The organism is Endozoicomonas gorgoniicola, from assembly GCF_025562715.2.
Lineage (GTDB): Bacteria > Pseudomonadota > Gammaproteobacteria > Pseudomonadales > Endozoicomonadaceae > Endozoicomonas_A > Endozoicomonas_A gorgoniicola.
Map to the genome: position 1 here is coordinate 633,838 of NZ_JAPFCC010000001.1, position 57,671 is coordinate 691,508.

52 protein-coding genes and 6 pseudogenes (1 of these 58 running past the window's edge) are annotated in these 57,671 nt (G+C 46.3%); 35 read left to right on the forward strand and 23 right to left on the reverse strand.

Annotated elements, in window-relative coordinates:
* Window positions 1–397: the 5' portion of an ISL3 family transposase gene (locus tag NX722_RS02920; protein ID WP_262564907.1), read on the reverse strand. Its footprint begins 839 nt before the window's first position; only the first 397 of its 1,236 coding nucleotides appear in the window; it begins with the start codon at window positions 395–397; its stop codon lies beyond the left edge, outside the window.
* Between the two features lie 19 nt (window positions 398–416).
* Between NX722_RS02920 and tnpA the strand changes: the two genes are divergently transcribed.
* The 3 genes from tnpA (at window position 417) to NX722_RS02935 (ending at window position 3,782) form a co-directional block, all read left to right on the forward strand.
* Window positions 417–839, forward strand: a complete 423-nt coding sequence (gene tnpA, locus NX722_RS02925; protein WP_262566651.1) for an IS200/IS605 family transposase — start codon at window positions 417–419, stop codon at window positions 837–839.
* Between the two features lie 331 nt (window positions 840–1,170).
* A complete protein-coding gene (locus NX722_RS02930; RefSeq protein ID WP_262564376.1) occupies window positions 1,171–2,808 on the forward strand; it encodes an IS1634 family transposase in 1,638 nt (545 codons plus the stop codon).
* Between the two features lie 506 nt (window positions 2,809–3,314).
* On the forward strand, window positions 3,315–3,782 hold the full coding sequence (locus NX722_RS02935) for a hypothetical protein (protein WP_262566652.1): 468 nt from the start codon (window positions 3,315–3,317) through the stop codon (window positions 3,780–3,782).
* A gap of 92 nt (window positions 3,783–3,874) precedes the next feature.
* On the opposite strand, the gene ltrA (NX722_RS02940) is transcribed toward NX722_RS02935, so the two are convergent.
* Complete coding sequence (ltrA, locus tag NX722_RS02940; RefSeq protein WP_262565434.1) at window positions 3,875–5,137, reverse strand: group II intron reverse transcriptase/maturase; 1,263 nt, start codon at window positions 5,135–5,137, stop codon at window positions 3,875–3,877.
* A 923-nt stretch (window positions 5,138–6,060) separates the two neighbouring features.
* Window positions 6,061–6,228, reverse strand: coding sequence for a hypothetical protein (locus NX722_RS02945; RefSeq protein WP_262566653.1), 168 nt, complete (start codon window positions 6,226–6,228; stop codon window positions 6,061–6,063).
* A gap of 200 nt (window positions 6,229–6,428) precedes the next feature.
* Here NX722_RS02945 and NX722_RS02950 point away from each other — a divergent pair, with 200 nt between their 5' ends.
* From NX722_RS02950 to NX722_RS02980, 7 genes and pseudogenes are all read left to right on the forward strand, one after another.
* Window positions 6,429–6,722: an antibiotic biosynthesis monooxygenase family protein gene (locus NX722_RS02950; RefSeq protein ID WP_262566654.1), complete on the forward strand. Its 294-nt coding sequence runs from the start codon at window positions 6,429–6,431 to the stop codon at window positions 6,720–6,722.
* A 22-nt stretch (window positions 6,723–6,744) separates the two neighbouring features.
* On the forward strand, window positions 6,745–7,143 hold the full coding sequence (locus NX722_RS02955) for a VOC family protein (RefSeq protein ID WP_262566655.1): 399 nt from the start codon (window positions 6,745–6,747) through the stop codon (window positions 7,141–7,143).
* Window positions 7,144–7,348: 205 nt separating this feature from the next.
* Window positions 7,349–8,485, forward strand: a pseudogene (locus NX722_RS02960) (IS1634 family transposase); the annotation flags it as partial.
* A gap of 104 nt (window positions 8,486–8,589) precedes the next feature.
* Window positions 8,590–9,792: an ISL3 family transposase gene (locus NX722_RS02965; RefSeq protein WP_262563783.1), complete on the forward strand. Its 1,203-nt coding sequence runs from the start codon at window positions 8,590–8,592 to the stop codon at window positions 9,790–9,792.
* A gap of 22 nt (window positions 9,793–9,814) precedes the next feature.
* A pseudogene (locus NX722_RS02970) lies at window positions 9,815–10,318 on the forward strand (IS1634 family transposase); the annotation flags it as partial.
* Between the two features lie 84 nt (window positions 10,319–10,402).
* Window positions 10,403–10,636 carry an antibiotic biosynthesis monooxygenase family protein gene (locus NX722_RS02975; protein ID WP_262566658.1) on the forward strand — a complete coding sequence of 78 codons (234 nt, stop codon included), beginning with the start codon at window positions 10,403–10,405 and terminating at the stop codon, window positions 10,634–10,636.
* Window positions 10,637–11,131: a GNAT family N-acetyltransferase gene (locus tag NX722_RS02980; protein ID WP_262566659.1), complete on the forward strand. Its 495-nt coding sequence runs from the start codon at window positions 10,637–10,639 to the stop codon at window positions 11,129–11,131.
* Between the two features lie 464 nt (window positions 11,132–11,595).
* On the opposite strand, the gene istB is transcribed toward NX722_RS02980, so the two are convergent.
* Complete coding sequence (istB, locus tag NX722_RS02985; protein ID WP_262564040.1) at window positions 11,596–12,351, reverse strand: IS21-like element helper ATPase IstB; 756 nt, start codon at window positions 12,349–12,351, stop codon at window positions 11,596–11,598.
* Between the two features lie 19 nt (window positions 12,352–12,370).
* Window positions 12,371–13,909: an IS21 family transposase gene (gene istA / locus NX722_RS02990; RefSeq protein WP_262564039.1), complete on the reverse strand. Its 1,539-nt coding sequence runs from the start codon at window positions 13,907–13,909 to the stop codon at window positions 12,371–12,373.
* Between the two features lie 517 nt (window positions 13,910–14,426).
* Here istA and NX722_RS02995 point away from each other — a divergent pair.
* Window positions 14,427–14,960: a GNAT family N-acetyltransferase gene (locus NX722_RS02995; RefSeq protein WP_262566660.1), complete on the forward strand. Its 534-nt coding sequence runs from the start codon at window positions 14,427–14,429 to the stop codon at window positions 14,958–14,960.
* Between the two features lie 77 nt (window positions 14,961–15,037).
* Here NX722_RS02995 and NX722_RS03000 read toward each other — a convergent pair whose 3' ends face one another.
* Window positions 15,038–15,337: a type II toxin-antitoxin system RelE/ParE family toxin gene (locus tag NX722_RS03000; protein WP_262566661.1), complete on the reverse strand. Its 300-nt coding sequence runs from the start codon at window positions 15,335–15,337 to the stop codon at window positions 15,038–15,040.
* A complete protein-coding gene (locus NX722_RS03005; protein WP_262566662.1) occupies window positions 15,334–15,576 on the reverse strand; it encodes a type II toxin-antitoxin system ParD family antitoxin in 243 nt (80 codons plus the stop codon). The genes NX722_RS03000 and NX722_RS03005 overlap by 4 nt, the downstream gene beginning before the upstream one ends.
* Window positions 15,577–15,744: 168 nt before the next feature.
* On the opposite strand from NX722_RS03005, the gene NX722_RS03010 reads away from it, so the two are divergent.
* Window positions 15,745–16,215: a hypothetical protein gene (locus NX722_RS03010; protein ID WP_262566663.1), complete on the forward strand. Its 471-nt coding sequence runs from the start codon at window positions 15,745–15,747 to the stop codon at window positions 16,213–16,215.
* A 575-nt stretch (window positions 16,216–16,790) separates the two neighbouring features.
* Here the strand turns inward: NX722_RS03010 and ltrA (NX722_RS03015) are convergent.
* Window positions 16,791–18,053 (reverse strand): group II intron reverse transcriptase/maturase, encoded by a 1,263-nt coding sequence (gene ltrA, locus NX722_RS03015; protein WP_262565434.1) that lies wholly within the window; start codon window positions 18,051–18,053, stop codon window positions 16,791–16,793.
* 588 nt (window positions 18,054–18,641) lie between these two features.
* Between ltrA (NX722_RS03015) and NX722_RS03020 the strand changes: the two genes are divergently transcribed.
* The 6 genes from NX722_RS03020 (at window position 18,642) to NX722_RS03045 (ending at window position 22,701) form a co-directional block, all read left to right on the forward strand.
* Window positions 18,642–19,355 carry a hypothetical protein gene (locus NX722_RS03020; RefSeq protein ID WP_262566664.1) on the forward strand — a complete coding sequence of 238 codons (714 nt, stop codon included), beginning with the start codon at window positions 18,642–18,644 and terminating at the stop codon, window positions 19,353–19,355.
* A 104-nt stretch (window positions 19,356–19,459) separates the two neighbouring features.
* Window positions 19,460–19,786: a hypothetical protein gene (locus tag NX722_RS03025; RefSeq protein WP_262566665.1), complete on the forward strand. Its 327-nt coding sequence runs from the start codon at window positions 19,460–19,462 to the stop codon at window positions 19,784–19,786.
* A gap of 41 nt (window positions 19,787–19,827) precedes the next feature.
* The gene (locus tag NX722_RS03030) at window positions 19,828–20,382 is read left to right on the forward strand and encodes a hypothetical protein (protein ID WP_262566666.1); all 555 of its coding nucleotides are present in this window, start codon (window positions 19,828–19,830) and stop codon (window positions 20,380–20,382) included.
* A gap of 8 nt (window positions 20,383–20,390) precedes the next feature.
* Window positions 20,391–21,254 carry a transposase gene (locus NX722_RS03035; protein WP_262566667.1) on the forward strand — a complete coding sequence of 288 codons (864 nt, stop codon included), beginning with the start codon at window positions 20,391–20,393 and terminating at the stop codon, window positions 21,252–21,254.
* 13 nt (window positions 21,255–21,267) lie between these two features.
* Window positions 21,268–22,041: a hypothetical protein gene (locus NX722_RS03040; RefSeq protein ID WP_262566668.1), complete on the forward strand. Its 774-nt coding sequence runs from the start codon at window positions 21,268–21,270 to the stop codon at window positions 22,039–22,041.
* A gap of 114 nt (window positions 22,042–22,155) precedes the next feature.
* Entirely contained in the window at window positions 22,156–22,701 is a 546-nt protein-coding gene (locus NX722_RS03045) for a hypothetical protein (protein WP_262566669.1), read from the forward strand.
* 526 nt (window positions 22,702–23,227) lie between these two features.
* On the opposite strand, the gene NX722_RS03050 is transcribed toward NX722_RS03045, so the two are convergent.
* From NX722_RS03050 to NX722_RS03060, 3 genes are all read right to left on the reverse strand, one after another.
* Window positions 23,228–24,628 carry an IS1380 family transposase gene (locus tag NX722_RS03050; protein ID WP_262563762.1) on the reverse strand — a complete coding sequence of 467 codons (1,401 nt, stop codon included), beginning with the start codon at window positions 24,626–24,628 and terminating at the stop codon, window positions 23,228–23,230.
* Between the two features lie 82 nt (window positions 24,629–24,710).
* A complete protein-coding gene (locus NX722_RS03055; RefSeq protein ID WP_262566670.1) occupies window positions 24,711–26,030 on the reverse strand; it encodes a hypothetical protein in 1,320 nt (439 codons plus the stop codon).
* A 158-nt stretch (window positions 26,031–26,188) separates the two neighbouring features.
* Window positions 26,189–26,575: a hypothetical protein gene (locus NX722_RS03060; RefSeq protein WP_262566671.1), complete on the reverse strand. Its 387-nt coding sequence runs from the start codon at window positions 26,573–26,575 to the stop codon at window positions 26,189–26,191.
* A gap of 359 nt (window positions 26,576–26,934) precedes the next feature.
* Between NX722_RS03060 and NX722_RS03065 the strand changes: the two genes are divergently transcribed.
* From NX722_RS03065 to NX722_RS03075, 3 genes are all read left to right on the forward strand, one after another.
* A complete protein-coding gene (locus NX722_RS03065) occupies window positions 26,935–27,189 on the forward strand; it encodes a type II toxin-antitoxin system HicA family toxin (RefSeq protein WP_262566672.1) in 255 nt (84 codons plus the stop codon).
* Entirely contained in the window at window positions 27,186–27,518 is a 333-nt protein-coding gene (locus NX722_RS03070) for a type II toxin-antitoxin system HicB family antitoxin (protein WP_262566673.1), read from the forward strand. Before NX722_RS03065 ends, NX722_RS03070 begins: the two co-directional genes overlap by 4 nt.
* Window positions 27,519–27,631: 113 nt before the next feature.
* The gene (locus NX722_RS03075) at window positions 27,632–28,378 is read left to right on the forward strand and encodes a metallophosphoesterase family protein (protein ID WP_262566634.1); all 747 of its coding nucleotides are present in this window, start codon (window positions 27,632–27,634) and stop codon (window positions 28,376–28,378) included.
* Between the two features lie 65 nt (window positions 28,379–28,443).
* Here the strand turns inward: NX722_RS03075 and NX722_RS03080 are convergent, their stop codons facing one another.
* Window positions 28,444–28,737, reverse strand: coding sequence for a hypothetical protein (locus NX722_RS03080; protein ID WP_262566674.1), 294 nt, complete (start codon window positions 28,735–28,737; stop codon window positions 28,444–28,446).
* A 576-nt stretch (window positions 28,738–29,313) separates the two neighbouring features.
* Between NX722_RS03080 and NX722_RS03085 the strand changes: the two genes are divergently transcribed.
* Window positions 29,314–30,063, forward strand: coding sequence for a DUF2971 domain-containing protein (locus NX722_RS03085; protein WP_262566675.1), 750 nt, complete (start codon window positions 29,314–29,316; stop codon window positions 30,061–30,063).
* Here the strand turns inward: NX722_RS03085 and NX722_RS03090 are convergent.
* Window positions 30,018–31,262 carry an ISL3 family transposase gene (locus NX722_RS03090; protein WP_262566676.1) on the reverse strand — a complete coding sequence of 415 codons (1,245 nt, stop codon included), beginning with the start codon at window positions 31,260–31,262 and terminating at the stop codon, window positions 30,018–30,020. The genes NX722_RS03085 and NX722_RS03090 overlap by 46 nt on opposite strands.
* An 819-nt stretch (window positions 31,263–32,081) precedes the next feature.
* On the opposite strand from NX722_RS03090, the gene NX722_RS03095 reads away from it, so the two are divergent.
* Both NX722_RS03095 and NX722_RS03100 read left to right on the forward strand, forming a co-directional pair.
* A complete protein-coding gene (locus NX722_RS03095) occupies window positions 32,082–32,360 on the forward strand; it encodes a type II toxin-antitoxin system RelE/ParE family toxin (RefSeq protein ID WP_262566677.1) in 279 nt (92 codons plus the stop codon).
* Window positions 32,360–32,653 carry a HigA family addiction module antitoxin gene (locus tag NX722_RS03100; protein WP_262566678.1) on the forward strand — a complete coding sequence of 98 codons (294 nt, stop codon included), beginning with the start codon at window positions 32,360–32,362 and terminating at the stop codon, window positions 32,651–32,653. Before NX722_RS03095 ends, NX722_RS03100 begins: the two co-directional genes overlap by 1 nt.
* Window positions 32,654–32,723: 70 nt before the next feature.
* Here NX722_RS03100 and ltrA (NX722_RS03105) read toward each other — a convergent pair whose 3' ends face one another.
* The 3 genes and pseudogenes from ltrA (NX722_RS03105) to ltrA (NX722_RS03115) form a co-directional block, all read right to left on the reverse strand.
* Window positions 32,724–33,986, reverse strand: coding sequence for a group II intron reverse transcriptase/maturase (gene ltrA, locus NX722_RS03105; protein ID WP_262565434.1), 1,263 nt, complete (start codon window positions 33,984–33,986; stop codon window positions 32,724–32,726).
* A 704-nt stretch (window positions 33,987–34,690) separates the two neighbouring features.
* Window positions 34,691–36,037, reverse strand: a pseudogene (locus NX722_RS03110) (IS1182 family transposase); the annotation flags it as partial.
* An 840-nt stretch (window positions 36,038–36,877) separates the two neighbouring features.
* On the reverse strand, window positions 36,878–38,140 hold the full coding sequence (gene ltrA, locus NX722_RS03115; protein WP_262564722.1) for a group II intron reverse transcriptase/maturase: 1,263 nt from the start codon (window positions 38,138–38,140) through the stop codon (window positions 36,878–36,880).
* A 768-nt stretch (window positions 38,141–38,908) separates the two neighbouring features.
* Between ltrA (NX722_RS03115) and NX722_RS28755 the strand changes: the two are divergent.
* A pseudogene (locus tag NX722_RS28755) lies at window positions 38,909–39,223 on the forward strand (transposase); the annotation flags it as partial.
* 75 nt (window positions 39,224–39,298) lie between these two features.
* Window positions 39,299–39,796, forward strand: coding sequence for a hypothetical protein (locus NX722_RS03125; RefSeq protein WP_262566680.1), 498 nt, complete (start codon window positions 39,299–39,301; stop codon window positions 39,794–39,796).
* Here NX722_RS03125 and NX722_RS03130 read toward each other — a convergent pair.
* The gene (locus NX722_RS03130) at window positions 39,769–40,797 is read right to left on the reverse strand and encodes an IS630 family transposase (RefSeq protein WP_262563789.1); all 1,029 of its coding nucleotides are present in this window, start codon (window positions 40,795–40,797) and stop codon (window positions 39,769–39,771) included. The genes NX722_RS03125 and NX722_RS03130 overlap by 28 nt on opposite strands.
* Before the next feature lie 195 nt (window positions 40,798–40,992).
* Here NX722_RS03130 and NX722_RS03135 point away from each other — a divergent pair, with 195 nt between their 5' ends.
* The gene (locus NX722_RS03135) at window positions 40,993–41,601 is read left to right on the forward strand and encodes a transposase (RefSeq protein ID WP_262566681.1); all 609 of its coding nucleotides are present in this window, start codon (window positions 40,993–40,995) and stop codon (window positions 41,599–41,601) included.
* Window positions 41,602–41,744: 143 nt separating this feature from the next.
* Here the strand turns inward: NX722_RS03135 and NX722_RS03140 are convergent, their stop codons facing one another.
* Together NX722_RS03140 and NX722_RS03145 are read right to left on the reverse strand one after the other, a co-directional pair.
* Complete coding sequence (locus NX722_RS03140) at window positions 41,745–42,341, reverse strand: transposase (RefSeq protein ID WP_262566682.1); 597 nt, start codon at window positions 42,339–42,341, stop codon at window positions 41,745–41,747.
* 4 nt (window positions 42,342–42,345) lie between these two features.
* The gene (locus NX722_RS03145) at window positions 42,346–43,524 is read right to left on the reverse strand and encodes an IS110 family RNA-guided transposase (protein WP_262566683.1); all 1,179 of its coding nucleotides are present in this window, start codon (window positions 43,522–43,524) and stop codon (window positions 42,346–42,348) included.
* Window positions 43,525–43,578: 54 nt separating this feature from the next.
* On the opposite strand from NX722_RS03145, the gene NX722_RS03150 reads away from it, so the two are divergent.
* The gene (locus NX722_RS03150; RefSeq protein ID WP_262563696.1) at window positions 43,579–45,282 is read left to right on the forward strand and encodes an IS66 family transposase; all 1,704 of its coding nucleotides are present in this window, start codon (window positions 43,579–43,581) and stop codon (window positions 45,280–45,282) included.
* On the opposite strand, the gene NX722_RS03155 is transcribed toward NX722_RS03150, so the two are convergent.
* A complete protein-coding gene (locus tag NX722_RS03155; protein WP_262566684.1) occupies window positions 45,252–45,506 on the reverse strand; it encodes a hypothetical protein in 255 nt (84 codons plus the stop codon). The two genes, NX722_RS03150 and NX722_RS03155, sit on opposite strands and share 31 nt — an antisense overlap.
* A 1,134-nt stretch (window positions 45,507–46,640) precedes the next feature.
* Here NX722_RS03155 and ltrA (NX722_RS03160) point away from each other — a divergent pair.
* The 3 genes from ltrA (NX722_RS03160) to NX722_RS03170 all read left to right on the forward strand — a co-directional run bounded on the left by ltrA (NX722_RS03160) (window position 46,641) and on the right by NX722_RS03170 (window position 50,268).
* Window positions 46,641–47,903 carry a group II intron reverse transcriptase/maturase gene (gene ltrA / locus NX722_RS03160; protein ID WP_262565434.1) on the forward strand — a complete coding sequence of 421 codons (1,263 nt, stop codon included), beginning with the start codon at window positions 46,641–46,643 and terminating at the stop codon, window positions 47,901–47,903.
* Window positions 47,904–48,574: 671 nt separating this feature from the next.
* The gene (gene ltrA, locus NX722_RS03165; RefSeq protein ID WP_262565434.1) at window positions 48,575–49,837 is read left to right on the forward strand and encodes a group II intron reverse transcriptase/maturase; all 1,263 of its coding nucleotides are present in this window, start codon (window positions 48,575–48,577) and stop codon (window positions 49,835–49,837) included.
* Between the two features lie 101 nt (window positions 49,838–49,938).
* A complete protein-coding gene (locus tag NX722_RS03170) occupies window positions 49,939–50,268 on the forward strand; it encodes a MarR family transcriptional regulator (protein WP_262566685.1) in 330 nt (109 codons plus the stop codon).
* 436 nt (window positions 50,269–50,704) lie between these two features.
* Here NX722_RS03170 and NX722_RS03175 read toward each other — a convergent pair.
* Together NX722_RS03175 and NX722_RS03180 are read right to left on the reverse strand one after the other, a co-directional pair.
* Window positions 50,705–52,125, reverse strand: a protein-coding gene (locus NX722_RS03175; RefSeq protein WP_262563791.1) for an ISNCY family transposase whose coding sequence is annotated in 2 segments (ribosomal slippage) — window positions 50,705–51,681 and window positions 51,681–52,125 — 1,422 coding nt in all. Because the reading frame shifts where the segments join, the coding sequence is not laid out codon by codon here.
* A gap of 50 nt (window positions 52,126–52,175) precedes the next feature.
* The gene (locus tag NX722_RS03180) at window positions 52,176–52,511 is read right to left on the reverse strand and encodes a hypothetical protein (RefSeq protein ID WP_262566686.1); all 336 of its coding nucleotides are present in this window, start codon (window positions 52,509–52,511) and stop codon (window positions 52,176–52,178) included.
* A gap of 257 nt (window positions 52,512–52,768) precedes the next feature.
* Between NX722_RS03180 and NX722_RS03185 the strand changes: the two genes are divergently transcribed.
* The 4 genes and pseudogenes from NX722_RS03185 to NX722_RS03200 all read left to right on the forward strand — a co-directional run bounded on the left by NX722_RS03185 (window position 52,769) and on the right by NX722_RS03200 (window position 56,402).
* Window positions 52,769–54,322, forward strand: coding sequence for a transposase (locus tag NX722_RS03185; RefSeq protein WP_262566687.1), 1,554 nt, complete (start codon window positions 52,769–52,771; stop codon window positions 54,320–54,322).
* 858 nt (window positions 54,323–55,180) lie between these two features.
* Window positions 55,181–55,996: pseudogene (ltrA, locus tag NX722_RS03190) on the forward strand (group II intron reverse transcriptase/maturase); the annotation flags it as partial.
* Window positions 55,997–56,057: 61 nt separating this feature from the next.
* Window positions 56,058–56,174: pseudogene (locus NX722_RS03195) on the forward strand (group II intron maturase-specific domain-containing protein); the annotation flags it as partial.
* 51 nt (window positions 56,175–56,225) lie between these two features.
* Window positions 56,226–56,402, forward strand: coding sequence for a hypothetical protein (locus NX722_RS03200; protein ID WP_262568759.1), 177 nt, complete (start codon window positions 56,226–56,228; stop codon window positions 56,400–56,402).
* An 81-nt stretch (window positions 56,403–56,483) separates the two neighbouring features.
* Here the strand turns inward: NX722_RS03200 and NX722_RS03205 are convergent, their stop codons facing one another.
* Window positions 56,484–57,311: a DUF2971 domain-containing protein gene (locus NX722_RS03205; protein WP_262566688.1), complete on the reverse strand. Its 828-nt coding sequence runs from the start codon at window positions 57,309–57,311 to the stop codon at window positions 56,484–56,486.
* Between the last annotated feature and the right edge of the window lie 360 nt (window positions 57,312–57,671).

Consider the following 57,671-nt stretch of genomic DNA (forward strand, 5'->3'; position numbering starts at 1 on the left):
TGGCATTCCAACCAAGCTTCATTTGTCGTGCAACTGCCTTCGTAGTTGCCTCCTTTAGCCAGTCAATAACAAGGGCTTCAAACAGAGCTGTATATCGAGAGTCAGATTCAGCCCAGGGCACATTGATGGCTAACACCTTATGCTCAGGGCACTGGGTCCGTGGAACCCTGGCAACTAGAATAGTCTGAAACTGACAGGTATCCAGATGACGCCACTTCTGAGTGATGTGGTCGTAGCCAGAGCAGGGCTTATCGCAAACACTGCATTTGCAGGCCTTTTTACCATTGTGTTCAATGAATACCCGAACCTGTTGATCCTGTAATGACAATTCAACTTCAGAAACGAACCAAGGAGACTCAATACCCAGTATTTGAGAATAGAGTTGCTTATCACGCATCGGTGCATCCTTGCATTGAGTGCTTCAGAATATAATAAATCACCCACTCAAATTGAGGAAGAGCCTCTTTATCCCAAAGAGAAGACGAAAGGTAATCTATGGGAATTTGAGAAAGTTTCTCGGAGAAATATTTCATGAGCTTGCCAGAAGGAAAGGCTGCAAAATTCTCGAAGGGCATTTGATGTCTGATCATGTTCACATGTGCATCAGTATTCCACCCAAATATCCGGTATCTCATGTCGTTGGATATCTGAAAGGAAAGTGTGCAATAGAGATTGCGAAAAATTTCAAAGGCAAGCAGCGTAACTTTAACGGAGAGCATTTTTGGGCAAGAGGTTACTTTGTCTCAACAGTAGGACTTGATGAAGAAGTGGTTCGGGCATATATCCGAGATCAAGAAAAGAATGATGGAAATAGAGATCAGTATGATCTTGACTGGTAAGCGCCCTTGGGCGCAATAAAAGCCCTTAGAGGGCGTAATCTGATAAGCCTCCGGCTATGCCGGAGGTCAGTTAACTTTGCCAGCCATAAACTGTTAATATGTGAACTATATTATTCTTTGCTAACCTCCGAACGTAGTGTGCATCTGTTGAGAGTACATAAGCCCAACCACCGTATGATGCACGGGCAAAGCTTCGATAACGAACATTGGCATGCTCAGGTGAAGAATAGGTATCTTTCCAGTCTAAGTTTACAGCCGTCATTCAGCACTTAATCTGAGAATTTCCTAAAACCATCTAAAATGTAAAAAATTTTCAGACTGAGCATATGCCATGCAACCTCATCAATTTCACATTCAACGCATCGACCATACGGGGTTGGTGGCCGGTATGTGCAAAGAGCTCGGGATCGCTAACCTCTTGGATTCTCTGGTTCCCAACCAATCTGAAACCAGAAAGATTTCCTTCGGAGAAACCGTTGTCTCAATGCTGCTTAACGGACTGGGCTTCACTGCTCGCACACTCCACATGTTCCCTGAGTTTCACGCCGACAAACCACTGGATAAACTTATTCGGCCGGGTATAGAGCCGGAACATATCAACGAAAGTGTACTCGGCAGAGCCTTGGATCAAATTTTTGAACTGGGTGTAAGTGAGGTCTATTTATCACTGGCTGTCAAGGCCGTTAATGTCTTGAAACTGCCGTGTAATGCTCTGAATCTTGATTCAACCAGCTTTCATGTGGACGGTCGTTATAACAGTGAGTCTGAAGTCGATGAAGAAGATCTGAACTGCATTAAAATCTGTCGTGGATACAGCAGAGATCACCGACCTGAATTAAATCAGGCGATACTGCTCCTAATGACTGAAAATCAGGCGGGTATTCCCGTATTCATGGCCGCATCCAGTGGCAATATAAACGACAACACTAATTTTAAAAAAGTCATCAGCAAGCATTTGAAATGCTACAAAGAGGCGCTGAATAATCGTTACCTGATCGGCGATGCTGCACTTTATACAACAGACAATGTACAGATATTGCATCAGCAAAAGCAACAGTTCATCACCCGGGTTCCGGCTAAAATAAAATCCGCAAGAGAGCTTGTGGACAGTGTCGCTTCTTGTGCGATGACACCGGTTGAAGATGCCGAAGGTTATGAGAGCTGCGAAGTACTGTCCGACTATGCGGATGTATCTCAACGGTGGGTTCTGATTCGCAGTGAACAGGCTCGGAAAAGCGAACAGAAAACACTGCTCAAAAAACTGTTGAAAAAGTCAGAAAAAGAAGCGGAAGCACTGACCAGCAAGCTGGCGAAGAAACCGTTCAAGTGTGAAACGGACGCATTGCGTGCGTTCAATGAGTGGCAATCAAAAAGCAATTATTGTCAGGCAGAACCTGTAATTACGACAAAACCATGCTATACCAAAGTGGGACGTCCGGAGAAAGACAGCAAACCAGATAGCGTGGAGTATTATGTCAGCGGTCATCCTTGGGTATCCGTTGACTGTCGTAAAGTAGCAGAGGCTTCCCTGGGGTGCTTTGTGTTGGCAACAAATGATCTGGACAGGAGCCGGCTAAGTTCAGCAGAAGTGTTGAGCACTTATAAATCACAGCAGTCGGTGGAGCGTGGATTTCGGTTTCTTAAAAGCCCTGAATTTCTGGTCTCCTCGCTGTTTTTAAAGAAGCCGGAACGTATAGAAGCGTTGCTTATGGTGATGACGCTTTGCCTGTTAGTCTACGCAGCGATACAGCATCGAATCAGGCATGAATTAAAGCGTCAGAGTAGGTTCTTTCCGGATATGAAGCGAAAGCCCTATCAGAATCCGACTGCACGCTGGGTATTTTTTTGCTTTCAGGGAATTAATGTTTTATTGGTCGATGGTCATGAAAAACATGTCGTTGGCTTGCAGGAGAGGCAATTAACCATCATTTCAATTCTTGGTCGACCGTACCAAGAGATTTATTCCTGATATAGGTGCTGAATGACGGTTCCAGTCTAAGTTTACAGGCATAATGGATATCAACGCCCCTAAGCGGTTTAATGATTTATATTGCGAACATAGAATCCTAGTTTGCAATACAGGGTTTACAATTTTTTTCTTCACATTTTGGGTAACTTCTCTGAATTCGTAGGTAAATTTTCAAAGGGGTCGGCTACACCCCAGTAAAATCAGTGAGCAGTGTTTAAAAGAGATTCCTGGCTGCACTTTTTTAGTAGTTACCATTTTTGAACTAATGGTTCCAAAAAATGTAGGAATATTTTGATAATGTTAATGAGGGTACGTAGCTGTTAAGAGGGATTCGTATAACAAATGCTTCCAGTTCGTTCGCTTGCGCTCACCCGACCGCCTTACGGCGGCGGCTGAAGCAGGCGTTATGTGGCTTACATTCTACGAAACCAATAATCCTGAATCGTTAGAATTATTGCTCCCCCGATAAGAATCCCGATAAAACCACCCAAAAAGGAGTACAAAAAATGAATTACACAGGAATTTTCATCGCTGGCGGGTTTACCATTCTCGGTGCTTTGATTGCCGGGGTCGTCGGTCAGCGTTTCATTGTTATCCAGATGCTCTATAACACCCGCTGGGCTGCTAACACCAAACTTCAGGAAGCGTTCAATGAAGAACTTGCCATCCTTCAGAGAAAGACCGTCGATGAAGCAGAAACCTGCGCTATTCTTGAGCGATCCGTTATTAAGCATCAAATTGCTGTTAATGACTTCCTCATTCACCTCAAAGAGGAAGAAGCTATTGACTTTACCGATGCCTGGCTCCGGTACTATGGCTATCACGAAGAAGATGCCAAAGCTGAAGATGTGTTTTTTGAAAAATATTTTCATCATAACGATAAAGAGGGTAGAGACAACGCCATCAAAAATATTCAGGCCATTCTCTCGTTTGCCAATCCTCCAGTAGTTAAGCCGTGGTATCAATTCTGGTAATAGCAATCTAGTCGCCACATAAATCGGGTAGCCGGAGGTCTCTAACCTCCAGCCCCCACATCACACCGGCGTGCGGGTCCGCACCGGGCGATTCACCGAGGGTGGTGAAACCTGATCCACAAGTCTTTCAGGGAAACAAGCCCGAGTTTACTGAGAAAACTGTCGTTTAATGCTAACTGTGCCGCATAGGTTTTGCTTAGCCGGTAATACCCTTTGCTACTGGCTGCAATCGAGGCGGCCTTGATGTGATCAACACCTAACCTGATCAAATTTCTGTAACGGGTTTTCGGCTTTCGCCATTGTTTGATAAAACAACAGCGAATCCGCCGACGTATCCATTGATCCAGTCGCGGTATAGGACTGTAATATTCGGTTATCCTGAAATAACCCATCCAGCCCCGGATATATTCGGCCAGCTTCTTCAAGCGATATTCCATCGATACTCCCCAGCTTCGGCTGGTGAGTTTCAGGATTTTTCGCCTGAAGCGGTTCAGACTCTTCTCCGACCAGCGGATTCGCTTCCCTGTGAAGGTAAAACTCAGGAACTCAGCTTCGGTAGCTTTCACCACCTTGCTCTTTGTCGGGTTTATCCTCAGTTTCAGCTTGCGCTCAAGGTAACGTGTGATGCTTTCCATCACTCGCTCCCCGGCTCGCTGGCTGCCAACGAGGATCACAAAGTCATCGCAGTAGCGTGCGAAGCAATGCCCCCGGTACTCCAGTTCCTTGTCCAGGTCATCGAGAAGGACATTCGACAGCAGCGGTGAAAGTGGACCGCCTTGTGGCATACCTACCCGGGTTGGGTAGCATTGCCCATCAACCATGACGCCAGCACGAAGGTAGCGGCCAATCAGCTTCAACAGACGCTTGTCGTGAATCTTTCGAGAGACTCTCGACATAAGAACATCATGGCTGACCGTATCAAAGAATTTACTCAGATCAACATCAACCGCCTGATGCAGCCCCTGCTTAATGTATCGATTAACCTGTTGTACAGCGTCTTGTGCAGACCTTCCCGGTCTGTAACCGAAGCTGCTGGGAGAGAAGTCAGGATCAAAGATGGGTGATAATACCTGCACAATGGCCTGTTGTATCACTCGATCCATGACTGTCGGGATGCCCAGCAACCGTTCTCCACCATCGGGCTTTTCTATAACAGCCCGAAGGACGGGAGATGGTCTGTAAGTCCCATTGAGTAAGGCTTGGCGCGCTGAAGGCCAGTGCTGACGGGCAAAGTCAGGATAGGCTTTAATGGTGATCCCATCTATTCCGGGAGCCCCTTTGTTACTTCTGACTTGTTTCCATGCTTTCAGCAAATTGGCAGGTTCCAGTGCGCAACTCAGTAGATCGTGGTTCAAAGCTGGTTAAAGATTCTTTCGCCAACTCCAGTGAGTCGCCGGACGGCTGCACTGTGTTGAGGGAATCAGTCTCCTCTTTTCGTCGGTGTTCAGTCCTTCGTTGACGACTTCCAATCGGATTAACGACTTCTGTCGAACAACTACTATGACGTCTGCTGACTTCTGTTCAATCACCACACAGAATTACTTCTGCAGGCGCTATTGGTGGTCATCGGGTTTGCTCGAACAGGGTGATGAACCCTGTCCGCCGAGCCTGTTGTAACCAGTGGCTGAGAACTGGGATTGACCAATCGCATGTTGAACAGACCTCCCCGGATAAGAGCATGAACTTTCAGTACACAACCGCCGCATTTACCGTATCTCTCAAACCAGAGGGCTTTGTGATCCTTGGCTCACTCGCCCACGAGACTCGGCCTTGTATACGATTTCTGTCCGTCGGCTCGCACTTTTGCAGTCAGACTGCCTCCGCACAACCCCTCGTGAGATTGCACTTGCCTTAAGCTAGTGGTTATCATCGGTGGGCTTATTCGGCTCCAGATCCGATGCTGGTTTACCCACAGGGGACTTTCACCCCATAAGTTCATGCCCATGCCGGGCGTACCAAATGGTTGCAGTTCGTTCGCTTCGCTCACCCGACGTGCCTTCGGCACGCGGCTGAACCAGGCGTTAGCTGTTCCTAAACTTCAGTACCTTTTCTTCCTCTACAGCAAAAGGCTGTTGTCATCTCATATAACCCTCGAAATCAAGACCTGAAACCAGTATTCTCTGCGTACAAAGTTAGCGATTGGAAACTGTCGTATATTTTTCATCCATTTCAGCCCTAGATGCGCAAAGGAATGTACTGTAAGTTTTATCTTTGCTGGTAGGCGGTAGCGTTCATCAGCAAAAGACTTCTTTGGTTCTGTGCAATCTGGCGATCAGGCTTATTGCTTTTTCCAGCGTGCAATGCCGACCATCGAATCAAGAGTTTTTGGCTCATTCCATTCGCACCACCTCCTGATTTTGTGGTCGGCAAGCAGGTTCAGAGTTTCTTTCCTTCGTGCAACGCCAGAATAGGCAACAGGGTTTGTTTCTGGGGCAAATAAACTCATGGTCTGTAAAACTTGTGGCATTTTTAGTTCAGAGTATGTGGATGGGTCAGAGTCGATAATATTGGGCAAAAATGCGCGAGTTCACAGTTTGGAAGGAACAGCTAACAAATGGTTGCAGTTCGTTCGCTTCGCTCACCCGACGTGCCTTCGGCACGCGGCTGAACCAGGCGTTATGTGCTTCTATAAATCAAGGAGAGAGTATGTTTGCAGTTATTTTTAAGGCAAAAATAAAAAATCTTGACGAAGAGCACTTTTCTACAGCAGAAGAAATGAGAAATCTTGCCTTTGGAAAATATGGCTGCAAAGGATTTGATTCATGTTCCGAAGGTGATTTTGAAATAGCAATCTCCTATTGGGAATCAAAAGAACAAATTCATGCTTGGAAAAATGATGAAAAACACAAACTTGCTCAAATCAATGGGAAGTCTAAATGGTATAAATCCTATCAAGTGCAAATTGTTGAAATCTTACACGATTATAAAACAGAAGTTTAAGCAATGAAGCAATGGTCAAAAAATGATATCTAAAACAGCTAAAATGAGAGTTGCCAGACCAACAGATAACTTATCTGATATAACCAAAATGTATGTTAATGGGCTTGGTTTCGACTTGTTAGGGGAGTTCGTTGGTCATAACGGCTTTGATGGTTCAATCATAGGTCATAAAAATCACAACTACCACCTTGAGTTTACACATCATGTAGGCACAAAGGTTGGTAAAGCTCCAACAAAAGATAATCTGCTTGTTTTTTACTTACCTGACACAGAAGGATGGCAAAATAGTTGCCAGAAAATGATCAATGCAGGGTTTATTGAAGTGGAACCCTACAACGATTACTGGGGTGTTTCCGGTAAAACCTATGAAGACATAGATGGCTATAGAGTTGTTTTACAAAATAGAGAGTGGTCAGCTTAATTCAGCCACGCACATAACAAATGCTTGCAGTTCGTTCCGGGGCTTCGCCCCTCCACCCGACGTGCCTTCGGCACGCGGCTGAAGCAGGCGTTATGTGCTTCTATAAATCAGGGATAGAATATGTATGCCCGACATTCACCACCCAACATGACATTTTTCTAATACCTGCTATCTATCAGATAAGCAAATATCAAGAAGCCTTGTTATGCCTCCTATTCAATACCGCTCTCAGGTCATGGATCATCTCGGTCTAGTGGCTGGAATGTGCAAAGAGCTGGGCATTGCCGACCATATCGACAGGCGCGCGCCCAAAGTATCTGACGAATGGAACATCTCCCACGGTGAGGCCGTTGTCGCGATGATTATCAATGGCCTCGGCTTTACGGGGCAGTCTCTCCACATGTTCCCTCAGTTCTTCTCCAATAAACCCCTCGATAAACTGATCAGAGAGGGGATTGAGCCCGAGCACATAAACGACAAAGTTCTTGGAAGAGCACTGGATGAACTGTTTGAACTGGGTGTCAGTAAAGTCTATTTTGAGCTGGCTATCAAGGTGGCTACGCATCTCAAATTGCCATGTGATGCACTCAACCTTGATGGCACAGGATTTCACGTCGATGGCCGTTATAACAGCGAGGAGGAAGTCAGTGACGAAGACCTCAATTGCATCAGGCTTTGCAAGGGCTACAGCCGAGATCATCGTCCTGATCTGAACCAGGCCATATTGCTCCTGCTGACCGAAAACCGGGCAGGCATTCCGATGTTTATGAAAGCAGCCAGCGGTAATGTGACGGACAAGACCAGTTTCAAACAAGTGGTTTCTGAGCATATAAAGAGCTTCAAAGCGGCACTTAATGCCCGTTACTTCATCGGTGATGCCGCATTGTATGTGGCTGAAACCGTTCAGGAACTGAGTCAGCAGGATCAGTTGTTTATCTCCAGAGTTCCTCTCAACATTGGTGCAGCCAAAGAACTGGTTCAAAGTGCGCCATTGCGCTCAATGGTTGAGGTTGAAGGGTTTGAGCATTACGAATCTGTAGAAACTCTGTCTGACTATGCAGGTGTCGTACAACGTTGGGTACTGTTTCGAAATAATCAAAGCCAGAAAACAGAACAGAAGACACTGACAAGGCGTATGCAGAAAAAGTCCCTGAAGGAATTCAAGGAACTTGAGAAATTGGGCAAGAAGCCATTCTGTTGCGAATCGGATGCCATGGAAGCTTTCAAGCTATGGCAAAAACAGTCCGTATACTGCCAGGCTGAACCTGAGATCATCGAGAGTCCCTGCTATAAAACCAAAGGCCGTCCTGCTGATGGGACAGTTCCCGACCACTATGAATATTAGGGGCTTTTACAGGTTGGCTGATGGAAAATGAGGGGTTGCAACAGAAATAGCCTTTCAGGAAAGATTGATTTGAACAGATCAAAATTTCTGAAGGATCAGACATGTGTACAACACCCTCACTACGTCCTATGTTCGCATTTCCCGGCTGGGTAATCGAGCAGATTGATATTGATTGGGAAGTCAAACAAGCTTTTGTCTATCTCCGCAGGGATGGCCGAATTCAGCACGAGAAATGCAGTCAATGTGAAACCCCTATGGGACAAATGAAGACAAAAGATCGGTGTGTCCAGGATTTACCACTGGGAGTTCTACAGGTAAATCTTCTCTTCACAGCTTTTCAGGGCCGCTGCTCACACTGCAACAATATTGAAACCGTTACTATTCCTGGTTTAACTCCCAAGGCTCAGGCAACCGATCGCCTTAAACGACACGTCAGCCATTTATGTCGCTATATGCCCTGCGACAAGGTGCCTGAATTCATTGCTATATCCGGTGGTACTGCCCGTCGTTGGGATAAAGAGATGCTGCTGAGAATGCTTTCAGCTCCAAAGCGTGACGGTATTCGCGCTCTGCTCATTGACGAAAAATCCATTGGCAAAGGCCATCAGTATCTTACCGTTGTTCTTAACGCCGACTCAGGAGAAACCCTCTTCCTTGGTGAAGGCAAGCGAAAAGAGACTCTGGATGAGTTCTTGAGCAGCCTGACTGAAGAGCAAAAAGCGAGCATCGAGTGTGTTGGCATAGACCGTGGTGGCAGCTATCAGGCTTCGGTGAAAGAGCACTTGCCCAATGCGGATATTGTATACGACAAGTTTCACATTATTGCCAATTATAATGATGTGATAGATCAGATAAGGCGCAGGGAGTGGCGTCAGGCTGAAGAAGAGAACAAGCCCTTTATCAAGGGTCAGCGGTTCAACCTGTTCATGAACCCTGAGAACCTGACTCCAAAGCGAGAAAGCAGTCTGAAAGAGCTCTTGAGCATGAACGAGGATCTCAATCAGGCTTACATCCTGAAAGACATGCTCAAACAGCTATGGACGTACACGTACAAAGCGTGTGCCGGCAAGTTTCTGGATAGATGGATAGAGTTAGCAAAAGAAACCGGAATTGCAGAACTTAAGAGGTTTGCTAAGGGCTTGGACAGGGCAAGAGAGGGCTTGCTGTCGTACTGCCATCATCGTATAACCAGCGCGAAGATTGAAGCTTTCAATGGAGTCATCAAACGGATTATCTACAAAGCTTGTGGCTACAATGATCTTGATTACCTCTATCTTAAAATCAGGCAGGAGGCTGTAAAATGATCAGCCAACCTGTAAAAGAGCCGAATATTATGTGACAGGCTCCTGCGCGGTTGCTGTACAGACTCGTCGTGATGCAGAAGCATCGTTGGGTTGTTTTGTTCTGGCAACCAACGATACAGATACAGCCCGGCTTGACGCTGGCGAACTACTGAGGACGTATAAATCCCAGCAGCAGGTTGAGAGAGGTTTTCGCTTCCTGAAGAGCCCTGATTTTCTGGTGTCTTCACTGTATCTCAAAAAACCTGAGCGTATTGAGGCCCTGTTAATGGTGATGACACTCTGTCTTATGGTCTATGCTGCAATTCAGCATCGAATCCGCTATGAACTGAAAAGGCAGAGCCGAACGTTCCCGGACATGAAGAAGAAACCAGCCCAGAACCCAACGGGCAGATGGGTTTTCCTGTGCTTTGATGGGATTCATGTGCTGTCGGTTAACGGGACGGAGAAACACATGGTTGGAATATCGGAGAGGCAATCGACGATCATTTTTATTTTGGGCTCAACGTACCAAGAAATTTATTCCTGAATAGGGTGGTGAATGACGGGTATGCAGTAATTTTTAAGGCAAAAATAAAAAACTTGATAATGATTATTTCTCTACAGCAGAGAAATGAGAAATCTTGCATTTGAAAAATATGGCTGCAAAGGGTTTGATTCGTGTTCTGAAGGAGATTATGAGATTGTAATATCATATTGGGAATCAAAAGAACAAATTCAAGCTTGGAAAAATGATAAGAAACACCAAATTGCCCAACGCTACGGGCAGAAAGAATGGTATAAATCATATCAAGTACAGGTTGTCGAAGTTTTACATGATTATAAAAAAGAAGCTAAAGGTGATTAAGTGTCAGAAATAATTATCAGGCATAGTGAAGTAGCAGATATTCCTGAGATCAAAAGAATTTACGAAGGTAAGGTTGCTTCATCTGGTACGTTACAGCTACCTTACTCTTCAATGCAGTTATGGCAATCAAGGCTTGAAAACCTACCAACAGGTTTTTGCAGTTTGGTCGCCGAGCAGAATTCTGAGATCATTGCACAGGTTGGTTTCGAGGTTTACCAAAATCCACGCAGGAAACACGTTGGTAGTTTTGGTATGGCTGTTAAAGATTCACACCAGAACCAGGGTGTTGGTTCAAAACTCTTGTCAGAGATAACTAACTTAGCCGATAACTGGTTAAATTTAAGACGAATTGAAATCACAGTATTCACTGATAACGAAGCGGCTATTTGCCTCTATAAAAAGCATGGTTTCACCATAGAAGGTGAATCACCAGACTACGCATTCAGGAATGGCAAGTATGTGAGTGTGTATCACATGGGGAGAGTACGCACATAACAAATGGTTGCAGTTCGTTCGCTTCGCTCACCCGACGTGCCTTCGGCACGCGGCTGAACCAGGCGTTAGGTGCCTGAGGTCAAACAAAGGTTTATATCTTAAGGTTCTGTCTGCGCTGCGAGTTTTACACAGAGCCAATATGCAACTTCTGTTTGTGTTGAGAGTTTTTTTGTTTGGTGTTTCTGGCAGTAATTTCAGATCAACCTTCAGCTTTGATTCTGTTCCACGGTTAAGTTATTTCAAACTTTCAGCCTTTTGGTTTCGTGAACTTTGGGACTAATGAGTTTCCCTCAGGGTTGGTGAAAGTTCAGTGTTTCTGGCGAGTAAGTTTTCGTTCTCATTTAAAGAAAAGGGTAACTGGGTATTCCAGCGCATTCGGCCACCAATTCCGGTAACATCCGGCCACCTGTTCCAGTGTATCCGGCCACCCCTCTTCGGAGCGTAGCGACGCATCGGATAGCAGCTTAGGACGTAAGTTCTGAATTTGCCAGTTTTGACTGTTTCTTGCGCAGGGAGTCGCCCTTCAGTGGCACCCGGTGAGCGTTGTGAATCAGCCTGTCCAGAATGGCATCTGCCAGTGTTGGATCGCCGATCAATTCATGCCAGTGATCTACCGGCATCTGACTGGTGACCAGGGTGCTTTTTACATTGTGCCGGTCTTCTACTATTTCTAACAGGTCACGTCGTTGGCTTTCTGTCAGAGTTGATAGACCCCAGTCGTCTAAAAGAAGAAGGTCAGTTTTTGCCAGTGCTGTCATCAGTTTCACATAGCGACCGTCAGCCCTTGCCAAGTTCAGATCTTGCAGTAATCTCGGCAGCCTGAGGTACTGCACTGTGTACCCATCCCGGCAGGCCTTTTGTGCCATTGCACAGGCTAGCCAGGTTTTTCCCACACCTGTCGGCCCTGTAATGATCACGTTCTGATGCTCCCGTATCCAGTGGCTGGATAACAACTGCTGTATCTGGTCTCGTTTAAGACCACGGGGGTGACGATAGTCTATGTCTTCCATGCAGGCATCATGACGTAGTCGTGCTTTTTTAAGCCTTGTTTTTAAACGCCGGTTATCCCTTGCGGTCACTTCACGGTCAATCATTAAGCCGAGCCGCTCATCAAAGGACAGCTGCTCTATATCCGGACTTTTAAGCTGCTCATCCAATGCTTCGAGCATACCGGTAAGCTTCAGAGCCTGAAGCTTTTCCATCGTAGGGTTCATTAACATTTTTATTCTCCTGTCGTCGTTAGTTAAAGTAGTCTGAACCCCGAAGGTTCTCGTGCTCATCAGGCAACAACGTCTCTGTCTCCAGTTCCGGAAGCGGTTGCTGATCGAGATTGTGCTTCAGGATTGACTCTATGCTCCGGTAAGTGCAGGTGTCTGCATAAAGTGCACGACGACAGGCGTTTTCAAGTCGGTCATTACCGTAGCCTTTGGCTAAACGGATGATGCCCTGACAACTTCGGTAACTCTGTTCAGGATAACGCCGTGTTGCAAGGACGCGCTGGATGACGGCTGCGGTTTCAGGTCCGATTTTTGCCGCCCAGCTTTGCATTCGCTCTGGTGTCCACTCGGCATATTTACGGTGCTTTTCCGGCATGTGGCTGGCTTGAGTAGTATGCCTGCCCTTATGCTGCGAACGCCGGTGGCTGGCGACTCTTTGCCCCTTATGGAAGCACTCAATCGTCTGACTGGTCATGCGTATACTTAATTGCTTTTTGACCAGCTGATAAGGGACCGAGTAGTAGTGTTTGTCGACCTCTACGTGGTAGTCAATATGTACTCGTGCCTCTTTCCATTCTGCGTATTGATAACGCATTTCAGGCAGTGGGCGCAGTGCAGGCTTATCAAGAGAATCAAACAATGAGCGACGGCTGCCGGACAGTTTCTGGAACGGTTGGTTATTCAGTTCTGTCAGTAACCCTGCAATAGCCTCATTGAGTGAAGCCAGAGAGAAGAATGTCTGGTGACGTAAACGCGCCAGTATCCACCGTTCAACTATCTGGACAGCAGACTCGACCTTACCTTTATCTTTGGGGGATCGTACCCGCGCAGGTACGACAGCGACATTATAATGTTCGGCCAGGTCTTGATAAGTAGGATTGATCTCAGGCTCATAACGATGAGGATGCTTCACGCCACTTTTCAGGTTGTCCGGCACCAGGTTATTGGGTACTCCACCCAGGTATTCAAAGGTACGCACGTGAGAGCCTATCCAGTCTGGCAAGGACTGAGATAATGTGGCTTCTGCATAGGTGTAACTGGAGGCACCAAGCGTCGCAATAAACACCTGCGCCTGCTGAACCTCCCCTGTGTGCTGATTAACGACAGGAACCGTCTGTCCAGCGTAATCGATGAACAGCTTGTCGCCTGCAATATGATTTTGGCGCATAACAACATCAAGATGCGTTCGCCACTCTCTGTAGCGGTCACTGAACCAACTGTACTGATAGCCGTCAGGATGATTGGTCTTGTATTCCTGCCAGAGTACCATCAGGGTGACACCGGACTTGCGAAGTTCCTGATGAATTTCGCTCCAGTCTGGCAAGGCCAGTTGCCGTTTTGAGGCAGGCGGCTGAACGGGAAACAGTTGTTGATCCAGTGTCGTCTCATCCAGATTAGACGACAAAGGCCATTCCAGTCCGGAAGCAGCAAACCGGTTAAGGTAATCACTGACGGTTGCTCTGGAAATATTGCAGCTACTGGCAATCTTCCGGATGCTGAGTTGGTGCTCGAATTTGAGCCTGAGTACTTCACGAATTTTGCGCATGGGCAGTCTCTTCATGATGCTATCCACTCGTCCTTGAGGAGGTCTCAAGCTTGAGGGTAGCGGTGAATTATGGGACTGCGCCACTGGTCGGTAAGGGGGTGGCCGGATGTAACGGAATCAGTGGCCGGATACTAACGGAATGGGTGGCCGAATGTAAGCGGAATCGGTGGCCGGATGGCTCCGGAATACCCAGGTAACGCCAGTATTAACTTGGTCACCTTCTCAGCAAATGCTGACAGTGGGTGCATGTTAACTTGATGGTTTTGGGGTCGGTTCCAAAGTTGAGCTTCAAAAAGCTCTATGCTTTTTTGTCTCAGAGTTTTAATTCAACTCCTCTGCCTTTCTCAGCAGTTTATAGCGGTGATTCCGCAGCAAACGGCAAGAGGAGTTGTTTCAAGTTGGGTGCCAATAAACAACAATGGAGTTGCGAGGGCACCTAACAAATGGTTGCAGTTCGTTCGCTTCGCTCACCCGACGTGCCTTCGGCACGCGGCTGAACCAGGCGTTATGCGTAATTAATCGAGTTCTGTGTATGAAAATAATAGAAGCAAGAAAAACAGATTTAAATTCATTCTTTATATATCTCGAAGAGCATCTCTTAGAAAATGGAGAGAATGCAGATTTTCTTTTTCAGCCTGTGTCTAGAAATCAGAAAAAACTAGCTGAATCTACAAAAGATAAATTCACAATTGCTTTCTCAAATGAGTTTGGAGAATCTGGTTGGAGAAAGCTCTGGGTTGCTAAAGATGAATCAGGAAAGATAAGAGGTCATATAGATTTACGCCCTCATAGTGATGTGAACTGTCAGCACAGGGTTTTACTTGGCATGGGAGTTGATAGCTTATATCGGAAGCAAGGTATTGGCACAGAGCTGATTAAAACAGCTATAAACTTCTGTCAGGAAAATAAAGTCATTGACTGGCTAGACCTTTGTGTTTTATCTGAAAACACTCCTGCAAGAAATCTATATCTTAAGAATGGTTTCAGTATTGTAGGTGAATTTCAAGATCAATACAGAATTGATGGTCAATCTATTTCTGAAACAGCAATGACCATGGGTGTATAAAATTACGCATAACAAATGGTTGCAGTTCGTTCGCTTCGCTCACCCGACGTGCCTTCGGCACGCGGCTGAACCAGGCGTTATGCGCCAAAGTGAATCTCAACATCCATACTCTTGTGAAGAATTCTGACAATTTCTATCTGTTTCTTGCTGGATTGCTTGAAAAATATTACATGACTACCTTGAGGAAATTTCAAGTAGCCATTTCTAATTTCATCACAGGATTTTCCAATATCTGGTCGATCAGATAGTAAATGGAAAGTGTCATCAAACTGCTTTAAGTAAAGGTTCCGTTGTGCTTTACCCCAGCGTTTCATAGTGAATTTAGCGATTTCTTTTAAGTCGGCCTTGGCTTTCTGGGTTAAAATAAAAGGCTTCATTTTCTGTCTTCGCTATCCAATTCATCAATTAAGGTATCGTAGTCGTATTCAGCAAAACCACTATCTTCACCTTCTATAAGCAAATTTCTGAGAGTGTTAAGTTTGGTCTCCTTGCTTTCCAGTAAGCGTAGAGCTGCACGAATAACCTCACTAGCAGAGCCATAGCGACCACTGTCAACCTGACTAGAAATAAACCAATCAAAGTGTTCACCCAAGGTTATACTGGTGTTTTTAGCCATTTTAAGCCTCCTGATCTGGTAACAAATACCAATATATACCTGATTATGGTATATAGTACTCATAAGTCAAGCAGGCGCATAACAAATGGTTGCAGTTCGTTCGCTTCGCTCACCCGACGTGCCTTCGGCACGCGGCTGAACCAGGCGTTATGGTGCTCATACAAAACAATGAAGATCGCTCATATTAATCCCGATAATTATCTTGAAACTAATGAAGGAAGGGTGTGGACTCCTGAACGCAGCAAAGCAGCTTGGGAGTCTGCATATTTAGATTTTGAGAATATTTTGAAGAGAAGCTCGGGTATTGCTGATGTCTACATAGTCTTTGGTGTTCAAGGTTCAGGAAAAACAACGTGGATACGTAATCATGAGCCAACAAAACCGTCAATTTATTTCGATGCAGCTCTTCCAGCTAAAAAGCATCGAATACAAGCAATATCAATTGCAAAAAAATATGCAAAACAAATTCACGGTGTATGGATTAAAGTACCATTGGTGATTGCTAAGTCACAAAATATGGCTAGATCGCAAGATAAGCAAGTATCTGAAAGCGCTATTGAAAGTGTCTTTAAGCAACTTGAGGCACCTGAACAATCTGAAGGATTTGATCATCAGATTATTTTATCGACACATTTATAACAAAAATTTATTACTTAAAGACCGCACCATAACAAATGGTTGCAGTTCGTTCGCTTCGCTCACCCGACGTGCCTTCGGCACGCGGCTGAACTAGGCGTTAGCTGTAGCCAGAGTTCAGTGAATGGTTTTTATCCGTTACTGTGTTCTTGTCGTCAAGTTTTTTGGTTCTGAGCTGCTTTCAGCAAAGAAGAAAAACTCAGCAAGTCAGGTTCAGTACAAGCTGGCGAGAGAGGACGGTGCATTTTCCAGCGTACAATGCCGACCATCGAATCAAGAGTTTTTGGCTCATTCCATTCGCATCACCTCCTGAGCTTGTGGTCGGCAAGCGGGTTCAGTGCTTTTTTCCCTCGTGCAACGCCAGCGCAAACGCCAGAGTCTGTCTCTGGGGCATAAAATCTCTGGTTTATTCTGCTTCTCAACCTTTTGACTCTGTGCCAGTTGCCAGTTCAGAGAAAAAAATGTTGGGCAAAAATCCTCAAGTTCATTCTTTAAATGCTACAGCTAAATCGGGTAGCCGGAGGTCTCTAACCTCCAGCCCCCACATCACACCGGCGTGCGGGTCCGCACCGGGCGATTCACCGAGGGTGGTGAAACCTGATCCACAAGTCTTTCAGGGAAACAAGCCCGAGTTTACTGAGAAAACTGTCGTTTAATGCTAACTGTGCCGCATAGGTTTTGCTTAGCCGGTAATACCCTTTGCTACTGGCTGCAATCGAGGCGGCCTTGATGTGATCAACACCTAACCTGATCAAATTTCTGTAACGGGTTTTCGGCTTTCGCCATTGTTTGATAAAACAACAGCGAATCCGCCGACGTATCCATTGATCCAGTCGCGGTATAGGACTGTAATATTCGGTTATCCTGAAATAACCCATCCAGCCCCGGATATATTCGGCCAGCTTCTTCAAGCGATATTCCATCGATACTCCCCAGCTTCGGCTGGTGAGTTTCAGGATTTTTCGCCTGAAGCGGTTCAGACTCTTCTCCGACCAGCGGATTCGCTTCCCTGTGAAGGTAAAACTCAGGAACTCAGCTTCGGTAGCTTTCACCACCTTGCTCTTTGTCGGGTTTATCCTCAGTTTCAGCTTGCGCTCAAGGTAACGTGTGATGCTTTCCATCACTCGCTCCCCGGCTCGCTGGCTGCCAACGAGGATCACAAAGTCATCGCAGTAGCGTGCGAAGCAATGCCCCCGGTACTCCAGTTCCTTGTCCAGGTCATCGAGAAGGACATTCGACAGCAGCGGTGAAAGTGGACCGCCTTGTGGCATACCTACCCGGGTTGGGTAGCATTGCCCATCAACCATGACGCCAGCACGAAGGTAGCGGCCAATCAGCTTCAACAGACGCTTGTCGTGAATCTTTCGAGAGACTCTCGACATAAGAACATCATGGCTGACCGTATCAAAGAATTTACTCAGATCAACATCAACCGCCTGATGCAGCCCCTGCTTAATGTATCGATTAACCTGTTGTACAGCGTCTTGTGCAGACCTTCCCGGTCTGTAACCGAAGCTGCTGGGAGAGAAGTCAGGATCAAAGATGGGTGATAATACCTGCACAATGGCCTGTTGTATCACTCGATCCATGACTGTCGGGATGCCCAGCAACCGTTCTCCACCATCGGGCTTTTCTATAACAGCCCGAAGGACGGGAGATGGTCTGTAAGTCCCATTGAGTAAGGCTTGGCGCGCTGAAGGCCAGTGCTGACGGGCAAAGTCAGGATAGGCTTTAATGGTGATCCCATCTATTCCGGGAGCCCCTTTGTTACTTCTGACTTGTTTCCATGCTTTCAGCAAATTGGCAGGTTCCAGTGCGCAACTCAGTAGATCGTGGTTCAAAGCTGGTTAAAGATTCTTTCGCCAACTCCAGTGAGTCGCCGGACGGCTGCACTGTGTTGAGGGAATCAGTCTCCTCTTTTCGTCGGTGTTCAGTCCTTCGTTGACGACTTCCAATCGGATTAACGACTTCTGTCGAACAACTACTATGACGTCTGCTGACTTCTGTTCAATCACCACACAGAATTACTTCTGCAGGCGCTATTGGTGGTCATCGGGTTTGCTCGAACAGGGTGATGAACCCTGTCCGCCGAGCCTGTTGTAACCAGTGGCTGAGAACTGGGATTGACCAATCGCATGTTGAACAGACCTCCCCGGATAAGAGCATGAACTTTCAGTACACAACCGCCGCATTTACCGTATCTCTCAAACCAGAGGGCTTTGTGATCCTTGGCTCACTCGCCCACGAGACTCGGCCTTGTATACGATTTCTGTCCGTCGGCTCGCACTTTTGCAGTCAGACTGCCTCCGCACAACCCCTCGTGAGATTGCACTTGCCTTAAGCTAGTGGTTATCATCGGTGGGCTTATTCGGCTCCAGATCCGATGCTGGTTTACCCACAGGGGACTTTCACCCCATAAGTTCATGCCCATGCCGGGCGTACCAAATGGTTGCAGTTCGTTCGCTTCGCTCACCCGACGTGCCTTCGGCACGCGGCTGATAAAGGCGTTAGCTGCTATACATCATTCGCAAATTTTGAGGGACATGATGGTTATATTTCCTGATACAGAGAAAAAGCTCAAATCTAAAATTTCGAGTTATAAATCATCCATGAAAAAGGAGAAAAAAGACATTGGATTTATAAGCGACGGGAGTGGTAAAAGGTATATTCTGTTTAGCTTATATTTTGTTCTAAATGATTTGGATAAATTCGAAGAATATGTGGGATGGTATAACGAGGAATTTCCAGATGATATGGGGGAACCAATCCAAAAATTATGTTGGTCTCTTGGTTTATATCGAGCAAACAAAATAGTTGAAGCAAGATTTATGCTTGCTGAACTTATGCTTTTAAATCTGTACTTGATCCCGCACGTGATAGGCGAAAATCTAGAGCACGAGCATGATATTTGGCATTCAACTAATTTTCATTATTTAGATTACGTACACGACTTACCAAAAGAAGTGAAAGATAATATTAAGAACTCCGAAATAGAGTGGATGAGAGAATGTTATAATTCACCAGATTTTAGTCGCATAAGAAAACGCTACATCGAAATATATCACAAGCTTCTAACAGTTCGAGAAATTGAAGAAAGAAGAGTTTTACTCAAAGAGTCATATTCATTATTGAGTTCACTGTGACAACGCAGCTAACAAATGGTTGCAGTTCGTTCGCTTCGCTCACCCGACGTGCCTTCGGCACGCGGCTGAACCAGGCGTTATAAGCCTTAAAGAGAGTATTGAGTGTGACAGATAAATTTTTTCAAAACAAAAATTATCAGAAAGGAATAAATGATTTCCTAGATGTGGTAATTAGGTATGCAAAAGATCATGAAGATCAGCAAGAAAGAATAAATGTTGTTTCTGTTGTTTTAACAAGTATGCTAAAAGCTCCAAATGACTGGGATAAATACTGCCAATTTAATGTTGACATGATTGGTGATAATTTCATCGAAAGTATGAGAGAATTTAAAAGCAATGAAGCTGAGTACTTTCTTAATGTATACGTAGACTGCTATAGATTTTTAAGTGAAATTTCTTTTTCCATGCCTAATGCAATGGCACTGACTTAAGGCTCCAGCCCTTGATATAAAAAGGCTTGCCCAAGAAGAAAATGGACTATAAAAGTCATGTAACAATTAACGCCCTGAGCAAGCCCATGACCAAGTTTAGTCCAGAATATCTCAGCCTCGCTGACGACCTTCGCAGACAGTACGCACTGACTGGAGATGAAAACCTTTCCGGCATACTCACAAACGAAGACCTTGACAACTTCCAGTCACAATACAAGGGCGGCAGGGTTAGAGATTTCCCACCAATAAAGACACTCGGCCTGTTTATGCACCAGGCTGCGAGTGAAAATAAATCTTGCTGCAATGCCCTGATTGCTGATACCAGAGATCAGGTAGCCATGGGGCTAGAGCCAGGCAAAACCAGTAACAGCGCTTACTGCAAAGCAAGACAGCGTCTTACTGAATCGAGCCTCGTGACGCTACTGACCCAATCCGGTAATAATCTGGACAACTCCAGTCCGGAGTCATGGCGTTGGTCTAATCGTCGGGTAGTCATTGCTGATGGCTCGACACTCTCTATGCCTGATACCGTTGCAAACCAGAAAGCCTACCCGCAACACGGCTCGCAAAAAAAGGGGTCGGAAATCCGCTCCTGAGAATAGAAGTGCTTACGACATTGGGCAGTGGTGCGGTATTGGGCTACGCTGTCGCCCCGCACAAAGGCAAACAGACTGGTGAAACCGCACTGTTCAGGCAGCTTGTAGGACACCTCAGAGCCAACGATATCGTTCTTGGGGACGCTATCTTTGAAAATTATTTTTTGGTCGCACTACTCCAGTTAGGTGACATCGATGCTGTCTTCGAAAAAAACGGTGCTCGTCATGTGGATTTCAGGCAATGCGATCAGAAGCTGGGCAAAAAAGATGGGCTGATACGTCTGGAGAAACCTCCACGCCCGGACTGGATGAGCCGTGAGTACTACGACCAGTGGGTTCCTGATGAATTGATGGTCAGGATTGTGAAAAGCAAAAAACGCATTATCGTCACAACCCTGTTGGATGCTGATAAATACCCACGGTCAGAGATTGTGAGCCTTTACCTTGCCCGCTGGCATATTGAGCTGGATTTAAGATCCATCAAATGCCTCATGAAGATGGATGTACTGCGTTGCAAAACACCGGAGATGGTCAGGAAGGAGATTACTGTCCACCTGCTGGTTTACAACCTGATACGAACCCTGATGGCACAAGCCGCAACAGGGCTGAGAAAACAGGCTCGAGAGATGAGCTTTAAGGCAGCGCAGGAAACGATACAGGAGTTTCATGTGCTTCTGCTACAGACAGAGATATCACTACTGCCAAAGCTGGTAAAGCACATGGTACAGATTGTATCGGAGCATATTGTAGGGAACCGACCGGGTCGTAGTGAGCCCAGAGCAGTAAAAAGACGACCAAAGCCCCATAAAAGGCTTCAACACTCAAGAGCAGAAGCACGCAGACTGACCGAGTATCAACGGGGTAAAGCTTAAGTCAGTGCCATTGATGCCTAATGATTTAAACATGGACTTACGCCACGCAAAAGAATTTATAGAACGCGATGAAGAAAATCTGAGTGGCATACATAAAGATCAAGTTAGATATGCTAGTTTATACATGCTGACTGAGATCAGTAAGCGCATAATACATCACAAAAACATTGAACAGGCTGTCAATTTACACAAAAGGCTTGATTCAATTGAGGGTGAAAATAAGAGATGGAGTGATGAGTACAATAATAGAATTGAAAAAATAAACGGGCTATCAGCAAAACTTATAGAATATGAGACGGGTTATAATTTTGTAGCCCTATATAAGGGGTTTAGTGACATTGCTGAAGAAAAGAAAAAAGAGCTCAGTAAGTTGTTTTTGTCATTGATTGTAATGGGTATTATTATCATTCTACCTTTAGCGTTAGAAATAACATATATTTTTAAGAATATAGATATAATTTCCAGTAAAAAAGAAGCCTTGCTTCTGATGCTGTTACCTATAGCCTCATTGGAAATTATCTTAATCTATTTCTTTAGAATTATTTTAATGAATTATAAATCAGTTAAGGCGCAACTACTTCAAATAGATTTGAGGAAAACATTATGTCAATTTATTCAGAGTTATGCTGACTATGCAAAAGATATACGAGAGAAAAGTAGCACATCTTTAGAAAAATTTGAAAGTATTATCTTTAGTGGAATATTAACAACTGATGAAAATCTTCCAAGTACATTTGATGGATTAGAACAGATCATAAAAGCTGTTAAAGCAGCAAAACCGAGTTGATCGGCTTATAACAAATGCTTCCAGTTCGTTCCGGGGCTTCGCCCCTCCACCCGACGTGCCTTCGGCACGCGGCTGAAGCAAGCGTTATGTGGCTCAAAAAACATCGAGGAAAATATGAATACACAAGAATTAAAATCTATATTTCTGAAGTCAGTAAATGAATACACAGAAGAACTTTTCAATATAGGAAAAGCTCCAGAATATACTAATAAAATATTCAAAACTGTGTTACCAAAATTAGCTAAAGAGCTTGAACTTGAGCCTAAGAAAGAATTTGTTCCAGGAAATGTTGATTTAGCTTTATTAGAAACAACAAGTGATGGTTTCAAAAGACCTTTGTGGGTTATTGAACATGAGAACAATGGTGCTAAGGCATATGAAGAGGTTACTAAATTATCTTTACTAAGTTCTCCAAACAAATTCTTAATAACCTACATTTGGGATAATCGAGAGGGAAGAGATGGCATATTAAAAGAATGGGCAAAAATAATCTATAACCTTGATATGAATAATGAGATAGGGAATTTTAAAAAGTTCTATATCGCAATTGGTTCAATGAATCCATATAGTTCAGAACAACTTCCTAATAAATTTGTTCAAAACATCGAAGATGCATGGGAGTTTTATGAATATTCAGATTCGAAATTTCACCGAGTGTAACGCCACATAACAAATGGTTGCAGTTCGTTCGCTTCGCTCACCCGACGTGCCTTCGGCACGCGGCTGAACCAGGCGTTAGGGCTCCCACAAAATAATCAAAAAAGGCCACCATAAGGCAGCCAATATATGTTGAAAAAAGTATTTGTTAGGGTGAAAGTCTCATATTGACTGGTACTATCATTCTGTCTTCTGCGAAGGGAACGGGATGACATTATCTACTCCTGTTTTCGTAACCTTACAGCAATAAGTCACTGCCAGTAGCTTCCAACCATTGTCGAACAGCTTGCTCTGGATTAATGACCTAACCCGAATATTTCATAAATGAGCAACAAGTTCCGGAAAAAACATCCCATTCTGATTTTTTCGGAGGTCTGTTGCTCTACTGTCCATGAAAAAGGTATTACAACCCGAACTCACCATTAATTCGGATGTTTTTTGATCAGCACCTGCTTTTTCAGGACAACAGAATTCCCCAACACTCTTTCTGTTGGTCGCTATTTTATTCTGATTGAGTTTATGAAGCTGACTATCCCGGTCGAGGCAGCGGCATTGAATAAAAGACTTCGGTTATATGCTGCAAAAGCCCTTTTATTGGACAGCTGCGGGGCAAGTGAAGTTTGATTCGGTCTTTATACTCAACCACTTTAACCGCGACCTTACAAAGTTTTGTGATCACGGTTGATGGCTGTGCCTTTTCCAGCTCCGTACCTTTCAGTGCCTTGGTTCTCAGCTCATAGTGAAGAACATAAGCAGCGCAGGCGTAAAACATTCTCAGGTGATTTGCCAGAAAGCCTTGATCTGACAAGCGATCACCGGACAAATCACTTTTCAGATGCTTAATGAAGTTCTCATCCTGCCCTCTGGGACAATAAAGGTCTTCATATATTTCCTCGGGGGAAGCCTCCATCATCGAAGTCACAATAAAGCGGGGATTGTCGCCTTTCTGGTTGACCTCTGCCTTATAGATTATCCGGGTGTCCAGCCCTTTCCAGCTTTTTGCCTGATAGTCCGTTTCTCCGTAGAGCCTGAGTCGCTCAGGCTCTGGCATGTTGTTCAGTTTTGCCAGCCCGGTTTTAACGTCGAGAGCTTTCCGCGCTTCATCCAGCAACTCTTTGGCTTTAGGTCGCAAGGCCGTCTTGTGTCCTGCGCCTTTTCCCAGCACGTAGTCGGAGTGAGGGTCATCCTGAACAACCTGCATTAACTCTGGTTGGGCAAAGTGGCTATCCCCACGAACCAGTAAATGGGTTTTCGGCCATCTTGTACGGATCAGCTTAATGAGGCGCTGGAGAATAGCTGCATTCTCTCGGCCTGTGGGTGTTTTTCCAGGACGCAGGATCGAAGTGATCAGCTTGCCGCTGAGCCCCTCAAAGATCATTAAGGGCAAGTAACAGTAGTCTTGATATTTGGCGTTGAACAGGTTCATCTGCTGGCCGCCATGGGTGATAGCAGGCGTATGATCCAGGTCGATAATGATGGCTAATGGCGGGTATTCATAACTGCTGATGAAGTGATCAGCCAGTGCTTTGGTCATATTATAAATATCCCGTTTGGTCATGGACTGACCAAGCCTTGTATACGTTGGAGCGGAAGCCAGATGGTTATCATCGTCCAGTGGGTTTCTTCCATTGGCAAGCTTAAAGATTGGGTCTTTACGCAGATGGTTGCTGTCGTTTGCATCTTCATAACCACAGGCCATTTGCAAAACTCTTTGGGCAATGAGTTCTTGCAGGGTGTGGTCGATGTAGGATTGATGACGTTTATCGTCAATGCCGTCAGTCAGCCTGGATATGATACCGCTGTGAAGCATTGTTTCACGTAGCATCAGGGCGCCAAAATCAGAGGATAATTCTCCGCCATTGAAGTCTGCCCGGATAGTTTTTCCGTTGGAGGGGTGAAAACGAAGCTGTTCTTGTGTAAATTTGTTCATGGCAAGTTCCGGTTTGCTTCTTCCGAAGCATTTTTTTGGTCGACCCAATTATATCAAGTGATTGGGCGGAACTTGCCTCTTTTTATGAAATATCCGGGCTAAGAGTCAGAATTCCTTGGCCTCCCGGATGTCGCCAACGCATACCCGAACACTTCATACGCTGCGTTACCAAAGTTTTGCAAGCCGCCTCAATGACTCCCGAACCTATCGGCAGATTCTGTGACAAGTGTTCAGCGTATTGCATACGAGCGCGATTGTTCCTGAAATATTCCAGCTCTGTTTTCAGCTTTGATCGTCGAGGATGTCGCTTGTGCTGGTAAGCCAGTGCCTTGATCACTTTCTCAACCCCTTCAGGCTCTTCCTTTAGAATGTGGCGATAGGTGGTGAATTTTTCTTTGGATTTAGCACTGTTTTCGCCATAGGACAGATCAAATGCCTTCTTCAGGTGTTCTGCAGCATGGTAAAAGTCTACGATCTCATGGCCTTCCGGGAGTTCATTGGCAAGGAAAGTCCAGTTGTCTTTCGCTCCGTCTGCCACTTTGACCAGAGTCAGGTCAGGCTTTTGCCGAAGGGCTTCATCCAGCAGTTCAGAGAGTGAGTTCTTCAAAGTTACTTTTTTACTTTCGGGCATACGCCCGATTCTGACAGTTGACAGGCGTTCACCCTGAGTATCGTAAAACGACAATGTTCCACAACTGGCCTCCTGGCAACCGGCTGGACCACGGGTTCGCTTACCGTCGTTTTTATTTTGTTCGCGTTTTTCCTTACGCTTGCCGTCTTTCATTGGCAGCATAACACCGTCGAGAGACGCTGCCGCAGTCACCGCCTTTTCTGGAACTTTAACGCTTTCCCAGAGGATACCCTCAAAGGCTTCCCTGTTTGGCTCCCATTGATTGTTAAACTTCTTCGGGAGTCGAGCCAGAGAGCTTTCCGAAGGCGACATATTGCCCATCAGATCAAGCAGGCTCTTCACGTCGCCCGGTGGCATTTGAGCGACCATCCAGATAGCTTGCTTTGCCGCCCTTGGTGTCCAGTATCTCTCGACAATACCCGCCCGGAGTTCCAGCGGGACGATGCAGCGATCCTGACCGTTGCGGTAGAGCGTTCGTGGAACGTTGATGGAACCGGCAACGGTCTGATAGGTTTCTGAACTTCGCAATACTCGATGGTAACAGGTGCCGTTGACTTCAATGACCGGAGTGTCAACATCAAGTCCGGATAAGTCTTCTTCCAGAACACCTCGCTCTGCCTGAGCAAAAAGCTTGTGAACTTCACCTTCATAATCTTCAAAGTGCTGAATGGGGTCGAACTGTTGACGTAGAGCTGCCAGTTTATGATCAAGCTGCTGAATTGCATGACAGGAAGAATTGGCGACTTCAGTCAGTGGCTGACATACTTCCATCGGGGCGGCCTCTCACTAATATGGTGTCGTTTTATCAGTAAACATCATAGCGGTGTTTGGCCGTTACCCTTGCTGAGCAGGAAAAATTTGTTGCTACTGCATACTTATTGGGCTGCAGACCCTGAAAAGAGAGTCAATATGAGACTTTCACCCATTTGTTAGTCTTCAAACCACTCTCTAGCCAAAGTGGTTAGCCCTTGGAAGTCTTTAACTTGTAATTCACGTAAAGTCGGTTGATGAAAGTGACTGAAGCAAGCAGAAACGCATTCTCCCCAATTTTGATGATTACCTTCTTTTTTAATGTAACCATCAAAGCCATGAGATGGCATACATTCTTTCGTATTGACTATCAGCGCATTTAGTAGAGGGAGTCCATGATAAATGCAGAAGTCACCAAGCATTCCAGCATAATGGCCGACCATGTTATGCCCGAGGCCACACGCATTTTCAATTTCGTTATAAGGCACAAGCCGCTTTGATCGAGCTGCTAGAATCATGTAGCGTAATAGGCAGGCAAAAACATCAGGACGTATTTTAACTGACATACGGTTCTCCACGAAGAAAATCAAGTATGTTTCGAGTCTGAAAAGGCTATAGCAGCTATTCGTGACTCTATGATTTTGGCTTTCAGTTAGTGAATTCGGCTTACGTTCGTACGAACAGGTAAACCACAAAAGCTTCCAAGTTCGGAAGTAAGATAAAACATAGTGGATATTTACAGTGAGGCAAGATTTTTTTTAAACGATAGGCCCGCCCTAACAAAAACTTCCAGTTCGTTCCGGGGCTTCGCCCCTCCACCCGACGTGCCTTCGGCACGCGGCTGAAGTTGGCGTTATGCGCTTCAATCCAATGCAAACTCAAATATTGATATCATTATATGATACTATAATCTATAGTATCTTCTATGAATGCTAAACACCGAAAAACGCTCATAGCGATATTTAAAGATCCAGCTCCAAAACAGCTGGAATGGAAAGCCATAGAAGCTCTCCTTATCGCTGTCGGAGCCGAAGTTATCGAGGGGCGCGGATCGCGTGTAAGGTTCCACAAGGTTGGGGAAATTGGAACTTTCCACAGACCACACCCGAAAAAAGAGGCAAAGCCGTATCAGGTGAAAGATGCACGAGATTTCCTAATCAGAATTGGAGTCAGGCCATGAACACAATGACACATAAAGGTTATGCAGCCAGCATAGAATACAGTGACGATGATGAATGCTTTATTGGTCATATTGCAGGCATCAAGGATCGAGTTGGTTTTCATGGAGAGTCAGTAACAGAACTCAAGGATGCCTTCCACGAGGCAGTTGAAGATTATCTCGAAACTTGCGCAGCGGTTGGTAAAGAACCTCAGAAACCATATTCAGGCAAGCTGATGCTCCGCATTCCTCCAGAGCTTCATGCTACGATTGCAACAGCCGCCCAGGTTAGTGGTCAAAGCATTAACCAATGGATTTCAAGAGCATTGGTTCAAGCTTCTCGCATATAAGTCAGCGCATAACAAATGCTTCCAGTTCGTTCCGGGGCTTCGCCCCTCCACCCGACGAGCCTTCGGCACGCGGCTGAAGCAGGCGTTATGCAGCCATACAAAACAAAAATATTATGAGTAAAATTGCAGTTTTATCGGATATTCATAGCAATGTCTGGGCATTAGAATCAGTAATCAAAAATGCAAAAAAGAAAGGGGCAAAAAAGTTCGTAAATCTTGGCGATATCTTATACGGACCACTCGCTCCAAAAGAAACTTATGAACTTTTGCGATCCGAAGAAATGATTACTATCAAGGGGAATCAGGATCGCCAAATTTATGAGGCTAATCCAGAGGGAATCTCGGAAAATCCTACAATGCAGTTCATATTTGCAGAATTACCAAATGAAGCTCTGGAATGGATGAAGTCTTTACCTGCGTCATTATCTCTCCCAGAAGATATTTTTCTGTGTCATGGAGTCCCTGATAATGACCTGGTTTATATGGTCGAAGATGTATCATCCGGTATACCGAAGGTCAGGAATGAACATGAAATAAGACGGTTTCTTAGCAACGTATCAGAAAAGCTTGTCCTGTGTGGTCATTCACATATTCCAAGAATTATTGAGCTTACAAATAAGCAGCTTATCGTGAATCCGGGCAGTGTTGGTCTACCTGCATACAAAGATGAAGATCCGACATTGCATATTATGCAAAATTATTCCTCTCATGCTTCATACGCAATGATTGAACGCTGCACTACAGGCTGGAATGTTGAGTTTCTTAAAGTACCATATGAACTAAATAGTGCTGTGAATGCAGCGAAAGCAAGAAATCGCAATGACTGGGCTTTTGCACTCAAATCTGGTAGAGCTGCATAACAAATGGTTGCAGTTCGTTCGCTTCGCTCACCCGACGTGCCTTCGGCACGCGGCTGAACCAGGCGTTATCTGCCTAAAGTAGCTTCCAGTTTCTTCATAAACTCAGTGTGAACATACGGAGTCATATCAGGCTCGTAGTTGTCCATATCGTATTGCTTGAAGCGTTTGTAGCATTCATCAAGCAATGCCAGAAGCTCATGCCTCTTTACGGTCAGCTCAATTAACTTATCCTCTACGACGTGAGAATACATAGCCTCTCCGTCCAGCGTGGCTTCAACCCTATCCTCTTTAGTAACAATGCAGTTGTCGTCGATCCATTTATCCAGATCGGGGGCAATATCAACTAAATCTAAATCCATGCTGCTAATCCTGTGTTAAGCGGCAGATAACAATCGCTTCCAATGGACGTGCCTTCGGCACGCCACTGAAGCGGGCGTTAGCTGTAGCCAGAGTTCAGTGAATGTTTTTCATCTGTTACTTTGTTCTTGTCGTCAAGTTTTTTGGTTCTGAGCTGCTTTCAGCAAAGCAGAAAAACTCAGCAAGTCAGGTTCAGTACAAGCTGGCGAGAGAGGGTGGTACACTTTCCAGCGTGCAATGCCGACCATCGAATCAAGAGTTTTTGGCTCATTCCATTCGCATCACCTCCTGAGCTTGTGGTCGGCAAGCGGGTTCAGTGTTTTTTCCCTCGTGCAACGCCAGCGCAAACACCAGAGTCTGTCTCTGGGGCATAAAATCTCTGGTTTATTCTGCTTCTCAACCTTTTGATTCTGTGCCATTGGCCAGTTCAGAGAAAAAAATGTTGGGCAAAAATACTCAAGTTCATTCTTTAAATGCTACAGCTAACAAATGGTTGCAGTTCGTTCGCTTCGCTCACCCGACGTGCCTTCGGCACGCGGCTGAACCAGGCGTTAGGTTTCTATTTAAAAAAGGTAGCTATGAAAAATAAATATATGTACAGATATAAGTACCTGCCTTTTGATGAAGGCTCAAAGTGTATTTTAACTAAAGGCACAATAAAGTTTTCAAACCCTACAAAATTTAATGATCCTTTTGATTGTTTTCCATACTACGATATAGAATCAATCAATAGATTACCAGAAACAAGAAAAGAGCTTGTTCGAGAAGCTTCAAACCAAAGTGGATTTAGTCCAGCAGAGCATATAAAAAATAAAAGAAAAATTATTAATAATATAAAGAGTTCTTTTGAAAATAAAAATTTTGCAACAAGCATTTTGGACAGTGTAGGGGTAGTAAGTTTAACAAGAACTCCTGTTAGTATATTGATGTGGTCACACTATGCAGATTTTCATAAAGGCTTTGTTGTTGAGTTCAAGATACCCGTAATGTTGCCAGAACGAGAAAAATATAGAATGGATCGATGGCTCCCTTGCCTCAAAGTCAAATACTCAAAAAATAGACCTATCTTAAAGTACGGAATGGATAATCACCAACAACTTTTGAATAAAATCCTACTAACCAAAAGTCGGATATGGAAATACGAGAAAGAGGAAAGGGTTATAGATACAAAAAATGGTCCTGGAATTAGAACCTATCTCAGAGATAAATTATTATGCAGCGTTATTGCTGGAGCAAAGATGGAGCAAGATGATTTTAAAGAGTTATCTGGCTCTTCGCCGTTTCATATGGATTTCAGTAAATCCGCTACAGGGCTGGCAATCATATAGATCATCATCAGAAAAGTTCCTGTATTTCGATAGCCCCTTGCTCTGCTTCTGGCTGCCTGAAACAAGCTGTTCAGCCCTTCCATGCGAGCATTGGTATAGGTTGAAGACCATCGTTGTATTATCTTATCAGCGTGACTCTCTACCGTTGATAATGCCTTACGTACCGGAACCAGAATTTCACACTCTCCCAGTTCAGATTTTGCATATTTGATGAAATGCGTTAACCTCCAGCGAGCCGCCTGCGCTGTTTTGGCCTTCCGGATCCAGCGGAGCTTTTCCTTGATTCGCCATGCTATACCAGTTTTCAAGTCACTGCTTTCCAGTTCGGCAAGTGCTTCCACCTGTTTTTCAGTAAGTGGCCCATCTGCCTTCTTTAGCACTGCCCAGCGCAAACTTTTCGGATGCTGCCCCAGTTTTCGCTCCTCTTTGCGGACATCGTCAACAGCCCGGGTAAACAGCTGAACAACGTGGAACCAGTCAACAGTGACGTTGGCTTGCGGCAGCTCTTCTTTCACGGCGGCCAAGAACGCTTTTGACATATCGCAAACCACCTCAAGCACATTATCTGCCTGGCCTCCATGCTTCTCCAGAAACGCCCTGAACTCCTTAATAGTACCTTTGCCCTTACCTGTGGTGGCAAAGATTACGGGCTTGTCGTGCCTGTCCATATCAATGAAAACGGTAACATAGTTATGACCTCGTTTTGAGGCCGTTTCGTCCAGCCCTATAGCCTTCAGAGATGACAGATCCATTTGCAGTAATGCCTGACTGACGTAATGCTTGATCACCCGCCATATACGCTTGTCATTGACTCCAATATGTTTGGCACAGGCTTTGACCGGCATCTCCCTGACCAGAGACAGCAACGCCTGTTCAAAAAGAAGGGTAAACTTACTGTTCTCTCTGGCCCAGGGAACATTTACACGAAGAGTGCCGTGTTCTTCACAGGTTGTCCGAGGTACTTTAGCGGTGATATAGCAATGATGCTGAAAAAAGTTCAGATGCTGCCAGGTTAGTTCCTTAAAGTCATGCGTCGGGCAAGCCTTACCGCATTTGGGGCAGGGAAACAGGCTGCCACGATCAGCGCTGACTCTGAGTCTGAGTTGGTTGGGCTTCTGGGATGTATCGAGGTGTTGATCAACTATTTTCCAGGGTGCCTGCAAACCAAGACCAAGCATGAAAATCTGGTTACCATCCATGAACAATTGCGAAACCTGTGTACTTTATTTGGCGGGTAATTATCAGTCAGATAACCGTACTAAATCCATAGCAAACAGCGAGGAACCAGTTATCTTCAATTGTTAATGACGTTAATTTACAAACCGATCATAACGTAAAGTTATACAGAGCAAGACAGTCAGAAAAAGAATACAAAATTTTTATACTAGGTCATCGAGTATCTAAAGAGAACGAAACCTAACAAATGGTTGCAGTTCGTTCGCTTCGCTCACCCGACGTGCCTTCGGCACGCGGCTGAACCAGGCGTTAGGTGCCTGAGGTCAAACAAAGGTTTATATCTTAAGGTTCTGTCTGCGCTGCGAGTTTTACACAGAGCCAATATGCAACTTCTGTTTGTGTTGAGAGTTTTTTGGCTTGGTCTTTCTGGCAGAAATTTCAGATCAACCTTCAGCTTTGGTTCTCATTTAAAGAAACGGGTAACGCCAGTATTAACTTGGTACCTTCTCAGCAAATGCTGATAGTGGGCTCATGTTAACTTGATGGTTTTGGGATCGGTTCCACGGTTGAGCTTCAAAAAGCTCTATGCTTTTTTGTCTCAGAGTTTAAATTCAACTCCTCTGCCTTACTCAGCAGTTTATAGCGGTGAGTCCGCAGCAAACGGCAAGAGGAGTTGTTTCAAGTTGGGTGCCAATAAACAACAATGGAGTTGCGAGGGCACCTAACAAATGGTTGCAGTTCGTTCGCTTCGCTCACCCGACGTGCCTTCGGCACGCGGCTGAACCAGGCGTTAGGCTGCCTCCAAGCTTGACAGTGTTGCGCAACGCGCTACAATTATCTGCATGATTAAATCATTCAAACATAAAGGGCTGAAACAGTTCTTCGAGTCGGGCAAAAAGGCTGGAATTCAAGCCAAGCACGCAAAGAAACTGAGGATGCAGTTGGTGGCTATTGATACAGCCCAAGTGCTTGAAGATATTGACCTCCCCGGATTTGCACTGTACTCATTGAAGGGAAATCGCTCAGGAATATGGTCAATTTCAGTAAGTGGTAACTGGCGAGTTACCTTTGAATTTCGGGATGGCAATGCGTACATCCTTAATTATGAGGATTATCACTAATGTCTATGCATAACCCACCCCATCCGGGAGAATTTATTGAGTCCATATATATGGAGCCTTATGGCATCAGCTGTCGGTACCTTGCAACACAGCTTGGAGTTGCTGCATCAACTCTTAGCCGTGTCATCAAAGGTAAAAGTGCTATTTCTCCTGAAATGGCTTTGAGGCTGTCTAAGGTTTTAGGCCGTACACCAGAAAGCTGGCTCAGTATGCAAGATAATTATGAGCTGTGGCAGGCAAAGAAAAGAATAAATCTCTCCAACATACAACCTCTCAAGTTCCTGACAGCCTAAATCGGGTAGCCGGAGGTCTCTAACCTCCAGCCCCCACATCACACCGGCGTGCGGGTCCGCACCGGGCGATTCACCGAGGGTGGTGAAACCTGATCCACAAGTCTTTCAGGGAAACAAGCCCGAGTTTACTGAGAAAACTGTCGTTTAATGCTAACTGTGCCGCATAGGTTTTGCTTAGCCGGTAATACCCTTTGCTACTGGCTGCAATCGAGGCGGCCTTGATGTGATCAACACCTAACCTGATCAAATTTCTGTAACGGGTTTTCGGCTTTCGCCATTGTTTGATAAAACAACAGCGAATCCGCCGACGTATCCATTGATCCAGTCGCGGTATAGGACTGTAATATTCGGTTATCCTGAAATAACCCATCCAGCCCCGGATATATTCGGCCAGCTTCTTCAAGCGATATTCCATCGATACTCCCCAGCTTCGGCTGGTGAGTTTCAGGATTTTTCGCCTGAAGCGGTTCAGACTCTTCTCCGACCAGCGGATTCGCTTCCCTGTGAAGGTAAAACTCAGGAACTCAGCTTCGGTAGCTTTCACCACCTTGCTCTTTGTCGGGTTTATCCTCAGTTTCAGCTTGCGCTCAAGGTAACGTGTGATGCTTTCCATCACTCGCTCCCCGGCTCGCTGGCTGCCAACGAGGATCACAAAGTCATCGCAGTAGCGTGCGAAGCAATGCCCCCGGTACTCCAGTTCCTTGTCCAGGTCATCGAGAAGGACATTCGACAGCAGCGGTGAAAGTGGACCGCCTTGTGGCATACCTACCCGGGTTGGGTAGCATTGCCCATCAACCATGACGCCAGCACGAAGGTAGCGGCCAATCAGCTTCAACAGACGCTTGTCGTGAATCTTTCGAGAGACTCTCGACATAAGAACATCATGGCTGACCGTATCAAAGAATTTACTCAGATCAACATCAACCGCCTGATGCAGCCCCTGCTTAATGTATCGATTAACCTGTTGTACAGCGTCTTGTGCAGACCTTCCCGGTCTGTAACCGAAGCTGCTGGGAGAGAAGTCAGGATCAAAGATGGGTGATAATACCTGCACAATGGCCTGTTGTATCACTCGATCCATGACTGTCGGGATGCCCAGCAACCGTTCTCCACCATCGGGCTTTTCTATAACAGCCCGAAGGACGGGAGATGGTCTGTAAGTCCCATTGAGTAAGGCTTGGCGCGCTGAAGGCCAGTGCTGACGGGCAAAGTCAGGATAGGCTTTAATGGTGATCCCATCTATTCCGGGAGCCCCTTTGTTACTTCTGACTTGTTTCCATGCTTTCAGCAAATTGGCAGGTTCCAGTGCGCAACTCAGTAGATCGTGGTTCAAAGCTGGTTAAAGATTCTTTCGCCAACTCCAGTGAGTCGCCGGACGGCTGCACTGTGTTGAGGGAATCAGTCTCCTCTTTTCGTCGGTGTTCAGTCCTTCGTTGACGACTTCCAATCGGATTAACGACTTCTGTCGAACAACTACTATGACGTCTGCTGACTTCTGTTCAATCACCACACAGAATTACTTCTGCAGGCGCTATTGGTGGTCATCGGGTTTGCTCGAACAGGGTGATGAACCCTGTCCGCCGAGCCTGTTGTAACCAGTGGCTGAGAACTGGGATTGACCAATCGCATGTTGAACAGACCTCCCCGGATAAGAGCATGAACTTTCAGTACACAACCGCCGCATTTACCGTATCTCTCAAACCAGAGGGCTTTGTGATCCTTGGCTCACTCGCCCACGAGACTCGGCCTTGTATACGATTTCTGTCCGTCGGCTCGCACTTTTGCAGTCAGACTGCCTCCGCACAACCCCTCGTGAGATTGCACTTGCCTTAAGCTAGGAGCCTGTCGGACTTGTAACAAGTCCAGAAAAGAAGGCGGCATCATAACCCTGCTGCCTGTTTAAGCTACTGTGCAAGCTGTTCTCACAACCGCCACTCTTACCCGTAAATAGTAAAACATCGCCCAAAAAGCTCTGTATGCAGCCAGAAGTTGAATCATAAATAACCAATTTTCAATGTCCGCCATCGCCATGGCAAACATTTTCTTCAGATTGAAGCCTGTGCAGAGCAGATCCCATTCAGCAGACACCTCTGCAAAGCCTCGAACCAGAAATTGGCGATACCCCATCACTTCTTTCTGTATTCCAAAGGTTGGTTCAATCGTACTTTTCCGCAAGGCATAAACAGCCCGACCTTCTTTTGTCTGCAGCCGCCAACGCATCAGGTCTAATGCTGTTACATCGTCGCCTTCCGGCATAGGATCATCAGGTTTAAAGCGCTCCATCAAAGGTTTATTGTGGGCATCACGCTTCTCTGCGATATACGCAGTTGCGCCATAGTTATCCACAGCTGACACATTACTCTCACTGAAGTAGCCTGTGTCTGCCAGGATCGCTTCGGGCTTGCCAAGTTCGTCTTCACGAGTTGCCAGTTCTTCAAGGGCTGGCTCTACCTGCTGTTTGTCGTTTGTTGCCTGAGTAATGTGTTTTTCTACGATCAGTCCGCTTTCAACATCAACTGCAGCCTGCGCATTATAAGCTTGTTCATAACTGCCGCCTGATGTTGGCATGATGCGGGAATCACGATCTGTCAGATTGACCTGGTCTTTGTCTCTTGGGTCTGCCTCTGGGGCTTTGGGTTCTCTACCCCTCGGCTTTTTTCCAGACTCCCTGATCGCTTCCCTGCGAGCCACTTTTTCCTCATATTCTTCCAGCTCGTATTGGTATCGCTCCTCAGCGCGACGCTCTATTTCTGCTTTTGCTTCGGCAATAACAGCAAGGCGATCTTCCCTACGCTTGAGCTCCTCTGGAATAGAAAGCTCTTCAGGCTGCTCTTCTGCATCGGCTTTCTCTGCCATTTTCAGGAGCTCATCCACCTCAGACTTGAGCTGTTTTTCCAGCTTGCAGGCATACTCGTAGCTGAGGGCTTTGTGTTTGCTGGCATTCGCTTTCATTTTGGTGCCATCCAGACTGATGGTTCCCATTTTTAACCACTGGGCTTCTTTAGCGATCATTAGAATCTGGGTAAACAGGTTGCTGATTTCCTTGCGAAACCGCTTCCGGAAAGCATTAATACTGTCATGATCTGGGTGTTCATTGGCACAGATATAGCGGAAAGCAATAGAGTCGTGAGTAGCCTTCTCCAGCTTTCGGCTGGAAAAGACACCTGTCGCATAGCCATAAAATAACAGCGAGAGCATGAGCGATGGATGCCAGGCTTTGGAACCTCTACCGCTGTAGGACTTGATGAACGGATCAAGATCGAGCTGCTCGACGACCTCTACAACAAAACGGGCGAGATGACGTTCCGGCAAATAATCATCGACACTGGCGGGAAACATGTCTGGAATACTGCGGTCAACGGGTCTGAAAGTCCATCTCTTCATTTGTCAGAGGTTGCTTGCTTGAAAAGTGATTATTGGCAATTATGCCAGATTTTTGCTCTAAGTCCGACAGGCTCCTAGTGGTTATCATCGGTGGGCTTATTCGGCTCCAGATCCGATGCTGGTTTACCCACAGGGGACTTTCACCCCATAAGTTCATGCCCATGCCGGGCGTACCAAATGGTTGCAGTTCGTTCGCTTCGCTCACCCGACGTGCCTTCGGCACGCGGCTGAACCAGGCGTTAGCTGTTCCTAAACTTCAGTACCTTTTCTTCCTCCACAGCAAAAGGCTGTTGTCATTTCACATATCCCTCGAAATTAACACCTGAAAACAGTATTCTCTGGGTACAAAGTTAGCGATTGGGAACTGTCGTATATTTTTCATCCATGCCAGACCTACATGCGCAAAGGAATGTACTGCAGGTTTTATCTTTGCTGGTAGGCGGTAGCGTTCGCGAACAAAAGACATCTTTGGTTCTGTGCAATCTGGTGATCAGGTTTATTGCTTTTTCCAGGGTGCAATGCCGACCATCGAATCAAGAGTTTTTGGCTCATTCCATTCGCATCACCTCCTGAGTTTGTGGTCGGCAAGCAGGTTCAGAGTTTCTTTACTTCGTGCAACGCCAGAATAGGCAACAGGGTTTGTCTCTGGGGCAAATAAACTCAAGGTCTGTGAAACTTGTGGCATTTTTAGTTCAGAGTATGTGGCTGGGGTCAGAGTCGATAATATTGGGCAAAAATACGCGAGTTCACAGTTTGGAAGGAACAGCTAAATCGGGTAGCCGGAGGTCTCTAACCTCCAGCCCCCACATCACACCGGCGTGCGGGTCCGCACCGGGCGATTCACCGAGGGTGGTGAAACCTGATCCACAAATCTTTCAGGGAAACAAGCCCGAGTTTACTGAGAGAACTGTCGTTTAATGCTAACTGTGCCGCATAGGTTTTGCTTAGCCGGTAATACCCTTTGCTACTGGCTGCAATCGAGGCGGCCTTGATGTGATCAACACCTAACCTGATTAAATTTCTGTAACGGGTTTTCGGCTTTCGCCACTGCTTGATAAAACAACAGCGAATCCGCCGACGTATCCATTGATCCAGTCGCGGTATGGGACTGTAATATTCGGTTATCCTGAAATAACCCATCCAGCCCCGGATATATTCGGTCAGCTTCTTCAAGCGATATTCCATCGATACTCCCCAGCTTCGGCCAGTGAGTTTCAGGATTTTCCGCCTGAAACGGTTCAGACTCTTCTCCGACCAGCGGATTCGCTTCCCTGTGAAGGTAAAACTCAGGAACTCAGCTTCGGTAGCTTTCACCACCTTGCTCTTTGTCGGGTTTATCCTCAGTTTCAGCTTGCGCTCAAGGTAACTTGTGATGCTTTCCATCACTCGCTCCCCAGCTCGCTGGCTGCCAACAAGGATCACAAAGTCATCGCAGTAGCGTGCGAAGCAATGCCCCCGGTACTCCAGCTCCTTGTCCAGGTCATCGAGAAGGACATTCGACAGCAGCGGTGAAAGTGGACCGCCTTGTGGCATACCTACCCGGGTTGGGTAGCATTGCCCATCAATCATGACGCCAGCACGAAGGTAGCGGCCAATCAGCTTCAACAGACGCTTGTCGTGAATCTTTCGAGAGACTCTCGACATAAGAACATCGTGGCTGACTGTGTCAAAGAATTTACTCAGATCAACATCAACCGCCTGATGCAGCCCCTGCTTAATGTATCGATTAACCTGCTGTACAGCATCTTGTGCAGACCTTCCCGGTCTGTAACCAAAGCTGCTGGGAGAGAAGTCAGGGTCAAAGATGGGTGATAATACCTGCACAATGGCCTGTTGTATCACTCGATCCATGACTGTCGGGATGCCCAGCAACCGTTCTCCACCATCGGGCTTTTCTATAACAGCCCGGAGGACGGGAGATGGTCTGTAAGTCCCATTGAGTAAGGCTTGGCGCGCTGAAGGCCAGCGCTGACGGGCAAAGTCAGGATAGGCTTCAATGGTGATCCCATCTATTCCGGGAGTTCCTTTGTTACTTCTGACTTGTTTCCATGCTTTCAGCAAATTGGCTGGTTCCAGTGCGCAACTCAGTAGATCGTGGTTCAAAGTTGGTTAAAGATTCTTTCGCCAACCCCAGTGAGTCGCCGGACGGCTGCACTGTGTTGAGGGAATCAGTCTCCTCTTTTCATCGGTGTTCAGTCCTTCGTTGACGACTTCCAATCAGATTAACGACTTCTGTCGAACAACTACTATGACGTCTGCTGACTTCTGTTCAATCACCACACAGAATTACTTCTGCAGGCGCTATTGGTGGTCATCGGGTTTGCTCGAACAGGGTGATGAACCCTGTCCGCCGAGCCTGTTGTAACCAGTGGCTGAGAACTGGGATTGACCAATCGCATGTTGAACAGACCTCCCCGGATAAGAGCATGAACTTTCAGTACACAACCGCCGCATTTACCGTATCTCTCAAACCAGAGGGCTTTGTGATCCTTGGCTCACTCGCCCACGAGACTCGGCCTTGTATACGATTTCTGTCCGTCGGCTCGCACTTTTGCAGTCAGACTGCCTCCGCACAACCCCTCGTGAGATTGCACTTGCCTTAAGCTAGTGGTTATCATCGGTGGGCTTATTCGGCTCCAGATCCGATGCTGGTTTACCCACAGGGGACTTTCACCCCATAAGTTCATGCCCATGCCGGGCGTACCAAATGGTTGCAGTTCGTTCGCTTCGCTCACCCGACGTGCCTTCGGCACGCGGCTGAACCAGGCGTTAGCTGTTCCTTCTGAGTAACTCCTTCGGGACTAGGAGCCTGACCGAGAATAGGATTTATCTGATATAATAGCGTTCAAAACGCAGCCCTGATGAAGCCTGATGTCGCCACCACCAAAATTCAAGGATAGCCCTGTTGAGTTCGACCAGCACCTGCTGTTTCCAACCAACATCTTTGATCTTCTTCCCAAAGATCATGACTGCTACATCTATGAGACCATCTTCCAGAACATTGATACCTCGGAAGTTGAAAAGCAGTACCATCACCTTGGACAGCATGCCTACCCACCCAAGCTGATCGTAGGTATCCTGATCTACGCCTACAGTCATGGTGTATTCAGCTCCCGTGAAATAGAAAAACGGTGTCGGCAGGACTTGGCATTCATGTATATCTCTCAGATGAATTGCCCAAACTTTCGGGTCCTGGGGGACTTCCGCAAAAACAACCTGTCGTTTTTTCATGACTGTTTCAAACAGTCCGTCAAGCTGGCGATGGAGCTGAAACTGGCATCGCTTGGGCATATCAGCCTGGATGGTTCGAAATTCAAAGCCAACAGTTCAAAGCATAAGGCCATGAGCTACGGCCGGCTTAAAGCCAAAGAGGCAGAACTCAGCGCTGAGGTTGATGAACTGATCAAAAAAGCCAGCCAGTGCGATCAGGAAGAAGACGACGCCTACAAAGAAACCAATGGCTACAGTATTCCTGAAGACCTCCTGTTTAAAGAAGAACGGCTGAAGAAAATTAAGGCTGCTAAAAAAGCACTGGAAGAGCGTGAGAAAGCCCTCAATCCGGACGAGCCAATAGACGACAAGAAACAGATTAGCTTTGCAGACCATGATGCCCGGATGATGAGCAAGAAGGGGTACTGCGAATACAGCTACAATGCTCAAATTAATGTAGATGCGGATCACCAGATCATTGTCGGCCAACACATCAGTCAACGCGCCAACGACGTAAGTAGTCATGCATACGAAATCATATATTCCTGACCGACCCCATCAAAAACTCGCTTTACCTCTTTCTCAAAGCCTCTGAAATTCACAATTGATAATATATCGATCCATTCATATTTAGCCTTATCCCATAGAATCTCAATCAGGTTGAGCTCGGGAGAGTATGTGGGGAGAAATAAAACAATCATTTTTTTCTCAAGAATCCAGTCATCAATTCTTGCTCGGAACGCTTTACTGGTGTGAATGCTGGCATTATCAATAATGACCACAGTGTAACGATCATCTCCTCCGTACTCTGGAGCTGTCATCTGATAGGCAAAATAGTCGAAAATATCAATGACTGTCTTGCTATCAACTGATCCAATTACAGGGTAATAAAACAGTTCACAGGAACGGTTCATAAACCCCAGAACATTGATTCTTTTACTTTTTACTGAAGGTATACGGAGCTGTTTGCCTTTCTCCTGCCAGCCATAAGGTACGCAAGGCTCCTGACTAAACCCTGACTCGTCAAAATAGAACAAATTAATTAAACCTTTATCTTCAGCTTCTTGAGCATCTTTCAATGCTGCCTTACTACGCTGAAACTGCTCCTCATCTCTTTTATGCTTGCATGATTTACGGAGTCTTTTGTAAACCATCCCCAGCTTTTTTATTATTCTACCTATTGTCGTCTTTGATGCGGATTTGCCTGTTTCCTCTTCGATTTTGGATTGGACATATGATATACGGCGGGGTTCCTTAGCCACCAGTTCTTTAATGCGCAGTTCTTCTTCAGAATTGTAAATAGGTTTCTTCCCTCCGTCGTGTGTTTTGTATAGCCCTCGAATACCATAATCCTCCCAGTCATCAAGCCAGCGTGATACCGTCTGGTACTGAACCTCAAAGATATCGGCAATTTGAGCCATAGGAAAGCCACGAGAGCTGAGCAGTACAGCGTGTGCTCTTTCTCTGACATAGGGTGTTGGGCCATGACTCCTGGCGATCTGCAGGGTTTCTCTAATGGCCCCATCTGTGATAGGTAAAACGGTTTTCATTTTCGTTGAAGCAGTAACGCAGGTGTTGTTGGTGATAGCTGGAGTATAATCACTACACTGAGCGCTGCCGGTAGAATTGGAATAACTATTTTTAGTAACCGGACGGTCAAAAATATTCGATAGCTAATTTATAACTACTTACAGGAAGTAGAGCCTGCTCTTCAGGCTTTGTCAGAATCTACCGATAGCGCGGCTGTGGATAAATGGAGTATGGACAACGGCTATTTTTCAGGGCCAAATCTGCACACCTTGGATAAACATGGAATAGACGGTTATATCGCTACTGACAAGGAAGAAAAACCGGCTGTTACGGACCTTGAAAATACTGATCGAAAATTTGTCAAAGCGGATTTTACATACAATATTGAAGCTGACGTCTTCATCTGTCCGGCTGGGGAAAAATTGGTTACCAATCCAGCCAGTAAAGCTAAGAGGAAAGGCTACCGGGCAAACAAGGAAGTATGCCGAGAGTGCGCTTACCGCTCCAGATGCAGTGGCTCCAAGAAAAGTGCAGGCAAGGTAATTCGCACAGACAAGTTTGAAACTGCACGACAAGCCATGAATAAAAAAATGGAAACAAGCGAAGCGAAAGCGGTATACGAACGTCGCAAAGTAATAGCGGAACCGCCGTTTGGTCAGATAAAAAACTCTGGATTCAGGAGTTTCAGTCTGCGCGGGAAAGAGAAAGTGGAAGCAGAGTTTTCACTGGTATGCACAGTGCATAATTTCAAAAAAATTGTGAAGAAAGCTTTAACGGGGTCACTCCGTCTTGAGGATTTAAAAAAGGTTGAAAAAGCGGCATAAAGGTAAAGAAAAGCTGTAAATTGGCAAAAATGAGCAAATCAACCTCAAAAAGTGGTTGTTTTTTGCTCATTTTGAATTTTGCGAAACCTTTAGGAGGACTGCCTAAGCTATTCTCGGTCAGGCTCCTAGTTATTTGCATAGAGTCAAGATGGTGCGGCTGTTTCAATTTCGACCAGTTTGTAACCCATGTCTTCAGCGCGCTTTCTCATGTTTTTAATGACTCGGTCACGGTATTGCTCCTCGTAGTAATCCTGACCTCTATCTACGTACTCTGAGCCGTTTTTCAGCATGCTGTAAATCAGCCGGGCAAGTTTATGTGCAGTCGCTGTAATCGCTTTTGGTGCCCCCAGCTTACTTCTCATTCGACGATAATAGGCTCCCAGCGCACTTTTCGAACTCACCAGAGTCAGTGCAGCCATACGCAGAGCAGAAGCGGCCCGGTTAGGGATTCTTTTGGTCTTGCTGCTCAACACTTTGCCTCCTGATATCTTGTTTCCCGGGCTCAGTCCCAGCCAGGAACAAAAGTGCTTCACTGTCGGCCAGCGACTCATGTCTGTACCAATTTCAGAAACTACCTTCAGGGCGGTATTTTCCTCTATTCCCTCAATCGATGTCAGATCTACCCCTGTCACCCGGTAAAGGTGAGTTCTTACATCAAAAGCAGGGGCGCTGGCTGATTTGCGTTTTGCAGGCAGAGAGATACTCTTCTGAGTAACTCCTTCGGGACTAGTTATTTGCATAGAGTCAAGATGGTGCGGCTGTTTCAATTTCGACCAGTTTGTAACCCATGTCTTCAGCGCGCTTTCTCATGTTTTTAATGACTCGGTCACGGTATTGCTCCTCGTAGTAATCCTGACCTCTATCTACGTACTCTGAGCCGTTTTTCAGCATGCTGTAAATCAGCCGGGCAAGTTTATGTGCAGTCGCTGTAATCGCTTTTGGTGCCCCCAGCTTACTTCTCATTCGACGATAATAGGCTCCCAGCGCACTTTTCGAACTCACCAGAGTCAGTGCAGCCATACGCAGAGCAGAAGCGGCCCGGTTAGGGATTCTTTTGGTCTTGCTGCTCAACACTTTGCCTCCTGATATCTTGTTTCCCGGGCTCAGTCCCAGCCAGGAACAAAAGTGCTTCACTGTCGGCCAGCGACTCATGTCTGTACCAATTTCAGAAACTACCTTCAGGGCGGTATTTTCCTCTATTCCCTCAATCGATGTCAGATCTACCCCTGTCACCCGGTAAAGGTGAGTTCTTACATCAAAAGCAGGGGCGCTGGCTGATTTGCGTTTTGCAGGCAGAGAGATACTCTCGGACTTATCATCAAACTGGTTCAACTGGTCTTCCAATGCCTTGTCACAATCTTCAATTTGCTTTTCGTAAAAATCATAAAGCTCAACAGACTGCTTTAAGGCAAATAGGTGTTCCACCCGGTAATGCCCATGCAGTGACTTAGCAATGACTTTCTCTGATTTTTTACAATGAGAGTCCCGGTGTTTGGCCAGTACCTCTGGGTCACGCTCTCCCGCGAGAATGGAGAGAATGATACCCATCCCCGTTTTGCCAGTGATATCCGCAACGACATTGTCCAACAACAGGTTCATTTGCCGTAAAGCTTTCTGCATGTGCTGTATGTGCGACGCCCGGTAACGGATCAGGGTTTCACGCTGACGCATATAGGCACGCAAGGCACACACCTGATCTTCAGGGCGAAAAGCTCCCTCAAGCAGGCCATGAGTATGCAGTTGTTGTAACCACTGACAGTCCTGCACATCACTTTTACGACCAGGGACGTTTTTAACATGACGAGCATTCACCAGTTTGACGTCAAGGCCGTGCTCTTCAAGCATTTCGAAAGCGGGAATCCAATAGATTCCGGTAGACTCCATGACCACGGTCGTAAGTAACTGCTCAAAATTGACTGGCAAATCAACCTCTACAGGTCAAAGAAAGTTATCCTGATCTTTCGTATATTTCACCGTATGCACCTGCCTGACTCACTATTCTCCAGTACAGACAATGAACAGTTGCGTTCATTCGTCAAAAACCTTCTCGACACGGTCGAGAAGCAATCTGTGCAAATTGAAAGGCAGCGCGTTCAGATCGAACAGCTGGTCGAAGAGAACGAACAGCTTCGAGCAGAAATTCGCCACCTGAAGAAGCACAAGGGCAAGCCTAAAATCAGGCCTAATGTCTCGGACAAGGGCGATGATCAGGAAGACAGCTCTTCTGCGGAAGACACTGATCAGGCTGCCGGGAAAAGTGACACTGATCGTCCGCCGAAAAGTAAACGACCACGATCACAAGAAGCCGGTGAAACCGCTGCACCACCAATGACTGTTGACCGAGAGGAAATCTGTTCAATCGCTGCTCCCGGTGAGAACTGGCGCTTCAAGTGCTATATCGACTTTTTCCATACTGAGCTGGACTTGCGTTTTGTCACTACTCGCTACAGGCGTGAGTATTACACAACTCCGGAAGGCGGGGTGTCAGCCCCGCTACCTGATCATGTGAAAGACCGTTTTGGCGACAACCTGAAAGCCCATCTGCTGGATTTTTATCATTCATGCAGTACGACACAGCCACTACTGCTATCTTGGCTGCACGACCATGGATGCTCAATATCAGAAGGTTCCCTGAGCAACATCCTGACGAAAGGCCATGATATTTTCCACCAGGAAAAAGAAGAATTGCTGGAAGCAGGGCTGACTTGCTCTGATTATCTCCAGGCCGACGACACAGGTGCTCGCCACCAAGGAAAAAACGGCTACTGCCTGTTTATCGGCAACCCTTATTTTTCCTACTTCCATAGCAGCGACAGTAAGAGCAGGATTAATTTCCTGGGCTGTCTGCAAGGGCAGCAGCGGCTTTATCTTCTCAACGACGTTGCCATTGACTACATGGAGAATCAGGTTGATGTGTCGAAGAAGTGGATCACTGCGCTATCCGAATGCGGCGAGAAGCGTTTCTCAACAGAAGAAGAGTGGGAGAGCTTCCTTAACAGCATTGGTTGTGCTGCCCCGCAACAAAGGCGCTGGGCGACAGAGGGTGTTTTAAAGGCCGCATTGATGCTCAATCATCGCCTTGAGAACCTGATTATCCATAGCGATGGAGCCCGGCAGTTTGATACAGCCTTTCAGCATTCGCTGTGTTGGTACCATGCGGGAAGAAACATGGACAAGCTGATACCGGCCAATGACCTGGAACGAGCCGCCCGTGACACCGTGCAGGATCAGTACTGGTGCCTCTACGACGACATTGAGGCCTACCAGAAAAAACCAACGGACAAGGAGAAACAGAAGCTCTACCAGGAGTTTGATCGTTGGGTAACACAGCGGGTTGACTACCCTGCCTTGCAGGCTGAGTTGGGCAAACTGATGGTTGTCAGGGAAGAGCTGTTATTGGTTCTTGAGTATCCGTGGCTGCCACTGCACAACAACCTGAGCGAGAGGCAGATCAGAGAGTATGTGAAACGGCGAAAGGTTAGCGGTGGTACCCGGAGTAAACTTGGGAGGAAATGCCGCGACACCTTTGCCAGTTTGAAAAAGACCTGTAAACAACACGGGGTGTCCTTTGCCAACTATCTCAGGGACAGGCTGACTGGAACCAATCTGATTCCGCAGCTGGGGCATCTCATCCTGAAGGCATCAGGCTATCAGGAAACGGTTCTTGCCAATGGAATATGAGCAGTTACGGTCGTAATTCCGATTTTCACGAGCCATTGAGTCATCATTTCGAGATCAGAGGTAAAGCAGGCAAAAGACCGAACCGACTGTTCATCGAGCTCTTTAGGGACAGCAACAAAGTGGAACTCTGAACCAATATCAATGCCTGCAGCATAGAGGTTCACGGTTTTTAGATGGCCAGATATCCGCTTTTGAACTTTAGCCGGATTTGGGTTGTGTTTCATGACTGCGTTCCTACACTACTGAACGAAGGCATATCCGGGTATGGGGCTGTCGATCATATGCAGTCTTCTGAACGAGATCGCCAGGCGTCATCAGTGATGCGGTCGCCAGCCTCCCGACCACGCTAAACTTCGGGCAAGAGCACCAGTGTGCGTTCGGTCTCTGGCTCGGATATGCCTCCTTCCTTATCGTAGGACGAAGAATTGAGGTTGGCAGCTAAGAGTTACTCTGGGTTGTGTGCCCGCCGGGCGGGCGGGCTAGTCCGCTAAACTCAAACCAATTACTACAAATGATGCTAACTTTTTCATGTTGATACCTTTGACTGATAAATTCTCTTTAAGAAAATTATATTAATATCGTTTCGATTACTAAGTATGAATTTAAAAGAGAATAAAAAATATCGGAATACAAGCCATGTGCATTTCCAATCATTCTCAACTCAAAAAACTATTATTTCATTAAATTGCTTCAATGTTGAGTGAAATATAACGCTGAAGCTCAGGCGCAGCCGAAGGCTGTCGCTTGGAGCGACTTGGTACGCCCGGCATGGGCATGAACTTATGGGGTGAAAGTCCCCTGTGGGTAAACCAGCATCGGATCTGGAGCCGAATAAGCCCACCGATGATAACCACTAGCTTAAGGCAAGTGCAATCTCACGAGGGGTTGTGCGGAGGCAGTCTGACTGCAAAAGTGCGAGCCGACGGACAGAAATCGTATACAAGGCCGAGTCTCGTGGGCGAGTGAGCCAAGGATCACAAAGCCCTCTGGTTTGAGAGATACGGTAAATGCGGCGGTTGTGTACTGAAAGTTCATGCTCTTATCCGGGGAGGTCTGTTCAACATGCGATTGGTCAATCCCAGTTCTCAGCCACTGGTTACAACAGGCTCGGCGGACAGGGTTCATCACCCTGTTCGAGCAAACCCGATGACCACCAATAGCGCCTGCAGAAGTAATTCTGTGTGGTGATTGAACAGAAGTCAGCAGACGTCATAGTAGTTGTTCGACAGAAGTCGTTAATCCGATTGGAAGTCGTCAACGAAGGACTGAACACCGACGAAAAGAGGAGACTGATTCCCTCAACACAGTGCAGCCGTCCGGCGACTCACTGGAGTTGGCGAAAGAATCTTTAACCAGCTTTGAACCACGATCTACTGAGTTGCGCACTGGAACCTGCCAATTTGCTGAAAGCATGGAAACAAGTCAGAAGTAACAAAGGGGCTCCCGGAATAGATGGGATCACCATTAAAGCCTATCCTGACTTTGCCCGTCAGCACTGGCCTTCAGCGCGCCAAGCCTTACTCAATGGGACTTACAGACCATCTCCCGTCCTTCGGGCTGTTATAGAAAAGCCCGATGGTGGAGAACGGTTGCTGGGCATCCCGACAGTCATGGATCGAGTGATACAACAGGCCATTGTGCAGGTATTATCACCCATCTTTGATCCTGACTTCTCTCCCAGCAGCTTCGGTTACAGACCGGGAAGGTCTGCACAAGACGCTGTACAACAGGTTAATCGATACATTAAGCAGGGGCTGCATCAGGCGGTTGATGTTGATCTGAGTAAATTCTTTGATACGGTCAGCCATGATGTTCTTATGTCGAGAGTCTCTCGAAAGATTCACGACAAGCGTCTGTTGAAGCTGATTGGCCGCTACCTTCGTGCTGGCGTCATGGTTGATGGGCAATGCTACCCAACCCGGGTAGGTATGCCACAAGGCGGTCCACTTTCACCGCTGCTGTCGAATGTCCTTCTCGATGACCTGGACAAGGAACTGGAGTACCGGGGGCATTGCTTCGCACGCTACTGCGATGACTTTGTGATCCTCGTTGGCAGCCAGCGAGCCGGGGAGCGAGTGATGGAAAGCATCACACGTTACCTTGAGCGCAAGCTGAAACTGAGGATAAACCCGACAAAGAGCAAGGTGGTGAAAGCTACCGAAGCTGAGTTCCTGAGTTTTACCTTCACAGGGAAGCGAATCCGCTGGTCGGAGAAGAGTCTGAACCGCTTCAGGCGAAAAATCCTGAAACTCACCAGCCGAAGCTGGGGAGTATCGATGGAATATCGCTTGAAGAAGCTGGCCGAATATATCCGGGGCTGGATGGGTTATTTCAGGATAACCGAATATTACAGTCCTATACCGCGACTGGATCAATGGATACGTCGGCGGATTCGCTGTTGTTTTATCAAACAATGGCGAAAGCCGAAAACCCGTTACAGAAATTTGATCAGGTTAGGTGTTGATCACATCAAGGCCGCCTCGATTGCAGCCAGTAGCAAAGGGTATTACCGGCTAAGCAAAACCTATGCGGCACAGTTAGCATTAAACGACAGTTTTCTCAGTAAACTCGGGCTTGTTTCCCTGAAAGACTTGTGGATCAGGTTTCACCACCCTCGGTGAATCGCCCGGTGCGGACCCGCACGCCGGTGTGATGTGGGGGCTGGAGGTTAGAGACCTCCGGCTACCCGATGTACGCCCGGCATGGGCATGAACTTATGGGGTGAAAGTCCCCTGTGGGTAAACCAGCATCGGATCTGGAGCCGAATAAGCCCACCGATGATAACCACTAGCTTAAGGCAAGTGCAATCTCACGAGGGGTTGTGCGGAGGCAGTCTGACTGCAAAAGTGCGAGCCGACGGACAGAAATCGTATACAAGGCCGAGTCTCGTGGGCGAGTGAGCCAAGGATCACAAAGCCCTCTGGTTTGAGAGATACGGTAAATGCGGCGGTTGTGTACTGAAAGTTCATGCTCTTATCCGGGGAGGTCTGTTCAACATGCGATTGGTCAATCCCAGTTCTCAGCCACTGGTTACAACAGGCTCGGCGGACAGGGTTCATCACCCTGTTCGAGCAAACCCGATGACCACCAATAGCGCCTGCAGAAGTAATTCTGTGTGGTGATTGAACAGAAGTCAGCAGACGTCATAGTAGTTGTTCGACAGAAGTCGTTAATCCGATTGGAAGTCGTCAACGAAGGACTGAACACCGACGAAAAGAGGAGACTGATTCCCTCAACACAGTGCAGCCGTCCGGCGACTCACTGGAGTTGGCGAAAGAATCTTTAACCAGCTTTGAACCACGATCTACTGAGTTGCGCACTGGAACCTGCCAATTTGCTGAAAGCATGGAAACAAGTCAGAAGTAACAAAGGGGCTCCCGGAATAGATGGGATCACCATTAAAGCCTATCCTGACTTTGCCCGTCAGCACTGGCCTTCAGCGCGCCAAGCCTTACTCAATGGGACTTACAGACCATCTCCCGTCCTTCGGGCTGTTATAGAAAAGCCCGATGGTGGAGAACGGTTGCTGGGCATCCCGACAGTCATGGATCGAGTGATACAACAGGCCATTGTGCAGGTATTATCACCCATCTTTGATCCTGACTTCTCTCCCAGCAGCTTCGGTTACAGACCGGGAAGGTCTGCACAAGACGCTGTACAACAGGTTAATCGATACATTAAGCAGGGGCTGCATCAGGCGGTTGATGTTGATCTGAGTAAATTCTTTGATACGGTCAGCCATGATGTTCTTATGTCGAGAGTCTCTCGAAAGATTCACGACAAGCGTCTGTTGAAGCTGATTGGCCGCTACCTTCGTGCTGGCGTCATGGTTGATGGGCAATGCTACCCAACCCGGGTAGGTATGCCACAAGGCGGTCCACTTTCACCGCTGCTGTCGAATGTCCTTCTCGATGACCTGGACAAGGAACTGGAGTACCGGGGGCATTGCTTCGCACGCTACTGCGATGACTTTGTGATCCTCGTTGGCAGCCAGCGAGCCGGGGAGCGAGTGATGGAAAGCATCACACGTTACCTTGAGCGCAAGCTGAAACTGAGGATAAACCCGACAAAGAGCAAGGTGGTGAAAGCTACCGAAGCTGAGTTCCTGAGTTTTACCTTCACAGGGAAGCGAATCCGCTGGTCGGAGAAGAGTCTGAACCGCTTCAGGCGAAAAATCCTGAAACTCACCAGCCGAAGCTGGGGAGTATCGATGGAATATCGCTTGAAGAAGCTGGCCGAATATATCCGGGGCTGGATGGGTTATTTCAGGATAACCGAATATTACAGTCCTATACCGCGACTGGATCAATGGATACGTCGGCGGATTCGCTGTTGTTTTATCAAACAATGGCGAAAGCCGAAAACCCGTTACAGAAATTTGATCAGGTTAGGTGTTGATCACATCAAGGCCGCCTCGATTGCAGCCAGTAGCAAAGGGTATTACCGGCTAAGCAAAACCTATGCGGCACAGTTAGCATTAAACGACAGTTTTCTCAGTAAACTCGGGCTTGTTTCCCTGAAAGACTTGTGGATCAGGTTTCACCACCCTCGGTGAATCGCCCGGTGCGGACCCGCACGCCGGTGTGATGTGGGGGCTGGAGGTTAGAGACCTCCGGCTACCCGATTTATGTTGACGATTTGCACAGGAGTAGAGAGTTGCAAAGCGAAATATTAAAGCCAGTGTTGAAATACCTTGTCCAGTGCGAAAAATTAGCGCCATCGCTGACACCGATACAGATTGGAATTTTGTTGGTATTGATGCACGAAGACAGACCAATGGATTATATGGAAATTGCCAGCGAGTTACGGATCACAAGAAGTATGACCTGCAAGAACGCAAAGTTTATGTTGGCTAAAAATGGGCAAGATATAATCCAACGGAAAGATTATAAAATCTCACTGACCGACAAGGGCAAGCTGTACTGCAACAGCATGGTAACGAACACAACTCATTTCATTACTAATGAGTTGGGTAAGTCAACATAACGCCTGGTTAAGCCGCGTGCCGAAGGCACGTCGGGTGAGCGAAGCGAACGAACTGCAACCATTTGTTAGGCGGTTTGTTCCTGAACCTCAATGTTTGTTACTCCTGATTTTATTAGAGATTCACATATTTCATCATGCATAAATAATACAAGCTCTGATTCTAGATAATAGTCTTCTATTTCATACAAAAGGTCTTCGCGCTTAGATGATATTTTTTTATTATTAAGTAGTGCCTGTCAGAAAACCTATGAAAATTGAGTCACTGACATTCATCAAACAGTAGAACTGCTCCGCAAGCATTATCAGAGTCTCGCTTATAGGGCACTTCTTGATCAAAGTGCTTGCAAAATAGCCAAAACTGCCATTTTACGAACGTGCAGAACCCTCATGCACCCATGATCAAATTTCGGACGGCAAAAGACTGCTGTCAGTAGGGCTAAAAATCCCGTTCTTGTAAAATCCTGCCCAAGCGCTTCAGGTTGCCACCCACAACCGCAAGGGCAACATAGCGCTTGAAGGCATCAATGCCCTTGTCCGGACATTTATCGAGGCCATTGGCTTCCAGAGCATTAATGTCAGACTCTACGGCGGAATGCTTTCTTTTTGCCCGGGTAAACTCAAGGTGGTGCTCTCGTTTTTTGTCTTCTGCGGAAAGCCTGCCTTTCTTCGGCAGAATGGTTCGTTCCAGAAAGCCATCAAGTTCCTCAAGGTTGGCGGGGCTCCAGAACCCTTTGTCATAACTGACCTGGCTCAGCATGGGAAAGCGTTGTTTTGCTCCTTTTGCGATAGGCACTGCAACCTGATCGTCTGTCTGCTTTTGCATCACATGGTGATTCAGCGTGAAGCCAAACTGGTCTTGCAGTACGCATACCCGCAACCCCAACTCTACAGGAACTCCGGCTTTACCCTTGCTGATCCATTCTGTGTGGGGTTCAAAAATCGAGAACACCTTGTCGCTGTGAGGAATCTGCTGATGCTCGATCACCCGACGATAAATCAGATTAATCTGGTGACGACTGTGGGCAATGTAGTATTTGAGATTCTCCAGCGCAGACTCATCGGGGGCGCTTTTTTCTACCAGGGCAGCTGTGCTTTCTGCCTTGCGGATAATGTCGAGACTGTACTTAATGTATTCAAGGTGTGCCGTTTCAATATCGTGCTGACGTGACCGCTGTTTAAACTCGCAGGCAGCAACGGAATGTTTCAGATTCCGCACCTTGTGATAGCGCTTTCGATGCTGTTTTTTCAGGTATTCCCGCTGACGCCACGCTGGTAACTGGTACTGGCCAGCCAGGGTGGACGCAAACTCAATAGCCTTACGACAGGCATCGTTTAACAGGCTGATGTCTGTGGGAAAATGAACATCGGTCTTGACTACAAACGAATCGGCACGGCCATATAGCGGCTCATCTTTTTTTTAACCAGTTGATGGCCTGCTGCCACGACAATCTGGTTTACCTGGTCCAGTATTTCGGGCGTGAACAGGCTGATATTATCCTGCAATGTCTGGATATGATAAGAGTGCGTGCAGTAAGGACCGTGCCCAAGCATTTTCCGTAGCGTGCCGTGTTCATTGGCCAGCTCCTGAAGACGGTCATAATCACAGTTAGTGACCAGCCGCAGGGTGCCAAACACCAGTATGTTCCAGAGATCCATACCGGGACGACCATTATTACTGCTGGCAGGAATCATACTTTCAAGAACTTGAAAGACCTGCTCTCTCAGATCAGGTGTAACCCATATGTGCTGCAAGCCCCGCAAAAGCCGGGGAATATCATCTCTGGACTTGGGGTTGAATGTGATGGCGGAGATATCAACCTCGCCCAACTGCATTTGTGGATTAATGGTTTGACGCATAAACTCGAAAACAGCCTGTCTGGGAAAATCTTCGAGTATTATATTTGGCCTCAGGCTGTGTTTTTCAAGGGCTTGAGGGTTTTCGGACAGGCACTAAGTAAGCCATCAAAGTTCTTTTGGTATACTTTTTCTAAATTTGGCTGATAGCACCCATCAATTTTTAAGTTGTCTCCATAGAATATTTTTAAAAGATTACTAACATCCTTCCCTTGAATGCCATTTGCCACAATTAATTCATTACATAATTCAACCATCTTGCAGTAATTTTTGAATGATTCCACTTTTTCAACAAATCTAAAACTTTCAAATAGCTTCTCCGCTTCCATAATATCCAGATGAACTTCACATATAGTTGTACGCCAATTTTCAGATGTTTTTTTACCCATAACGTTACAATTCTCTTTGTATAAATGTTGATTAGTTGCTCTGTGTACGAAAAAAAATTCGACATGTAAATTATTTATGAGCTTTTAGCATAATTATTCAAGCTCTTAGATTTAGAGTAGCTTTTAAGTCTCTGAAGATTTTGTGATATTTAGAGTCTTTAATTTTAGTGCCTGATCTTATGCGCTTTGTTCATCCTAAATTCAGCGGTTAACCCCTGAGCTAAACTCTCACCCTCAACAATATTGAGGGCTTGAAGATGATTCGACCACCAAAACCCACTCCCCCAAAGGGTGAGTTGTCTGAAATGGAAAAAGACCCCTTATCCGTCAAACTCGAAGTCGATTCTTTCGACGGTAAAATTCATGTCGAGTGGGAGCCTGAAGCATCGGTCACCCCAATGGGACAGCTTCCTTTTTTTATACAGTTTTTAAAAACAGGTCACCGATTTGAACCCTGGATTAACGATTGCCCACTAACTTATAAAAGCCCAAACGCCCCTCAAAAAGTGGATGTGATTGGCTCATTAATGCTTTCCATTCTTTCAGGACATAAACGCTATGCGCATATCGGAACAATTATTGGTGATAAAGTAAACGCTCAGTTGCTTGGGATGAAAAAAATTGTCAGCGATGATTCTGCCAGGCGTGGTTTAAAGAAGATTGACGAAGATGAAGGCGTTGAATGGATGCAAAAACACCTCCATCTCTGTTTTGATCCGTTATTAACCATTCCATGGATTATGGATGTTGATGTTACCGTGAAAACCATTTATGGGCATCAGGAAGGAGCGGTTAATGGCTATAACCCACATAAGAAAGGGAGGCCCTCTCATACTTACCACTCATATATGATGGCTAATCTTAAATTAATACTGGAGGTTGAAGTCAGACCCGGAAATCAAAGTCAAAGTAAATACTCTTTACCCGGTTTAATGGAGCTATTAAATCGACTTCCAAAATGTTGCTGGCCTGAATTTGTTCGTGGTGATTGTGATTGGGGAAGTGACCGGGTAATGAGCGAATTGGAAGATGCTGGTTGTCATTATCTTTTTAAAATGAAGAAGCACGACAACGTTAAGAAAGCCATAGGGAATGCACACTGTAGCGGAGGATGGGTAAAATACGACAACCATTGGGAGGGAAAAGAATCCGTAATTAAACTGTCAGGATGGAAAAAAGAAAGACGCATAATTATTGTTCGAAGACGGCGTCCTGAAAATGAAATACCGATGTTGGAAAAAGGAATAAAAGAACGTCAACAAACGTTAGCATTAATAGAAGAGCCAGAAAATATAAAAGCTTACGAGTATTCGGTTCTGGTCACATCTCTTGATAATGATATAGTCTCGATCATTAATCATTATCGCAACAGGGCTGACTGTGAAAATAACTTTGATGAAATCAAAAACCAATGGGGCTGGGGCGGTTATGTAACAAAAGATATGGCAAGATGTCGAATGCTGGCCCGAATGGTTGCCTTGGTTTACAACTGGTGGACGCTATACGTTCGATTGAGTAATCCGGAATCCCATAAAGAATCAATTACCAGCCGTCCCTTATTAATGAGTTCAATTGGCAAGCTGACCCACTCTGGCAATCAAAAGAAAATAAAGCTGACAAGCCAGCATCGATGGATGTATAAAATTGCGAAATTACAAAGTGAACTGTGTGATTTTTTTGATTCAATCAAAAGTATCGCACCGCAGTTGACTCCAATTAACGCATGGTGTCGTATTTTAACGAAAGCAGTCTCGAAATTTTTGAAAAAGGGGCAGGTTATTACGATGCAACCATTAATTGGATCGGGTTAATAACTTAAAAAAATGCTGCTCTGAACTGTGAGAAGCTATCCCTAACGGCATGGCTCAATGGCGTTCAACTGCTGAATTTAGGTTCATGCCTCTGTATTCTTTGCAGTTCAATGGCTACAAAGAAATTGCTGTGTACGGAGGTTTAGTTGATGATGTATGACCGCCTAACGCCTGGTTCAGTGGCGTGCCGTAGGCACGTCCATTGGAACCATTTGGTACGCCCGGCATGGGCATGAACTTATGGGGTGAAAGTCCCCTGTGGGTAAACCAGCATCGGATCTGGAGCCGAATAAGCCCACCGATGATAACCACTAGCTTAAGGCAAGTGCAATCTCACGAGGGGTTGTGCGGAGGCAGTCTGACTGCAAAAGTGCGAGCCGACGGACAGAAATCGTATACAAGGCCGAGTCTCGTGGGCGAGTGAGCCAAGGATCACAAAGCCCTCTGGTTTGAGAGATACGGTAAATGCGGCGGTTGTGTACTGAAAGTTCATGCTCTTATCCGGGGAGGTCTGTTCAACATGCGATTGGTCAATCCCAGTTCTCAGCCACTGGTTACAACAGGCTCGGCGGACAGGGTTCATCACCCTGTTCGAGCAAACCCGATGACCACCAATAGCGCCTGCAGAAGTAATTCTGTGTGGTGATTGAACAGAAGTCAGCAGACGTCATAGTAGTTGTTCGACAGAAGTCGTTAATCCGATTGGAAGTCGTCAACGAAGGACTGAACACCGACGAAAAGAGGAGACTGATTCCCTCAACACAGTGCAGCCGTCCGGCGACTCACTGGAGTTGGCGAAAGAATCTTTAACCAGCTTTGAACCACGATCTACTGAGTTGCGCACTGGAACCTGCCAATTTGCTGAAAGCATGGAAACAAGTCAGAAGTAACAAAGGGGCTCCCGGAATAGATGGGATCACCATTAAAGCCTATCCTGACTTTGCCCGTCAGCACTGGCCTTCAGCGCGCCAAGCCTTACTCAATGGGACTTACAGACCATCTCCCGTCCTTCGGGCTGTTATAGAAAAGCCCGATGGTGGAGAACGGTTGCTGGGCATCCCGACAGTCATGGATCGAGTGATACAACAGGCCATTGTGCAGGTATTATCACCCATCTTTGATCCTGACTTCTCTCCCAGCAGCTTCGGTTACAGACCGGGAAGGTCTGCACAAGACGCTGTACAACAGGTTAATCGATACATTAAGCAGGGGCTGCATCAGGCGGTTGATGTTGATCTGAGTAAATTCTTTGATACGGTCAGCCATGATGTTCTTATGTCGAGAGTCTCTCGAAAGATTCACGACAAGCGTCTGTTGAAGCTGATTGGCCGCTACCTTCGTGCTGGCGTCATGGTTGATGGGCAATGCTACCCAACCCGGGTAGGTATGCCACAAGGCGGTCCACTTTCACCGCTGCTGTCGAATGTCCTTCTCGATGACCTGGACAAGGAACTGGAGTACCGGGGGCATTGCTTCGCACGCTACTGCGATGACTTTGTGATCCTCGTTGGCAGCCAGCGAGCCGGGGAGCGAGTGATGGAAAGCATCACACGTTACCTTGAGCGCAAGCTGAAACTGAGGATAAACCCGACAAAGAGCAAGGTGGTGAAAGCTACCGAAGCTGAGTTCCTGAGTTTTACCTTCACAGGGAAGCGAATCCGCTGGTCGGAGAAGAGTCTGAACCGCTTCAGGCGAAAAAATCCTGAAACTCACCAGCCGAAGCTGGGGAGTATCGATGGAATATCGCTTGAAGAAGCTGGCCGAATATATCCGGGGCTGGATGGGTTATTTCAGGATAACCGAATATTACAGTCCTATACCGCGACTGGATCAATGGATACGTCGGCGGATTCGCTGTTGTTTTATCAAACAATGGCGAAAGCCGAAAACCCGTTACAGAAATTTGATCAGGTTAGGTGTTGATCACATCAAGGCCGCCTCGATTGCAGCCAGTAGCAAAGGGTATTACCGGCTAAGCAAAACCTATGCGGCACAGTTAGCATTAAACGACAGTTTTCTCAGTAAACTCGGGCTTGTTTCCCTGAAAGACTTGTGGATCAGGTTTCACCACCCTCGGTGAATCGCCCGGTGCGGACCCGCACGCCGGTGTGATGTGGGGGCTGGAGGTTAGAGACCTCCGGCTACCCGATTTAGCGTGCTGCTACTTGTTCCACTGAAGTAGAACATATCTTGATTTTTCCCAGTGAAGCTTTCTGTAAGGAACATTGTTTTTTTCGCAAAGAGCCTTGATAGTAGGTAAATAGACCTTTGGAAAAGCATCACCAAGTATTATTGCTTTTAGTGATTGAGCAAAATTAATGAATTTACCACATACTGGTTTATAATGTTTTGCTACAGCAACAATTCTAAATTCATTCTCATCTTTGTAGTCTGGCTGTTTTTGAAAGAATACATGATCTTTACTATCAATTATATAGTCACTAGCCATCTGTTCCGGAGAACACGTAGAAAGTTGATAACCATCTACAGACAATGCCGTGCTTGTAAGCTTAACACTGGGATCTTTGTATGTAACATAATCTGAAAGAATTTGATGTTCACTTGCAAGTTGATTTTCAATTTCTTGCATTAAAGCCTGCTTCGAGAATACCAAACAAATGCCTGTATGATTTTCAGCATATTGCGACCACATTCTTGATTTTAAGCAACCTTCCTCTACGAGCTGATCATCTTCATATCTATTTTGGCATAATGAAATAAAACCTGAAGATTTAACCAACTTTTCAATTGAAAAAGTTGTTTCCGCAATTTTATCTAAATGACTGTCTTCCCAGCCCCAACCTATTGCAGAGGTCATTTTACTCTTATATTCTTGTGGATCATTAGTTAGTTTAAAATCACCAAACCTTAAAGTTTGATTATCAAGAATATGCTCAATCGCTGTATCTTTTCGAGTAAAATGATAAAGGGCATCACAACTGCTTATAAATCGAGTTATTTCATCTTCGTGATTGTATTGTAACTTCATTCTATCAATTTACTCCTGCACGCTAACGCCTGGTTCAGCCGCGTGCCGAAGGCACGTCGGGTGAGCGAAGCGAACGAACTGCAACCATTTGGTACGCCCGGCATGGGCATGAACTTATGGGGTGAAAGTCCCCTGTGGGTAAACCAGCATCGGATCTGGAGCCGAATAAGCCCACCGATGACAACCACTAGCTTAAGGCAAGTGCAATCTCGCGAGGGATTGTGCGGAGGCAGTCTGACTGCAAAAGTGCGAGCCGACGGACAGAAATCGCATACAAGGCCGACACTCGTGGGCGAGTGAGCCAAAGATCACAAAGCCCTCTGGTTTGAGAGACACGGTAAATGCGGCGGTTGTGTACTG

Bases quoted from the DNA above. Each gene is read 5' to 3' on its own strand.
- NX722_RS02930 (WP_262564376.1), top strand. From the start codon at position 1,171: ATGCAACCTCATCAATTTCACATTCAACGCATCGACCATACGGGGTTG.
- NX722_RS02935 (WP_262566652.1), top strand. From the start codon at position 3,315: ATGAATTACACAGGAATTTTCATCGCTGGCGGGTTTACCATTCTCGGT.
- NX722_RS02945 (WP_262566653.1), bottom strand. From the start codon at position 6,228: ATGAGTTTATTTGCCCCAGAAACAAACCCTGTTGCCTATTCTGGCGTT.
- NX722_RS02950 (WP_262566654.1), top strand. From the start codon at position 6,429: ATGTTTGCAGTTATTTTTAAGGCAAAAATAAAAAATCTTGACGAAGAG.
- NX722_RS02955 (WP_262566655.1), top strand. From the start codon at position 6,745: ATGATATCTAAAACAGCTAAAATGAGAGTTGCCAGACCAACAGATAAC.
- NX722_RS02965 (WP_262563783.1), top strand. From the start codon at position 8,590: ATGTGTACAACACCCTCACTACGTCCTATGTTCGCATTTCCCGGCTGG.
- NX722_RS02975 (WP_262566658.1), top strand. From the start codon at position 10,403: ATGAGAAATCTTGCATTTGAAAAATATGGCTGCAAAGGGTTTGATTCG.
- istB (WP_262564040.1), bottom strand. From the start codon at position 12,351: ATGTTAATGAACCCTACGATGGAAAAGCTTCAGGCTCTGAAGCTTACC.
- istA (WP_262564039.1), bottom strand. From the start codon at position 13,909: ATGAAGAGACTGCCCATGCGCAAAATTCGTGAAGTACTCAGGCTCAAA.
- NX722_RS02995 (WP_262566660.1), top strand. From the start codon at position 14,427: ATGAAAATAATAGAAGCAAGAAAAACAGATTTAAATTCATTCTTTATA.
- NX722_RS03000 (WP_262566661.1), bottom strand. From the start codon at position 15,337: ATGAAGCCTTTTATTTTAACCCAGAAAGCCAAGGCCGACTTAAAAGAA.
- NX722_RS03005 (WP_262566662.1), bottom strand. From the start codon at position 15,576: ATGGCTAAAAACACCAGTATAACCTTGGGTGAACACTTTGATTGGTTT.
- NX722_RS03010 (WP_262566663.1), top strand. From the start codon at position 15,745: ATGAAGATCGCTCATATTAATCCCGATAATTATCTTGAAACTAATGAA.
- NX722_RS03020 (WP_262566664.1), top strand. From the start codon at position 18,642: ATGCCGGGCGTACCAAATGGTTGCAGTTCGTTCGCTTCGCTCACCCGA.
- NX722_RS03030 (WP_262566666.1), top strand. From the start codon at position 19,828: ATGGACTATAAAAGTCATGTAACAATTAACGCCCTGAGCAAGCCCATG.
- NX722_RS03040 (WP_262566668.1), top strand. From the start codon at position 21,268: ATGCCTAATGATTTAAACATGGACTTACGCCACGCAAAAGAATTTATA.
- NX722_RS03045 (WP_262566669.1), top strand. From the start codon at position 22,156: ATGAATACACAAGAATTAAAATCTATATTTCTGAAGTCAGTAAATGAA.
- NX722_RS03050 (WP_262563762.1), bottom strand. From the start codon at position 24,628: ATGAACAAATTTACACAAGAACAGCTTCGTTTTCACCCCTCCAACGGA.
- NX722_RS03055 (WP_262566670.1), bottom strand. From the start codon at position 26,030: ATGGAAGTATGTCAGCCACTGACTGAAGTCGCCAATTCTTCCTGTCAT.
- NX722_RS03060 (WP_262566671.1), bottom strand. From the start codon at position 26,575: ATGTCAGTTAAAATACGTCCTGATGTTTTTGCCTGCCTATTACGCTAC.
- NX722_RS03065 (WP_262566672.1), top strand. From the start codon at position 26,935: ATGAATGCTAAACACCGAAAAACGCTCATAGCGATATTTAAAGATCCA.
- NX722_RS03070 (WP_262566673.1), top strand. From the start codon at position 27,186: ATGAACACAATGACACATAAAGGTTATGCAGCCAGCATAGAATACAGT.
- NX722_RS03075 (WP_262566634.1), top strand. From the start codon at position 27,632: ATGAGTAAAATTGCAGTTTTATCGGATATTCATAGCAATGTCTGGGCA.
- NX722_RS03080 (WP_262566674.1), bottom strand. From the start codon at position 28,737: ATGGATTTAGATTTAGTTGATATTGCCCCCGATCTGGATAAATGGATC.
- NX722_RS03085 (WP_262566675.1), top strand. From the start codon at position 29,314: ATGAAAAATAAATATATGTACAGATATAAGTACCTGCCTTTTGATGAA.
- NX722_RS03090 (WP_262566676.1), bottom strand. From the start codon at position 31,262: ATGGATGGTAACCAGATTTTCATGCTTGGTCTTGGTTTGCAGGCACCC.
- NX722_RS03095 (WP_262566677.1), top strand. From the start codon at position 32,082: ATGATTAAATCATTCAAACATAAAGGGCTGAAACAGTTCTTCGAGTCG.
- NX722_RS03100 (WP_262566678.1), top strand. From the start codon at position 32,360: ATGTCTATGCATAACCCACCCCATCCGGGAGAATTTATTGAGTCCATA.
- NX722_RS03125 (WP_262566680.1), top strand. From the start codon at position 39,299: ATGGAGCTGAAACTGGCATCGCTTGGGCATATCAGCCTGGATGGTTCG.
- NX722_RS03130 (WP_262563789.1), bottom strand. From the start codon at position 40,797: ATGAAAACCGTTTTACCTATCACAGATGGGGCCATTAGAGAAACCCTG.
- NX722_RS03140 (WP_262566682.1), bottom strand. From the start codon at position 42,341: ATGCAAATAACTAGTCCCGAAGGAGTTACTCAGAAGAGTATCTCTCTG.
- NX722_RS03150 (WP_262563696.1), top strand. From the start codon at position 43,579: ATGCACCTGCCTGACTCACTATTCTCCAGTACAGACAATGAACAGTTG.
- NX722_RS03155 (WP_262566684.1), bottom strand. From the start codon at position 45,506: ATGAAACACAACCCAAATCCGGCTAAAGTTCAAAAGCGGATATCTGGC.
- NX722_RS03180 (WP_262566686.1), bottom strand. From the start codon at position 52,511: ATGGGTAAAAAAACATCTGAAAATTGGCGTACAACTATATGTGAAGTT.
- NX722_RS03185 (WP_262566687.1), top strand. From the start codon at position 52,769: ATGATTCGACCACCAAAACCCACTCCCCCAAAGGGTGAGTTGTCTGAA.
- NX722_RS03205 (WP_262566688.1), bottom strand. From the start codon at position 57,311: ATGAAGTTACAATACAATCACGAAGATGAAATAACTCGATTTATAAGC.